Source organism: Streptomyces sp. WAC07094, from assembly GCF_036320405.1.
Taxonomy (GTDB): domain Bacteria; phylum Actinomycetota; class Actinomycetes; order Streptomycetales; family Streptomycetaceae; genus Streptomyces; species Streptomyces lannensis.
Window position 1 is genome coordinate 1 of record NZ_JAVMJZ010000003.1, and the last position, 56,078, is coordinate 56,078.

The 56,078-nt window shown below is 69.1% G+C and carries 55 protein-coding genes and 3 pseudogenes (1 of these 58 running past the window's edge); 36 read left to right on the forward strand and 22 right to left on the reverse strand.

All coding sequences use genetic code 11. The features are described from left to right. Positions 1 to 326: 326 nt before the first annotated feature. The 3 genes from RCR19_RS39435 (at position 327) to RCR19_RS39445 (ending at position 1,926) form a co-directional block, all read left to right on the forward strand. Positions 327 to 1,274: an ornithine cyclodeaminase family protein gene (locus tag RCR19_RS39435; protein WP_331269917.1), complete on the forward strand. Its 948-nt coding sequence runs from the start codon at positions 327 to 329 to the stop codon at positions 1,272 to 1,274. 68 nt (positions 1,275 to 1,342) lie between these two features. Beyond that, positions 1,343 to 1,549, forward strand: coding sequence for a hypothetical protein (locus RCR19_RS39440; protein ID WP_331269918.1), 207 nt, complete (start codon positions 1,343 to 1,345; stop codon positions 1,547 to 1,549). Further along, positions 1,546 to 1,926 (forward strand): hypothetical protein, encoded by a 381-nt coding sequence (locus tag RCR19_RS39445; RefSeq protein ID WP_331269919.1) that lies wholly within the window; start codon positions 1,546 to 1,548, stop codon positions 1,924 to 1,926. Before RCR19_RS39440 ends, RCR19_RS39445 begins: the two co-directional genes overlap by 4 nt. A 202-nt stretch (positions 1,927 to 2,128) precedes the next feature. On the opposite strand, the gene RCR19_RS39450 is transcribed toward RCR19_RS39445, so the two are convergent. From RCR19_RS39450 to RCR19_RS39460, 3 genes are all read right to left on the reverse strand, one after another. Beyond that, positions 2,129 to 2,374: a hypothetical protein gene (locus RCR19_RS39450; RefSeq protein ID WP_331269920.1), complete on the reverse strand. Its 246-nt coding sequence runs from the start codon at positions 2,372 to 2,374 to the stop codon at positions 2,129 to 2,131. Positions 2,375 to 2,566: 192 nt separating this feature from the next. After that, positions 2,567 to 2,932, reverse strand: a complete 366-nt coding sequence (locus tag RCR19_RS39455; protein ID WP_331269921.1) for a LysE family translocator — start codon at positions 2,930 to 2,932, stop codon at positions 2,567 to 2,569. Positions 2,933 to 2,993: 61 nt separating this feature from the next. Next, positions 2,994 to 3,734, reverse strand: a complete 741-nt coding sequence (locus RCR19_RS39460; protein ID WP_331269922.1) for a metallophosphoesterase — start codon at positions 3,732 to 3,734, stop codon at positions 2,994 to 2,996. 173 nt (positions 3,735 to 3,907) lie between these two features. On the opposite strand from RCR19_RS39460, the gene RCR19_RS39465 reads away from it, so the two are divergent. Beyond that, the gene (locus RCR19_RS39465) at positions 3,908 to 4,525 is read left to right on the forward strand and encodes a CGNR zinc finger domain-containing protein (protein WP_331269923.1); all 618 of its coding nucleotides are present in this window, start codon (positions 3,908 to 3,910) and stop codon (positions 4,523 to 4,525) included. A gap of 221 nt (positions 4,526 to 4,746) precedes the next feature. On the opposite strand, the gene RCR19_RS39470 is transcribed toward RCR19_RS39465, so the two are convergent. Next, complete coding sequence (locus tag RCR19_RS39470; protein WP_331269924.1) at positions 4,747 to 5,484, reverse strand: DUF4158 domain-containing protein; 738 nt, start codon at positions 5,482 to 5,484, stop codon at positions 4,747 to 4,749. Between the two features lie 281 nt (positions 5,485 to 5,765). Between RCR19_RS39470 and RCR19_RS39475 the strand changes: the two genes are divergently transcribed. The 4 genes and pseudogenes from RCR19_RS39475 to RCR19_RS39490 form a co-directional block, all read left to right on the forward strand. Then, on the forward strand, positions 5,766 to 6,197 hold the full coding sequence (locus RCR19_RS39475) for a hypothetical protein (protein ID WP_331269925.1): 432 nt from the start codon (positions 5,766 to 5,768) through the stop codon (positions 6,195 to 6,197). Next, positions 6,184 to 8,298, forward strand: coding sequence for a SpoIIE family protein phosphatase (locus RCR19_RS39480; RefSeq protein ID WP_331269926.1), 2,115 nt, complete (start codon positions 6,184 to 6,186; stop codon positions 8,296 to 8,298). The genes RCR19_RS39475 and RCR19_RS39480 overlap by 14 nt, the downstream gene beginning before the upstream one ends. A 172-nt stretch (positions 8,299 to 8,470) precedes the next feature. Next, the gene (locus RCR19_RS39485; RefSeq protein ID WP_331269927.1) at positions 8,471 to 8,968 is read left to right on the forward strand and encodes a hypothetical protein; all 498 of its coding nucleotides are present in this window, start codon (positions 8,471 to 8,473) and stop codon (positions 8,966 to 8,968) included. Positions 8,969 to 9,127: 159 nt separating this feature from the next. Then, a pseudogene (locus RCR19_RS39490) lies at positions 9,128 to 9,301 on the forward strand (IS5/IS1182 family transposase); the annotation flags it as partial. A gap of 14 nt (positions 9,302 to 9,315) precedes the next feature. On the opposite strand, the gene RCR19_RS39495 reads toward RCR19_RS39490, so the two are convergent. From RCR19_RS39495 to RCR19_RS39505, 3 genes and pseudogenes are all read right to left on the reverse strand, one after another. Continuing rightward, positions 9,316 to 9,684, reverse strand: a complete 369-nt coding sequence (locus tag RCR19_RS39495) for a hypothetical protein (RefSeq protein WP_331269928.1) — start codon at positions 9,682 to 9,684, stop codon at positions 9,316 to 9,318. A gap of 107 nt (positions 9,685 to 9,791) precedes the next feature. Next, a pseudogene (locus RCR19_RS39500) lies at positions 9,792 to 10,042 on the reverse strand (IS5/IS1182 family transposase); the annotation flags it as partial. A gap of 418 nt (positions 10,043 to 10,460) precedes the next feature. Next, on the reverse strand, positions 10,461 to 11,321 hold the full coding sequence (locus RCR19_RS39505) for an enoyl-CoA hydratase/isomerase family protein (RefSeq protein ID WP_331269929.1): 861 nt from the start codon (positions 11,319 to 11,321) through the stop codon (positions 10,461 to 10,463). A 154-nt stretch (positions 11,322 to 11,475) separates the two neighbouring features. On the opposite strand from RCR19_RS39505, the gene RCR19_RS39510 reads away from it, so the two are divergent. Beyond that, a complete protein-coding gene (locus tag RCR19_RS39510) occupies positions 11,476 to 12,096 on the forward strand; it encodes a TetR/AcrR family transcriptional regulator (RefSeq protein WP_331269930.1) in 621 nt (206 codons plus the stop codon). A gap of 211 nt (positions 12,097 to 12,307) precedes the next feature. Here RCR19_RS39510 and RCR19_RS39515 read toward each other — a convergent pair whose 3' ends face one another. Both RCR19_RS39515 and RCR19_RS39520 read right to left on the reverse strand, forming a co-directional pair. Next, the gene (locus tag RCR19_RS39515; RefSeq protein WP_331269931.1) at positions 12,308 to 12,991 is read right to left on the reverse strand and encodes a transposase; all 684 of its coding nucleotides are present in this window, start codon (positions 12,989 to 12,991) and stop codon (positions 12,308 to 12,310) included. Between the two features lie 393 nt (positions 12,992 to 13,384). Continuing rightward, positions 13,385 to 14,284, reverse strand: a complete 900-nt coding sequence (locus tag RCR19_RS39520) for a phosphoribosylaminoimidazolesuccinocarboxamide synthase (protein ID WP_331269932.1) — start codon at positions 14,282 to 14,284, stop codon at positions 13,385 to 13,387. 207 nt (positions 14,285 to 14,491) lie between these two features. On the opposite strand from RCR19_RS39520, the gene RCR19_RS39525 reads away from it, so the two are divergent. Together RCR19_RS39525 and RCR19_RS39530 are read left to right on the forward strand one after the other, a co-directional pair. After that, positions 14,492 to 14,962, forward strand: a complete 471-nt coding sequence (locus RCR19_RS39525; RefSeq protein WP_331269933.1) for a hypothetical protein — start codon at positions 14,492 to 14,494, stop codon at positions 14,960 to 14,962. Beyond that, positions 14,959 to 15,333: a fic family toxin-antitoxin system, toxin component gene (locus tag RCR19_RS39530; protein ID WP_331269934.1), complete on the forward strand. Its 375-nt coding sequence runs from the start codon at positions 14,959 to 14,961 to the stop codon at positions 15,331 to 15,333. The genes RCR19_RS39525 and RCR19_RS39530 overlap by 4 nt, the downstream gene beginning before the upstream one ends. Positions 15,334 to 15,978: 645 nt before the next feature. On the opposite strand, the gene RCR19_RS39535 is transcribed toward RCR19_RS39530, so the two are convergent. Further along, positions 15,979 to 16,413, reverse strand: a complete 435-nt coding sequence (locus RCR19_RS39535) for an Rrf2 family transcriptional regulator (protein ID WP_331269935.1) — start codon at positions 16,411 to 16,413, stop codon at positions 15,979 to 15,981. 128 nt (positions 16,414 to 16,541) lie between these two features. Here RCR19_RS39535 and RCR19_RS39540 point away from each other — a divergent pair, with 128 nt between their 5' ends. The 4 genes from RCR19_RS39540 (at position 16,542) to RCR19_RS39555 (ending at position 19,734) form a co-directional block, all read left to right on the forward strand. Continuing rightward, a complete protein-coding gene (locus RCR19_RS39540) occupies positions 16,542 to 17,291 on the forward strand; it encodes an SDR family oxidoreductase (protein WP_331269936.1) in 750 nt (249 codons plus the stop codon). Between the two features lie 241 nt (positions 17,292 to 17,532). Next, positions 17,533 to 17,883: a hypothetical protein gene (locus tag RCR19_RS39545; protein ID WP_331269937.1), complete on the forward strand. Its 351-nt coding sequence runs from the start codon at positions 17,533 to 17,535 to the stop codon at positions 17,881 to 17,883. A 291-nt stretch (positions 17,884 to 18,174) separates the two neighbouring features. Further along, a complete protein-coding gene (locus RCR19_RS39550) occupies positions 18,175 to 18,717 on the forward strand; it encodes an SUKH-4 family immunity protein (protein WP_331269938.1) in 543 nt (180 codons plus the stop codon). Positions 18,718 to 19,020: 303 nt separating this feature from the next. After that, entirely contained in the window at positions 19,021 to 19,734 is a 714-nt protein-coding gene (locus tag RCR19_RS39555) for a histone-like nucleoid-structuring protein Lsr2 (protein ID WP_331269939.1), read from the forward strand. Positions 19,735 to 19,927: 193 nt separating this feature from the next. Here the strand turns inward: RCR19_RS39555 and RCR19_RS39560 are convergent, their stop codons facing one another. From RCR19_RS39560 to RCR19_RS39575, 4 genes are all read right to left on the reverse strand, one after another. Continuing rightward, complete coding sequence (locus RCR19_RS39560) at positions 19,928 to 20,392, reverse strand: DUF4265 domain-containing protein (RefSeq protein ID WP_331269940.1); 465 nt, start codon at positions 20,390 to 20,392, stop codon at positions 19,928 to 19,930. A 285-nt stretch (positions 20,393 to 20,677) separates the two neighbouring features. Beyond that, positions 20,678 to 22,333: an ABC-F family ATP-binding cassette domain-containing protein gene (locus RCR19_RS39565; RefSeq protein ID WP_331269941.1), complete on the reverse strand. Its 1,656-nt coding sequence runs from the start codon at positions 22,331 to 22,333 to the stop codon at positions 20,678 to 20,680. Between the two features lie 82 nt (positions 22,334 to 22,415). Then, complete coding sequence (locus RCR19_RS39570) at positions 22,416 to 24,050, reverse strand: ABC-F family ATP-binding cassette domain-containing protein (RefSeq protein WP_331269942.1); 1,635 nt, start codon at positions 24,048 to 24,050, stop codon at positions 22,416 to 22,418. A gap of 528 nt (positions 24,051 to 24,578) precedes the next feature. Beyond that, on the reverse strand, positions 24,579 to 25,562 hold the full coding sequence (locus RCR19_RS39575) for a zinc-binding alcohol dehydrogenase family protein (protein WP_331269943.1): 984 nt from the start codon (positions 25,560 to 25,562) through the stop codon (positions 24,579 to 24,581). 397 nt (positions 25,563 to 25,959) lie between these two features. On the opposite strand from RCR19_RS39575, the gene RCR19_RS39580 reads away from it, so the two are divergent. Beyond that, positions 25,960 to 26,589: a TetR/AcrR family transcriptional regulator gene (locus RCR19_RS39580; RefSeq protein ID WP_331269944.1), complete on the forward strand. Its 630-nt coding sequence runs from the start codon at positions 25,960 to 25,962 to the stop codon at positions 26,587 to 26,589. Between the two features lie 183 nt (positions 26,590 to 26,772). Here the strand turns inward: RCR19_RS39580 and RCR19_RS39585 are convergent, their stop codons facing one another. After that, on the reverse strand, positions 26,773 to 27,720 hold the full coding sequence (locus RCR19_RS39585) for an oxidoreductase (protein WP_331269945.1): 948 nt from the start codon (positions 27,718 to 27,720) through the stop codon (positions 26,773 to 26,775). 107 nt (positions 27,721 to 27,827) lie between these two features. Here RCR19_RS39585 and RCR19_RS39590 point away from each other — a divergent pair, with 107 nt between their 5' ends. The 5 genes and pseudogenes from RCR19_RS39590 to RCR19_RS39610 all read left to right on the forward strand — a co-directional run. After that, the gene (locus RCR19_RS39590; RefSeq protein WP_331269946.1) at positions 27,828 to 28,439 is read left to right on the forward strand and encodes a TetR/AcrR family transcriptional regulator; all 612 of its coding nucleotides are present in this window, start codon (positions 27,828 to 27,830) and stop codon (positions 28,437 to 28,439) included. Between the two features lie 25 nt (positions 28,440 to 28,464). Beyond that, positions 28,465 to 28,866: a PPOX class F420-dependent oxidoreductase gene (locus RCR19_RS39595; protein WP_331269947.1), complete on the forward strand. Its 402-nt coding sequence runs from the start codon at positions 28,465 to 28,467 to the stop codon at positions 28,864 to 28,866. A 1,536-nt stretch (positions 28,867 to 30,402) separates the two neighbouring features. Continuing rightward, the gene (locus RCR19_RS39600; RefSeq protein ID WP_331269948.1) at positions 30,403 to 30,732 is read left to right on the forward strand and encodes a hypothetical protein; all 330 of its coding nucleotides are present in this window, start codon (positions 30,403 to 30,405) and stop codon (positions 30,730 to 30,732) included. Between the two features lie 387 nt (positions 30,733 to 31,119). Further along, on the forward strand, positions 31,120 to 31,623 hold the full coding sequence (locus tag RCR19_RS39605) for a carcinine hydrolase/isopenicillin-N N-acyltransferase family protein (protein ID WP_331269949.1): 504 nt from the start codon (positions 31,120 to 31,122) through the stop codon (positions 31,621 to 31,623). A gap of 222 nt (positions 31,624 to 31,845) precedes the next feature. Further along, positions 31,846 to 31,977: pseudogene (locus RCR19_RS39610) on the forward strand (AAA family ATPase); the annotation flags it as partial. 27 nt (positions 31,978 to 32,004) lie between these two features. Here the strand turns inward: RCR19_RS39610 and RCR19_RS39615 are convergent. Both RCR19_RS39615 and phoU read right to left on the reverse strand, forming a co-directional pair. Then, positions 32,005 to 32,505, reverse strand: a complete 501-nt coding sequence (locus RCR19_RS39615; protein WP_331269950.1) for an NUDIX domain-containing protein — start codon at positions 32,503 to 32,505, stop codon at positions 32,005 to 32,007. Positions 32,506 to 32,710: 205 nt separating this feature from the next. Continuing rightward, complete coding sequence (phoU, locus tag RCR19_RS39620; RefSeq protein ID WP_331269951.1) at positions 32,711 to 33,379, reverse strand: phosphate signaling complex protein PhoU; 669 nt, start codon at positions 33,377 to 33,379, stop codon at positions 32,711 to 32,713. Between the two features lie 445 nt (positions 33,380 to 33,824). On the opposite strand from phoU, the gene RCR19_RS39625 reads away from it, so the two are divergent. Both RCR19_RS39625 and RCR19_RS39630 read left to right on the forward strand, forming a co-directional pair. Further along, entirely contained in the window at positions 33,825 to 34,697 is an 873-nt protein-coding gene (locus RCR19_RS39625) for an NAD(P)-dependent oxidoreductase (RefSeq protein ID WP_331269952.1), read from the forward strand. Positions 34,698 to 34,826: 129 nt separating this feature from the next. Then, positions 34,827 to 35,399, forward strand: coding sequence for a TIGR00730 family Rossman fold protein (locus RCR19_RS39630; protein WP_331270329.1), 573 nt, complete (start codon positions 34,827 to 34,829; stop codon positions 35,397 to 35,399). Here RCR19_RS39630 and RCR19_RS39635 read toward each other — a convergent pair. After that, positions 35,392 to 36,852, reverse strand: a complete 1,461-nt coding sequence (locus RCR19_RS39635) for a PLP-dependent aminotransferase family protein (RefSeq protein WP_331269953.1) — start codon at positions 36,850 to 36,852, stop codon at positions 35,392 to 35,394. The genes RCR19_RS39630 and RCR19_RS39635 overlap by 8 nt on opposite strands. 46 nt (positions 36,853 to 36,898) lie before the next feature. Between RCR19_RS39635 and RCR19_RS39640 the strand changes: the two genes are divergently transcribed. Beyond that, positions 36,899 to 37,399 carry a carboxymuconolactone decarboxylase family protein gene (locus tag RCR19_RS39640; protein WP_331269954.1) on the forward strand — a complete coding sequence of 167 codons (501 nt, stop codon included), beginning with the start codon at positions 36,899 to 36,901 and terminating at the stop codon, positions 37,397 to 37,399. Positions 37,400 to 37,586: 187 nt separating this feature from the next. Beyond that, positions 37,587 to 38,336, forward strand: a complete 750-nt coding sequence (locus tag RCR19_RS39645; protein ID WP_331269955.1) for an aquaporin — start codon at positions 37,587 to 37,589, stop codon at positions 38,334 to 38,336. A 260-nt stretch (positions 38,337 to 38,596) separates the two neighbouring features. Here the strand turns inward: RCR19_RS39645 and RCR19_RS39650 are convergent, their stop codons facing one another. After that, a complete protein-coding gene (locus RCR19_RS39650) occupies positions 38,597 to 38,764 on the reverse strand; it encodes a transposase (protein WP_331269956.1) in 168 nt (55 codons plus the stop codon). 745 nt (positions 38,765 to 39,509) lie between these two features. On the opposite strand from RCR19_RS39650, the gene RCR19_RS39655 reads away from it, so the two are divergent. The 4 genes from RCR19_RS39655 (at position 39,510) to RCR19_RS39670 (ending at position 42,576) form a co-directional block, all read left to right on the forward strand. Further along, the gene (locus RCR19_RS39655; protein WP_331269957.1) at positions 39,510 to 40,364 is read left to right on the forward strand and encodes a class I SAM-dependent methyltransferase; all 855 of its coding nucleotides are present in this window, start codon (positions 39,510 to 39,512) and stop codon (positions 40,362 to 40,364) included. A gap of 325 nt (positions 40,365 to 40,689) precedes the next feature. After that, positions 40,690 to 40,986 (forward strand): DUF1778 domain-containing protein, encoded by a 297-nt coding sequence (locus RCR19_RS39660; protein ID WP_331269958.1) that lies wholly within the window; start codon positions 40,690 to 40,692, stop codon positions 40,984 to 40,986. Beyond that, complete coding sequence (locus RCR19_RS39665) at positions 40,983 to 41,366, forward strand: fic family toxin-antitoxin system, toxin component (RefSeq protein WP_331269959.1); 384 nt, start codon at positions 40,983 to 40,985, stop codon at positions 41,364 to 41,366. The genes RCR19_RS39660 and RCR19_RS39665 overlap by 4 nt, the downstream gene beginning before the upstream one ends. 418 nt (positions 41,367 to 41,784) lie before the next feature. Continuing rightward, the gene (locus RCR19_RS39670) at positions 41,785 to 42,576 is read left to right on the forward strand and encodes a hypothetical protein (protein ID WP_331269960.1); all 792 of its coding nucleotides are present in this window, start codon (positions 41,785 to 41,787) and stop codon (positions 42,574 to 42,576) included. A 736-nt stretch (positions 42,577 to 43,312) separates the two neighbouring features. On the opposite strand, the gene RCR19_RS39675 is transcribed toward RCR19_RS39670, so the two are convergent. Then, positions 43,313 to 44,158 carry an alpha/beta hydrolase family protein gene (locus RCR19_RS39675; protein ID WP_331269961.1) on the reverse strand — a complete coding sequence of 282 codons (846 nt, stop codon included), beginning with the start codon at positions 44,156 to 44,158 and terminating at the stop codon, positions 43,313 to 43,315. Positions 44,159 to 44,903: 745 nt separating this feature from the next. Here RCR19_RS39675 and RCR19_RS39680 point away from each other — a divergent pair. From RCR19_RS39680 to RCR19_RS39705, 6 genes are all read left to right on the forward strand, one after another. Further along, the gene (locus RCR19_RS39680) at positions 44,904 to 46,409 is read left to right on the forward strand and encodes a GMC family oxidoreductase N-terminal domain-containing protein (RefSeq protein ID WP_331269962.1); all 1,506 of its coding nucleotides are present in this window, start codon (positions 44,904 to 44,906) and stop codon (positions 46,407 to 46,409) included. Positions 46,410 to 47,010: 601 nt separating this feature from the next. Then, a complete protein-coding gene (locus tag RCR19_RS39685) occupies positions 47,011 to 48,015 on the forward strand; it encodes a DUF4331 family protein (protein ID WP_331269963.1) in 1,005 nt (334 codons plus the stop codon). 164 nt (positions 48,016 to 48,179) lie between these two features. Then, on the forward strand, positions 48,180 to 48,896 hold the full coding sequence (locus RCR19_RS39690; protein ID WP_331269964.1) for a hypothetical protein: 717 nt from the start codon (positions 48,180 to 48,182) through the stop codon (positions 48,894 to 48,896). Continuing rightward, entirely contained in the window at positions 48,893 to 49,483 is a 591-nt protein-coding gene (locus RCR19_RS39695) for a cytochrome c oxidase subunit 3 (protein WP_331269965.1), read from the forward strand. The genes RCR19_RS39690 and RCR19_RS39695 overlap by 4 nt, the downstream gene beginning before the upstream one ends. A gap of 3 nt (positions 49,484 to 49,486) precedes the next feature. Further along, a complete protein-coding gene (locus RCR19_RS39700; protein ID WP_331269966.1) occupies positions 49,487 to 49,723 on the forward strand; it encodes a cytochrome C oxidase subunit IV family protein in 237 nt (78 codons plus the stop codon). 271 nt (positions 49,724 to 49,994) lie between these two features. Continuing rightward, on the forward strand, positions 49,995 to 51,281 hold the full coding sequence (locus RCR19_RS39705; protein ID WP_331269967.1) for an MFS transporter: 1,287 nt from the start codon (positions 49,995 to 49,997) through the stop codon (positions 51,279 to 51,281). A gap of 90 nt (positions 51,282 to 51,371) precedes the next feature. Here the strand turns inward: RCR19_RS39705 and RCR19_RS39710 are convergent, their stop codons facing one another. Further along, positions 51,372 to 52,346 (reverse strand): hypothetical protein, encoded by a 975-nt coding sequence (locus RCR19_RS39710; RefSeq protein WP_331269968.1) that lies wholly within the window; start codon positions 52,344 to 52,346, stop codon positions 51,372 to 51,374. Between the two features lie 477 nt (positions 52,347 to 52,823). Between RCR19_RS39710 and RCR19_RS39715 the strand changes: the two genes are divergently transcribed. Next, the gene (locus RCR19_RS39715) at positions 52,824 to 53,702 is read left to right on the forward strand and encodes a LysR substrate-binding domain-containing protein (protein WP_331269969.1); all 879 of its coding nucleotides are present in this window, start codon (positions 52,824 to 52,826) and stop codon (positions 53,700 to 53,702) included. Positions 53,703 to 54,572: 870 nt separating this feature from the next. Here the strand turns inward: RCR19_RS39715 and RCR19_RS39720 are convergent. Beyond that, on the reverse strand, positions 54,573 to 56,078 hold the 3' portion of the coding sequence (locus RCR19_RS39720) for an IS1182 family transposase (RefSeq protein WP_331269356.1). The gene runs 75 nt beyond the window's last position; 1,506 of the gene's 1,581 nt are visible here — the last part of the coding sequence; its start codon lies beyond the right edge, outside the window; its stop codon occupies positions 54,573 to 54,575.

Here is a 56,078-nt window from a genome sequence, read left to right on the forward strand (position 1 = left end):
CCCTAACCCGCCCCGCCGCCGCGCCCGTCGGTGGCGGGGCGCGCCGACACCGGGCGTCCTACGGGCGAGGTGACCGCGCCCCCCTATCCCGCGGTGCGGGAAGGGGTGGCCCCTCTTCCCCCCGGGAGGGAGGCGGGGGTGGTGTCGGTCGGCGCTGCGGCCGGCGACCGGTCCGGGACCGAGCGGTGCCCGCGGACAACGGCCGCGTCACCGCACGGCAAGCACGACGGGCAGGGCGAGCACGGCAGGGCAGGCGGGGCAGGGCGGGCGGGGCGGGGCGGGGCGGGGCGGGGCGGGGCGGGGCGGGTCGTGAGACCCTGACCGGCGTGACCCGGATCCTGACCCGTAGTGACCTGCTCAGCCTGCTCGACCCCCTGGCCTGCATCCAGGCGCTGCGGGAGGGGTTCACCGCCTTCACCCAGAACACCGTCCCGGGCCGGCGCGTCCGCACCGACCTGCCCTTCCCCGGTACGGCGACGGCTCTGCTGCCCGGGCTGCTCCCGGGCATCAACGCCTACACCGTCAAGGTGAATGCGAAATTCCCCCACGCCTCGCCCGCGCTGCGCGGAGTGATCTGCCTGCACAGCGGCGCCGACGGCGAACTGCTGGCCCTGATCGACTCCGCCACCGTCACCGCCTGGCGTACCGGCCTCGCCGCGGCGCTGGCCACCCATGCGATCGCCCGGCCCGCCGGGGACACCCCCCACACCGTCGGCGTCATCGGAGCCGGCGCCCAGGCCGAACTCACCCTGCGCGGGCTGCGCACCCTGCGCGCCTGGGACCGCCTCGTCGTCCACGACACCGACCCGCAGCGCGCTGCCGCCTTCGCCCACCGGCACGGCGCCACCGTGCTCCCCTCCCCCCGGCAGGTAGCGGCCGAGGCCTCCACCGTGGTGCTGGCGACCTGGGCCCGCACCCCCTTGCTGCACACGGACGACCTCAAGCCGGGACAGCACCTGACCTCGCTCGGTTCCGACGAGCCAGGAAAACAGGAACTCGCCCCCGGCGTCCTCACCTCCGCCCGCCTGATCGTCGACGACGTCGCACTCGTCGCCGCCCACGGCGCCCTCGCAGGCGCCGGCCTGCCCGCCTCCACCGCCGCCGCGTCCCTGAGCGAGATCCTGCGCGGCCAGCTCCCCGCACGCACCCACGACCAGGAGATCACCGCCTACACCCCCGTCGGACTGCCCTGGCAGGACCTGGCCGTGGCCTGGCTGGCCTACCAGCAGGCCGAAACCGACAAGACCGGCACCACCCTGGACCTGCTGTCCTGACAAGGGCGCTACCGGTTCGGGCCGACTTTGGGTACCCGAGGTGGTACCAAGTTCGGTACCGTAGGGGTATGCCAGCACTGAACGTCGAGTTCTCCCCCGAAGAGATGGACCGGCTACGCCAGCGGGCGGCCCTCGCAGGCAAGAGCCTGAGGGCACACGCCCATGACGTGATCGTGGAAGAGGCCGACCGCATCGCCTTCGTCGAAGGTGCCGTCGCCGAGGCCACACGCGTCCTGCCCGGCGTGACGGAGCACTTCCCGGAAGGTCTGCGTTGAGCCCGATCATCCGCGTCGACGTCGGCTGGGTCTTGCAGGTCCAGTCCGCGATCTCCCCGCTCAATGTGCCGATCGCCGACTGGGGGGCCCTGGGCTTCATGGCCGACCGACACAAATTCGAGCGTGAGCGCGGAGCCCTGTACTACGAGCAAGCACCGGCCAGGGCCGCCACCTTCCTTCACACCGCACTGCTGCTGCGCCCCTTCAAGGACTACAACCTCGTCATCGGCTGGGGATGCGCCTACCAGTACATGCATCTGTCCGGTCAGGGTGTCCAGGTGAAGGACGAGGACCTATACAGCCTGGCCCAAGCTGTCCGCAACCAGGAAGCCGACCTCAGGACCGTGGCGCAGCACCTGGAGGCCTGGAGTTCCTGACCGCGAAGGACAGCCCATGAGGCCGCCGGCTCCCCCGGCCGCCTCCCGCGGTCCCGCACCGGCCTAGCGGCTGGGCGGCCTGCGTTGGCCTGTAAAGAAGAACCACCACCCGCTGATGTCCGATCAAGGCGTGGCATGAACTGAGGTGATTGCCTGCTGCTCTCAGGTAAGTCCGCTGCCATGACGGCCCGGTCACCGGTGGTCAGCCGAATATCAGCAGCGTGAGCGCCAGCGCCGTGTCGACGATGAGCAGGGGAAGGCCGACGGGTCTGCCTCTGTCGTCGGGGGTGCTTTTCCCCCTCGGCCGTAGAGCGGGATCGGCTTGCAGGGCGCGGATGCCGTCGACCGCCTGCAGCGCTTGCGGTCTGCGGCAAAAACGGCGGTTGAGCCAGGCGGGGGCGACGACACCGTAGATCTCCGCGCCGCGGGCACCCTTGCCCCTGGGCACCCACTTGCCGCCGCCGACCGCCGGCACCGTCGCAACCGAGGCCTGCCCCTACCGTCTCGTGCCCCCGGCCACACCCCCAACCACCCGACCCGCCAGGACACATCACCGACCCCGTCGGGCAAGTGGGCGGGGCCCGACCGGCGTTGAGGCCGACCACCGGGCGAGAAGGCGCACTCCTTCGGCCCCGGAGTCCTAAATAGCTGCCGCCTTCGGGTTGAGGACGTTGGCGAGCAACGCTTGGGCGTAGACAGAGTCCGCCCCCTTCGGCCGGCGTTGGCGGTAGGGGACGGGTGCCGCGTTCAGTGCGGCGGAACGCCATGTCCATGTGCCCAGGCCGATGAGGTAGACGGCACCGATGAGCTTGACGGCGGTGAAGGCCAGGCTGCAGTGCATGACCAGGGCTGACAGGCCGGCTATGGCGAGAGCGGCGTGGATGTACAAGCCGGTGACTGTGCCGAGGATGACGGGAAGAGCCTGACGGCGGCCGCCGTCGATGACGTGTTGAACCAGCAGGGCCAGGCTGGCTCCGGGGGTGACGATCAGGGGAAAGACCGCCACCAGGACAGCGGCGGCGGCGTAGGGATGGACCGCGATGCCTCCGGATCGTGCGAGCGGGGGATCAGAGCACGACGCGGTAGTGGGTGGTCAGGCGCCGATCGTCGGACAGGATGTGGAACGCAAGGCCGGGCGGCTGGTCGCGGTCTGCGGCCTTGTCGCCCTCCCAGGGCATGCGCAGGGTCCAGGTGATGGCCGGTCCGACGATCAGCGGACGCGCGGCGAAGGTCGAGGCGGCCGCGGTGTGGGCGTGGCCCGTGAGGACGGCGGCGACCTGCGGGTGCGCATCGAGCAAGTCGGCCAGTTGTCCGGGCTCTTCGAGCATGCCGGAGTCGGGCAGGGGGTGATGGAGTTCGACCGGCGGCTGATGGAAGGCGATCAGCGCAGCGGTGTCCTGCGGCAGCGCGGTGAGGGTGGTGTCGATCCAGGCGAGTGTTTGGGCGTCGAGGCGTCCCTCGTCGCGGCCCGGGATGGTGGAGTCGCACATCAGGATGGTGGTGCCGGCGATCTCGTGGGCCCGATTGATGGGGCCGTGGTCGGGTGCCTCTCCGAGCAAGCCCTTGCGGTAGGCCGGTCGCGCGTCGTGGTTTCCGGGGCAGGTGAGCACGGGGAAGGGCGCGGTCAGGATTTGAGCTGCTTCCTCGTACTCGGCCTCCTCGCCGTGATCGGCGATGTCCCCGGTGACCAGGAGCGCGTCAACCGGGTGGGGCAGGGCTCGCAAGTAGTCCATGACGCGGGTGGCGCGTCGGGTTGCCCTCTCGCTGCCATCCAGGTGCAGGTCGCTGATTTGTGCAAGCAGCGTCATTCCGCAGTCGCCTCCAGTGGCGGGCTCAGCCGCCATCCTGTGCCAGGGCAGGTGTCTCCACCCACTCCAGTCTCTAACGGAAGTTTTTTATTTTCCGTTAGAGACCTTAGGGTGTGTGTGGGGATGTGATCAAGTGACTGGCGACCGGGCACCGAGATGGAAGGGGATGCTTTGTGGAGCGCTGGCTGGCATTGGAACTGGCGAGCACGATTCGTCACGACGAAGACGGCGGCGTCGCCGATGACCTCGCCACGGTCCAGGGAACAACGCACTGGATCCAAGAGCAGGGGGATCTGCTGGCCGGCCACATTCCGGCTGGAGAACTCGCAGCGGATGAAAACCTCAGACTCGGGATCATCGAGCTTCGGCAGGCAGTCCGGGCCCTGTTCGCCCGAGTGGTCAGCCCCGCTCCCCCCAGCCCGGCGGACGCCCATCGCCTGATGCCTGCCGACCAGGCAATGGCCCACCTCAACACGGCTGCCGCGCGGGAACTGGTCGCCCCGCAGATCGACTGGCCCGTCGAAGGAGTCCCTACCGCCCGACTGCTGTCTGCGGAAAACGATCCGTACGTTCGGCTTGTCGCGACCCTGGCCCGAGCCGCCATCGACTTTCTCAGCGGCCCGCAGTGCACGCAGTTGCGATCCTGCACCGCGCCCCGCTGCGTGCGCTACTTCGTCAAGAGCCACGGGCGGCAGGAGTGGTGCAAGCCGTCATGCGGAAACCGCGCCCGGGCAGCTCGCCACTACAGGCGTCAGCGCACGGCGGTTGATGGCGGTTCTGCCCCGTCCTGATCACTCAGGGGAAACCCCAGGGCCGTGCCGACGCGGCCGCGCCATGGATCCCTCCCGCCGTGGGGGACAAGGCGTTCCCCACGGCCGTCGACCGCATCCGCGCCGAGTTCGCCGCTGTCCTGTCCGTCGGCCACCCAGTCAACGACATCTCACGGTCCGGCCCTCATGCACTGACCCGGCGACGCCATGACCGGGGGACACTGCTCCGCGGTCTGACACATTCAGTTTCGAGGTGCTGTGAAGGACCCGGCAGACCGGGGGCGAGGGACTGCGGTCGTCAGTCCAAGGTCGAGGCGCTTGTCCATCTCCAGACGGAACGTTCCGTACGGCTTGATGTTCGACCAGAACAAAGCGGTCAGCCCGCGCCGGTCCTCATCCGAGAGCTTCTTCGCCCAGGCCGGTTCGGCGAGGGCCTGCTGAAGCAGCAGGGTATTGATGGCCGTACCCACCTCACCCAGGCGCTCGATGGTCCGCGTACAGAACGCCCGCTCCCACCGGTTGCGGTCCGTCACCAGCACCTTCTCAACACGAGTTCGGCCCAGCGGTTCAATCCGCTCGACACGGCACTGCACCAACAGGGCTTCCCGCTGCCGGTCCCTCGACCAGCTCGACCGGGCAGACCTCCGTCGACAGCCATTCCGCCAGCCGTTCCTCGTCCGCCGCTGTCGGCGGCCGGAACCCCAGAGCCTCGCGGATCTGCTTCCGGTGACGCTTCGCGCCGCCAGGTCGTACTTTGCGAGGTCGGCCGCCGGCACCTTGACCAGACCGGCGACGTACTCGACAGCGGGCTGCGGAACCTCCTCGATGAACTCCGGGAACCGACCCTCGATCTCAAAAAACTTGAGCATCAGGCAGAAGCCGAGCCGGGTCGGTCCGCACTTGTTGGCCACCAGGTCACAGTCGCCATCCACCAGCGTCCAGCACGCCACCACGTCCTCCGGTGACCACTCCTGTCCCACACCCGCCCCTTGTCGTCGAACCGTCGGTTCATCCGATCAGCCCCACGAGGCATCCCAGCAGCAGGAAACGGCAGGTCCCAAGCATCTCCGACTCCACCGGCGGGTTACTTGCTCCCCGGTGTCCGAGCTAGGACGACAGGGCCCCTTCGGCGTGCACCGACCGCGCGGCGGGAACGGGCCGACCAGGGCCCGGACCGGGCGGTCCGGCGCCGGCGGCCGGGCAGCGACGGCGCCCACCAGGTGCGGGTGCCGTCACCCCACGACGGGCGTAGTGTCCGAATGTGAGTGACGTGCGGTGTGCCTGGTGCGGTGTATCGCTGCCCGGGGTGGCACGGCCCGGGCGCCGCTACTGCGGGCCGGCGCACCGGCAAGCGGCCTGGCGGGCGCGGCGCCGGTGGCAGAGCGGCGCGCAGGCCCGGGAGGCGATGGCCGCGGCGGGTGCGGATCTGCTGCTGCAGGTGCAGCTCGCGGCGGAGCGGGCGGGCCAGGACGATCCGGCGGGCTGCTGCAGTGCGGCGGTGGCCCGGGTTCCGGAGCTGTCGGAGCAGTTGGTGCGGCTGGCCGTGGCGGCGGACCGGCGGGCCGGGGCGAGCTGGGCCCAGATCGGGGCGCACCTGGGCCTCAGTGCCGAGGCGGCCCGGGGACGTTTCGCGCGCCGGGCCCGCCCCTCCCCCTGGGCGCGGCAAGGGGGTGAGCGCGGTGCGCCGGCATGAGCAGGGGCGTGTGACGGCGCTGGGGCAGCTGGCCGGGCTGTTCCGCCGCCTGGTCAAGGACACCGACACGGCGGTCGGCATGGTGTATGTGCTGTCGCCGCAGGACCAACTCATGCATCTGGCAGTCCTGTCCGGGCTCCCCCGCAGGCTTGCCGCTCCCTGGGTGCGGATGGAGGTGAGCGATGCGGTGCCGGTGGCCGAGGCCATACGCGAGCGGCGCCTCATCTGGCTGAGCAGCCCCAAGGAGATGGCCCGCCGCTACCCGCGGATCGGTCTCATCGCCCCCTACGAGGTCCTGGTGGTGGCCGCGCCACTGGAGTGGGACGACACGGTGCACGGCGGGGTCAACCTGCTGTGGCCGGCATGGCACCCCCCGCAGCTGAGCGACCGCGAGATGCAGGCCCTGGAGGTGTTTCGCCGACGGGCGGGACACCTGCTGGGACAGGCCGCCAGGCACGGGCATGTGCTGCTGCCCCAGGCGGAGCCCGTGGTGCTGTCCGCGCAGCGCCCCCGCCAGCCGCGCCGGGCCGAGGCACTGGCCGCCTACGACTTCGCCGAACGGCTGCCCGTGGGCTGCTGCTCCCTGGACCTGGAGGGAAGGGTCACCTTCCTCAACACGGCCGCGGCCGAACTCCTCGGTGTCGGCGCCGCCGATCTGCTGGGCTCGCGCCCCTGGGAGCGGCTGCTGTGGCTGGGGGATCCCGCCCTGGAGGACCAGTACCGGGCGGCGGTGATGAGCAAGCAGTCCACCGCCTTCACCGTGCTCAAACCCCCGGACCAGTGGCTGTCGTTCCAGCTGTGCCCCGCGGCCGACGGCATCAGCGTCAACATCACTCCGCTCCCGCGCGAACAGGCCGCCGCCGAGGCCGAACCCTGCCGCACCGCCCCGGCCGGCCCGCTCGGGGCGTCGGCGCTGTATCACCTCATGTATCTGGCGGCGACGTTGACCCAGGCGGTGAGCGTCCAGGACGTGGTCGACCAGGTCGCCGACCAGCTCGTCCCCGCTTTCGAAGCCCAAGGACTCGTCCTCATGGCAGCCGGGGACGGGCGCCTGTGCATCCTCGGCTCACGCGGCTACGACACCGCGTTCCTGGAACGCTTCGAGGGCGATCCCCTGGCCTCCGCCACCCCGCCCGCACAGGCCATCCGCACCCAGACGCCCGCCTTCTTCACCAGCTTCACCGACTTCCAGCGCGCCTACCCCGAAGCGCCCCGCTACAAGGACCGCGACGCCTGGGCGTTTTTGCCGCTGATCACCTCCGGTCGCGCCGTCGGTCTTCTCGTCCTGTCCTACGACCGGCCCCGCCCCTTCCCCGTCGCAGAGCGCACCGTGCTCGCCTCCCTGGCCGGACTGATCGCCCAGGCCCTGGACCGGGCCCGCCTCTACGATGCCCAGCACCACCTCGCCCGCACCCTGCAAACCGGCCTGCTCCCGCAGGAACTCCCCCACATCCCCGGCCTCAAGGTCGCCGCCCGCTACCTGCCCGCCGGCCACGGCATGGACATCGGCGGCGACTTCTACGAACTCATCCACTGCACCTCCACCACCGCAGCCGCCGTCATCGGCGACGTCCAGGGCCACAACGTGCAGGCCGCCGCCCTCATGGGCCAGGTCCGCACCGCCGTCCACGCCCACGCCCACACCGGCATCTCCCCCAGCGACGTCCTGGCCCGCACCAACCGCCTGCTGACCGACCTCAACCCCGGGCTGTTCACCAGCTGCCTCTACGCCCACATCGACCTGGACCGCCGCCAGGCCCAACTGGCCACCGCCGGACACCCCCCACCCCTGATCCGGCACCCCGACGGCCGCACCGAAACCCTCCCCATGACCCCCGGCCTCCTGCTCGGCATCACCCCGGACGCCGACTACCCCACCACCACCGTCCCCCTTCCCCCCGGCACCCTCCTCGTCCTCTACACCGACGGCCTGGTCGAAAACCCCGGCACCGACATCGACACCACCACCACCGACCTCGCACACCGCCTCTCCCGAGCCGGCCACCACGACATCGACACACTCGCCGACACACTCCTCGAACACGGCACCCACACCGTCCCCTGCACCGACGACATCGCCCTCCTACTCATCCACACCTAGGACACACCTAGGACACACCTAGGACTTGTCCGGCCGATCATGTGACTACTCGCCGAGTCCTAGAACGAGGGCTTGGGTCGGGCCCCTCTTACCTGACGTTCTGTCAGGATAATGTCTTGGGCGATCCCAGGCCCGCGGCCCCGCTTGTGCCCGGAGAAGGCGAAGGAACGAAGTGGACCTCAATCGGTACGAGGACAACATGGCGCGTGCGGCTATGGATGCCCGCGATTGGTTCTTCAACCAGTACTCCACCGCCTGGACCGCCGTAGCTGCGGACCCGTCCGCCAGTCCCCGGTCTGTTCTGAACTACTGGGTTCCTCCGCTCAGCGTCTCTGTGGACGACCCCGACCCGGCTCGCGCCCTGCACGGCTGGTGCCCCGACCCGGACTCGGGACTGGGCTACCTTGCAGCGCAGCAGGAGCCGTTGAGGGCTGCCCGATACACCCACACCGATGTTCCCGACAGCCGAGTGACCGCCTACAGCTCACACTCCGCCGGGATCGACGTGATCTGGTCGCGCCGTACCGCCGACAACACGGAGATCGAGCGCCTCGGAGTCCACTTCGAGGTCCGGCGTGACGACTCCGGTGCCTGGCGCATCATCGCGATCGCCGCCCACCCCACCGACGCCAACCGCATCGCGGACACCTTTGTTACCGTGACCCCCTGATCCGCGATGCGCGGCGCGCCCGACACCAACGCCCAGGCCCACGCTCCTAGAGCTGTCCGGTCGATCATGTGACCGTCGGATGGTCTGGTCGTTGGTCGGGTATGGGGCGGGGCGATCTGACGGAACAGCCAGGCCGCCCGCCAGCGCAAAGAACCACGCGGTGGATAGCCACCGGGCTTCGACGAGCAGCGCTACAAGAAGCGCAACACCGTTGAACGGGCCATCAACAGGCTGAAACAGTCCCGAGCCGTGGCCACCCGCTATGACAAACGCGGCTACGTCTACCTCGGCACCGTCACTGCTGCAGCCCTCACCATCTGGCTCCGCACATGATCGTGAGGGCGGATCTACCCGCCCGCCGACTCCGACAGCAGACCGGGATCGCCGACCAACGGCGCAAGCAGGCTTTCCACATACGCACGCCGGACTACGGGCTCCATCTCGGCGACGACCTCACGATGGTTGTCAAGATGCTGCCGGACCCTGTTCACGACGAGTTCGTGCTTCCGTGCGTCCCGCCAGGACTGCCACTGCGCGGCGTGCTGAGGCTCCGCCTGCATCAGTGTCTCAAGGATTGCGTGCTGAGCAGCCGCGAGATGGGGACTCCCGAAGAAGACATTGTCGGGACCCTCGAATTTGCGGTTCATCACCATGCGGTGGAGCGCCTTCAGGTGCCCCAGCGAGCCGAAGGCCACCGAGACGGATTCATCTGTCACCTGGAGATGATGGCCCAGACCGACAGGGATTAGCACCAGCGTTGCTGGGATCTATGCATGATCGGCAGGACGGGCTCTAAAGAGGTGGCGCGGAAAAGGGGGCGCGGTCATGGTCGGCGGTTCGGGCGTTCGTCCATCCGGTGCGCCATCCATGCCCGCCGGATCAGGCTGTGCACGGTGATGATCGTGTCGGTGAGGTCGAACAATGCGTTGACGACGGGGCGCGCCGCTCGTAGCAGCGGGCGAGCCGGTGGAAGGCGTTCTGCCATGCATGGGTGCGTTCGACGTGCCAGCGCTGACTGGCCTGGATGGGCGCCTTCTCGCCTGTGTGCGCGATGCGGCCGTGCAGACCGCGTTCGTATGCGTCGGCGGTGGCAGCCGAGTGGACGGTCCGGGTGGTATTCCGGCCGCTCGGGCGGCAGGACCACGAATGGGTCCCAGAGCGGCTCGGTCAGCCACGATGGAAGCGCAGGCACAGGTCCCCTCGGTGCTCACAGAGCGTCAGCAACTCGATGATCAACGGGACCTGTGCCCGCTCGGCTACCTACCCTCCCAACCGCGCCTATCCGCGCGGCCGAACAGCGTGGTCAAACTTTTGGCTGCTTGCGCCATCCGCTCCCCTGTCCGCCGTTTCCGGCGCTTCAGCCGGTCGTGTTCCCCGATAGGTCCGGCGAACCGGGGTGGCCGACCTGGCCACTCGAGACCGCGCGTGCCGGCAATGGCTGAGGAACTCTTCCCACGGAGCCTCTGCGCACGGATGGCGAGAGCTTGGGCACTCAGATGCTGTTGGCGATGCGCTCGTGGTTCCGTTCGCCCTCGCGGGTCTGGATACCAGCGGCCAGCAGCTTGTGGGCGAGCTCGGTGACCTCATCGCCGAACGCCGCGAACAGGCCCTCGTTCTCAACGGCGTATGCCGCACGCGGAATCGGCTGCGCGACCGCGTCGACCGCGGCCTTCGTGATGGAGATCACCTCCGGCCGGAGGCCGGCGATCCGTCGGGCGAGAGTGTCGACGAAGGGATCGAGTTCTGCGGCGGGCAGGGCACGGTTGATCAGGCCGTACCGTTCCGCGAGCTCCGCGCCCACGAGTTCGGCGCCGAGGATGAGCTCCAGCGCGCGGGCCCTTCCTGCCAGGCGCGTCATGTTCACCGTGCCGCCGCCTCCGGGGAGGATCCCCATCAAGGACTCCGGCTGGCCCTGCCCCGACTTGCCGATCGCCGCAAATCGCATGTCCAGGTACATGAAGAACTCGTTGCCCGCGCCGCGCGCGAAGCCCGCGAGCTTGCCGATGGTGACCTGCGGCAGCGAGCGGACCTCCTCGCTCATCGCCTGCAGGATGTTCAGGCCTTCCGGGACGGTTGCGCCCGGCGCGGCCGCGATCGCAGCGCGAGTGGCTGCAGGCAGCGCGTCGGGGTCGGTGAGGTAGGCCATGTCACCGTGGGCAACGAAGAACTCCGGGTCAGCGCTCTCGAAGACAATGACGCGGACGTCGGTGTCGTCCCGCACACGCGCGACGAATGCCCGAAGTGACGGCAGGAGGACCGCGTCCATCAAATTGAGCGGCGGGTGATCGATTGTCACCGTCGCGACCCCGTCCGAGACGTCGATCGTCAGGGCGGGAAGGTCTTCGTAGCTCATGAGGTGGCTCCATATCGCGGTAAGGGATGGCCGGTGACCGTGCCGCCGGCTGGGGACAGCGTCGCGAATCTCAGCATCGCGACTGACACTGAGTATCAGATTAGGAACCTGTATCCGCAGAAGCAAACGAGTGTGTCGGAGTACACTCGTCCCCATGAGCGCAGCGCCAGTCGGTACCCGTGAGATCAGCCGCCACGCGGTGCGAGCAGAGCTGGCCCGCGTCGCGTTCAACCGGTTCTGCCTCACCGGCTTCAACCAGGTCACCTTCACCGACCTCTCCGAAGCCGCCGGAGTGTCGCGGAGCACCTTCCTGCGCTACTTCGGCACCAAGGAAGACGTGGTCCTGTTCGTCTTCGACCCTGTCGGTGACGTCATCACTGACGCGCTCGATGCCGAGCGGGCCAACCAGGACGACTGGAGCAGGCTGCGCAACGCCCTGGAGTCAGCCGTGAGGTTCCTCGTGCGCGACGTCCAGGAACTCGTGACGATCCTCGGCCTGATCGAGCAGACCCCAGCCCTGTGCGCACGCCTCCGCGAGAAGCAGGCTGAATGGCGACCAGAGATCGTCGCCCGACTGCAGAAGACAACCTCCACGACCGACGGGTCATCGATCATCGCCAACGTACGCGTAGCGGCGGCGCTCGAAATCTTGTGGATCGTCCTCGGGCAATGGAGTGCGAGCGACGGCCAGGAGGACCTCGGCAAACTGCTGGACGCTGCGTTCGCCGCCTTCTCGTCGACCCCGGCACGCCAGCAGACGGACGCTGCGTCGTAAAGGGCCGAGGCGGCGGCTTCCTCGGCGGTGCCGAAGCAGCCCAACGGAGTGATCATCCCGGCGGCGGTGATCGCGTCGTCGAAGTCCAGCCCCGGCCGCAAGTGCAGGAGTGGGATGTCGATCCGGCCGAAGCGGACGGTGCCCACACGCAGCCGTGCGGGGCCGCCGAGGCCCCCACAGCACCTATCTGCGCGACCTAAGTGGTCGACGCTCAAAGTCCTTCGGGGGTTGATCTTGCTGCGAGTGCGGCGGAGGATTCTTCCTGTCGGTCGGCGGGTGCGTGCCGGTCGAGCCTGGCCAGCAGATCGTCCAGGTCGGAGGTGGTGAACTTCCACTGGAACGGCTGTGCCGTGGAGTTGTAGCGGTCTTCGAAGGCTCGGAGCCGGTCCCCGACCGGGGCAAGGTCGGTGAAGTCGTTGGGTGAGACGACCTTGCGTTGGACGACGGAGAAGTAGATCTCTACCTGGTTCAACCAGGAAGCGTGCACCGGGGTGTGGACCATGATCGTGTTCGGGAACGCGGCGGCCAGCCGGCAGGCGGCCTTCTGCCCGCGGTGGGAGGAGCCGTTGTCCACGACCCAGAACACCCGTTTGGCACTCGCGTAGGGCTCGCGGGTCATGACCTGGGCGGCCAGGTTCATGAACGGGTCGATGCCCGTCCTGGGCTCGGTGCGGCCGAACACCCGGGCGTGGTGGACGTCGTAGGCGGCGAGGTAGGCCAGGGCACCTCCGCGGCCGTAAGTGTGGTTGACCCGCATCGCCCGGGCCTGTCCGGGGGCGAGGGTGGGGTGGCAGCGGCAGCGGGCCTGGATGGAGGTCTTCTCGTCCGCGCTGACAACGTACTCGTCGGCGCCGAGCGTCCGGCCTTGCCAGATGCGGGCGTACAGATCGAGCACGCGTGCGGCCCTGTAGGTGCAGGCCCGTCTCGCGGGCGATGCGTGCATTGGGGCGCCCGCGAGACGCGTGCAAGACCACGAGCGCGCGTATCCGCAGCCGGTGCTCGGTCTTGTGGCCGTAGGCCATCTTCTTCAGCCGCTCGCGCTCGGCGGCGCTCAAGGCTATCGGGCGGGCAGCGGCAACGGGCAAGGCAGGCAGGCCGATCGGGAGAAGTAGATCACGACGGGTGGCACCCTGCCGCATGTGCTGCCTGGGCGATCCGGCCCACAGAACCAACCGTGGGAGCAGCCCTCGAGGCTTCGACACCTGGCTGTTCCGTGAGGATCAGGGCGCCGCTGGCCCTGGCAGCTGCGGACCGCGGGCTGGGCAATACGGCGGTCCGCAGCGTGGGGCTACGACCAGGGGGTGTCGGTGAGGCGCTCGTACACCTCGATGTACTTGGCGCGGGACCGCTCGACTATCTCGGCCGGGAGCGCGGGCGGGGGGTGCTCGCCGCTGCGGTCCCAGCCGGTGGCTGGAGAGGTCAGCCAGTCGCGGACGAACTGCTTGTCGAACGACGGTTGAGGGCGACCGGGTTCCCACTGGTCGGCAGGCCAGAAACGGGAGCAGTCCGGGGTCAGCACCTCGTCGGCGATGACAAGTCTCTCGTTGTCGAAGCCGAACTCGAACTTGGTGTCGGCCAGAAGGATTCCGCGGTCGCGGGCGATGTCGCGGCCTCGGCTGTAGACCGCGAGGGTGGTCTGACGGAGCAGGGCCGCGGTCTCGGCGCCGATCTGGTGAGTCACTTCCTCGTAGGAGATGTTCTCGTCATGGTCGCCGACCTCGGCCTTCGTCGCGGGGGTGAAGATCGGCGCGGGGAGTTGCGAACCGTCCACCAGTCCCTCAGGTAGCGCGACGCCGCAGGCGGTGCGGTGTTGTGCGTATTCGGTGAGGCTGGAGCCGGCGAGGTAGCCGCGGGCGACGCATTCGACCGGGATCATCCGTAGCGGCGTGCAGATCATGGTGCGGCCTGCCCAGTCGGCCGGGGCGCCGTCGGGCACGTCGGTGGAGATGACGTGATTGGGTACCAGGTCGGCGAGCTGGTCGAACCACCACAGGGACAGCTGGGTGAGGATGCGACCCTTGTCGGGGATCTCGGTGGGGAGCACCCAGTCGTACACGGAGGTCCGGTCGCTGGCGACCATCACAAGATGCCCGGCCGCGTTCTGGTACAGGTCACGCACCTTGCCGGTATGCAGGTGCAACAGTCCTGGTACCTGCACGGGTTCGGGTTTCTCGACGAATCCGGACATGGGTCCTCCTCACAAGGCGGCTGATCTGCCGATTCTCCCGTGACGAGCTGACGGAGTATGGGGCGGGGCTGCGAATGCCCAGCGGCTCTCCAGAAGCAAGGCCGGCGGTCAGGGTACCGAGAAACCCACGGCACGGAACGAGTCCGAGATCAACCCCCGAAGGACTTTGAGAGCCGACCACTAAGGGCAGCAAACGATTCGGCGCCCATGACTCCGCTCGACCATGCGTACGGTGTTCATCAGCCGGTGAACGGCACCCTGCAGCAGCTCGTCCCCCACCGCATCCGCGCCCACACGGCGGCTGCAGGCCTTCGCACCCATAGCCGGAAACAGAAAGACCAGTCACGTTCGAGAAGATCCGGCGCGCGCTTTGGGCGCTGCGTCGCCGTGATGGACGCCAAGCCGGTAGTAGCGCTTTGTACAGGCCCCTACGCTGCTCGTATGAAGCAGATCAACGTGCGAGTGGACGACGAGATCCACGCGGGGATCGAGGCCCGGGCCGCAGCTGCGGGTATGACCGTGCAGGCTTACGCCAAGCAGGTGCTCACCGACGAGGCCAACGACATCAGGCACCGCTTCCTCACCGCCGGGGCACACTTCGTCAATGAATTCGCCGATGCCTTCGCCGAGGAGTTCGCAAGCCCGAACTCCGGCCGCGGGCCGGCGGCTACCGCGTGATCGTATGCATCGACCGGGCCTGGCTGCTGGACCACGCCCACCGACACCTTCCCGGCGATCCAGACGTCACCGACTTCGGAACTCTGGCCGCCGCGGCCGCACGGCATGCCGACGAGGTCACGGAAACCCCCGTGTACACCGAGGCACACCATCGCGCGGCCGCGCTCATGCATCAGCTCATCCGGTGCCCCGCGCTGGAGCACTCGAACGCCCTGTTCGGGGCGGTCGTCGCAGCTTCGTACCTGACGGTGAGCGGCGTCATCGTGGACGTGCAGCCCAAGCAAGCCGCCGCCCTCGCGGCCCGTATCAGCCGCGACGCGCTGGACGTGCGAGTGATCGCCGACGAGATCAGGGAATGGATCGCTGGTTGACCCCGGCTACGGACATCACCGTCGTCGCGCCCCGGTCCATCGGGCAACTGGCGTGGCGGCAATCACGGCGCGCGCTCCTCTACGCAGCGACGAAAGCGACTCGGTCCTGTTCCCTTTGATGCGTATGGGGGCCTCGCCCTCCCCTACCTCCCGTTGAGCCGCCGTGCTCGCTGCGCCGCAGGGGCTTCCCTCCCCGCAGATCGTCGCGAAAAGGCGTTCCGCCCAGGCCATTTCGCGTCCTCGAGCTGTTCGAGCAATTAATCCATCGCCGCATCCCGCGAGGGCAGGCAAAGACCACTGCGATCGTTGAGTGCACGGCGTGGAAACACGAGGCCCTCCCCCCTGCCATCACGCACCCCGGCCCAGAGCAGCTGCCTGCGCCCGGCCCACCGCATGGGCGAGGACCTGGGTAGCCAGGGTGGGGTGGGCCCCAGCGGCGACGCAGAACAAGGCAGTTGACCGCAAGGCGCGCAACCGGCCCCGACCGAGTGAAGGTGCGCGAACAGGGCGGAGAACCGCACCACCGGCCGTTCCCCAGCCACGAGTTCGGCAGACACTCCGCGGGTGTCGTGGGCTGGTTGCCAGGCTATCCACCCGCCTGGGCACGGAGGGGGATCTTGGTGATGTCAGGGCGTAACGGGGAGGCTAGCGGGGTGCCGCGAGTACATCCCGCAGCACGTTCTCGAGCGTGACGCGGGCCAGCTCGTCCCTCAGGGTCTTCTCGATGCCCTCGTAGATGCCCTGCATCGCCGGCTGGATGCCGTGACCCACCACGCATCCCTGGTCCGGGGTGGTGCGGTGCATCGCGAACAGCGGGCCGGGTTCCACCGCCTCGTACACGTCGAGCAAGGTCATCGACCCCAGCTCGCGCGCCAGCGACCAGCCCGCCCCCACACCCCGCCGGGACTCCACGAGCCCGGCCCTGCGCAGCTCACCGAGCAGCCGCCTGATCACCACAGGGTTGGTGTTCGCGCTGGTCGCGATCTGCTCGGAGGTGGCGACCTCATGGCCCTGGCGCTGGTAGAGACCGATCCAGGCCAGCGCATGGGCGGCAATGGTCAACCTGCTGTTGGCACTCATGAACCCCTCCTCCCGGTCGCAACGCTCCATGTTACGACAACACTGTCGTAACAGAGAAGGTTGCAACAGTCTGTCGTAACAATTAACGTTGCGACTGTCGAGAAGGGTCAATCAACGAGGTGAGAAGAATGAGCAAGCCACTCAACGGCAAGGTCGCCCTGGTCACCGGGGGGTCACGCGGACTGGGAGCCGCGACCGTACGACTGCTGGCCGAACAGGGCGCCGACGTCGCCTTCACCTATGTCAGCTCCGAGAAGCAGGCGCAGGCCGTCGTCGACGAGGTGCACGGCAAGGGAGCGAAGGCCGTCGCCTTCAAGTCCGACCAGGCGGACACGAGCGGGGCGCCGGCGCTGATCGACGACGTGGTCGCGCACTTCGGCGGCCTGGACATCCTCGTCAACAACGCGGCGATCTCCGTGACCGGCACGGTGGACGACCCGGACGCCGACACCGCCGCACTGGACCGGATGCACGCCACCAACTACCTCGGCGTGATCGCCGTCATCCGGGCCGCCTCCCGAGTGCTGCGCGCGGGCGGCCGCATCATCACGGTGAGTTCCGGACTGGGCTCCCGGGTCGGTGTCCCGGGAGCCGCGGACTACTCGGCGACCAAGTCAGGGATCGAGAGGTACACCATGGGGGTCGCACGGGACCTCGGGCCCCGGAACATCACGGCCAACGTCGTGGAGGCCGGACTGATGGAGGGCGGCATGGATGCGCCGAACCCCGAGACCCTCAAGGCCCTGCTCAGCTCGCTGTCTCTGCAACGCACGGGTCACCCCGAAGAAATCGCCGCGGCGATCGCCTTTCTGGCCAGCCCCGCCGCGTCGTACGTCACGGGCGCCGTGCTGGACGCCCACGGCGGCTACAACGCCTGAACCGGAAACCCTTCGCACGCCCCGAAGGACATCGCGCCCTCGGGGCGCGCCAACGACCCGCGCGTGCGCGGACGGCTCCCACGTGCGCGCGAAAGAGGGGGAGCCGCGGCCGGTACGTCGCCAGTCGACCGGCGGAAGATCATCGGGCAACTGGCGTGGCGGCAATCACAACGCTCCCTCCTCACCTGCCGGAGCACGGCCTGCTGGCGTCGGCGGGACCGATGCCTGCAACGATGCGCTTGTGAGTTATGACCTTGCGGTGTGGGACGGCGACCGTCCACTCGACAACCACCAAGCGGGCTTGACCTACGACGAGCTCTACGAGCGTTACCTGGAGTCGGACGATGTCGTCGTGCCTCCGGCGCCGCGCATCGTGGCGTATGTGGAAGCGCTCCTCGCGCGATATCCGGACGACGTCGGTCGCAGTGTCGTCTGGGCGTCCCCGCCGGTCATCGAGGAGGCTTCGGGCCCGATCGTGTACCTGCTCATGTCCTATGGCAAAGCGGAGGAAGTGTCCGAGTACGCCGCTGCGCTGGCTCGCGAGCACGGACTCGTCTGCTTCGATCCGCAGGGAGAAAGCCTGCGGCCGTGATCTGCTTGCCGTTCAGCGGGCGAACCAGAGGAAGATGCCCGCGATGAGGAGGCCGGCGCGGCAGGGCCTCCGTGATCCGACAGTTCGTCCTCCAAGCCCCGGCCCCGTCATTGCGAAGGCACTCGGCTATCACGACAAGACCACCACCCGCCTGGTCACCGAGGCCGGTGGAACCTGGAGCCGATACGCCACCGGCGGCCACTGAAAAGTGTGGCGCCCCGATGGGGCCACGTGTCTGTCAGCCCTGCTCGATAGGGTCCGCATCGCAGCCAGCCGCGGAAGGACTCTCACATGCCAACCTTTGACGAGCTCACTGCCTGGGCCGGCACCGGGAACGTTACAAGGGCAGACTCCGCAGTCGTGTCGGGCTGGCAGATCCCCGAAGAACAGAAGGCACTACTGGTTGATGTCGGGATCCCTATCGTTGATCAGCTGATCGAGTACGTATCGTTCCAGGTCGAGGCAGCTCCAGCACTTCAGAGATCAGTTGGTAGGCCGCTCTACCTCCTCACCCAGAATCGCCATGGCAACCTCGTGCCGGGACGGCAATGGTCGTTCGGTGTCGAACCCGGCACAGGGACGGTCTACTACGTCCTTCCCCAAGGCGAGGCATGGTTCGCCAACTCATCCATCGACCTGTGGCTGCGGACCCTGCACCACTACGGCCTACACGTCAGCGAGTCCGAGATCCTCAGCGATCCGGATGACTGCGAGGACGAAGCCCTGGCCGAGCTCAGCATGCTCGCTGACGAACTCAAGAAGATCGATCCGCCTGCCTTCGACGGCTACCACGGGTTCATCTGGGCCGAGTTCCTTGACCGCTGGCTCTGGTAGTTGCCCGGCCGCCACGATCCCCAAGCGATCACTCACCGTGCCCAGCGCGTCCAGAGAGCGTTTTAGATGTTGGTGGCGTGTCAGGGGGTCAGGTGCGCGCCGCAGATGGTCTGCGGAAGCTCGTTCCGTATCAGTCACTGTCAGTGGTCCCGCATACGGTTCTCCAATGGATCACCAGCGGTCGTCTCCTTGTCAAGAGGACAACTTCACAGTCCGGCAGACCGGGCACCGCGCCCTGCAAGCGAGGGATACGGCTGGGCGTGCTCCACGTATGGGCGCATCCTGCCTGGGCGGAGATCACACGTGAGCGAAACTCCGATGCACGAGGCAGGAGACGTACGAGAGGCGTGGGGCCGGGTAACCGCGTGGCTTGAGCGGAACGACCCTGAAGCTCTCGCTGCACTCGGCGGCCCGGGGAGTCATGCGGCCATCAGCGAAGCCGAACTGCGCATGGGTCTGAAGCTGACAGGCGAGATGTGGCAGTGGCTGCTGGCGAACGACATCGATGCCGGCAGGCAACCCGACGGCCAGTCGTGCCTGGTGGCGCTGGGGTGCGAGGTAGCCGTCCCCGGCGGCCATCTCCTTCTTGGCCTGACGGATATTCAGCGGGTCTACCTCAGCCGGATGGGCTTGGAGGAGATGCCGCCGTCCGCAGAGCCCCACTATCCGTCCTGGCATCGTGAGTGGGTGCCCATTGCCGCGGAACGCGACGGTCTCTACGGGACGTTTCTGGACACACTCAACGGAACCATCGGAACGTGGGATGAAGCATACGGTCCCGAGGAGGGCGTGTACGCCTCGTTGTTCGCCTTCTTCCAAGAGGCAGCGGACCGACTGGAAGGAGTCTCCTCGGGAGACTGGACAGGCCACGGCAAGTCTGCCAGACCCCGTAAGCTCGATCCCCGTCCGGAAGACGAGCCGATACGCCTCTGGGCACACGCCAACGGCTATCTCGTAAATGACCGTGGGCGTATCCCTGCGGCCATCCGCGAGGCTTACAAGGCATCACAGAGGTGAGCACCAGGTCCAGCTACGGTCGATGACCATCGGCCGGCCACAGCCCGTTGATCACAGCAACGAGGACGGTGGCCTCGAAACGGACCGCAAGGCTGTCGAAGCGGCAGGCCACCGCCCGGTTCCGCTTCACGCGGTTGATTGCGCACTCAACCGCGTGGCGGGCCTTGCAGTCCTCACGGCCGAAGGCTGGAGGTCAGGCGGAAGCCTCTGCATGGTCTCCCTTGCCGAACCACCACTCGACCTCATCGACGCCCGCGGCCCAGGCATCCATTACCCGCTCAATCACGGGTATACCCACCGTGCGGGCGACAGTGACGACGATGAAGCGCACGTTCGGCGGCGCCTCGGCCATGCCTCCGAGACGGCTGACCGCTTCTCTCAGCTCGAAAAACGACTCCGGACTCAGCTGACCCCGACCAGCTGCCTGAACGCACAGGTTCTCGCCGTGTTCAACAATCTCGAAGTGGCCGTCATCAGCAACCCGCAGCACGTCACCCGCCGCGCACCCGAGCGCCATGCCCGGACTTCCTGCCAGTTCGAACAGGTCCGACTCCACCGCGCGGGCCGGCAGTACCTCATGGACCGGGCGCCCAGACGTAGCCTGACCGGCCAGAAGTCGTATGTGGGTACCAGTCAGCGGCTGAGGATCGAGCGTCATGCGGGTGATCGTCCCACAAGCCGCTCACCATCACCTCAGGGCCATCCAAGATCCAAATGAGAGTGCCCCAGTCGGATTCGTTCAAGCCGGCGGTCGTCGGCACAGGGCGTGTGGTCAACCGGCATGCGAGACCGGCACGTCCCAGCCTGTCTCGCACCTGTGCCCCGGCCGCGAGCCCGGCACGCACAACCGGGCCGGGCAAAAGGGCCGATGGCCCTGCTTTCCAACGGCAGTCGCCTGCCCGCGACTTCGGGAGCCACTGCATGCGGGAGTCCGTGATCGGTGTCAGCGGGTTGTGATGTCGCCCGTCCGCCGGTCGGGCCCGGCGGCCAGTCGGATCTCTCTGCCCTGCCACCGTCGGCGCAGCCAGCGGTCGTGGCTGGCGACAACGATGGCGCCCGGTCCGGTGCCGAGTGCCTCCTCCAGTTCGTCGCACAGGCGCGGCGAGAGGTGGTTCGTGGGTTCGTCGAGCAGCAGTAGGTGGGGTGGGCGGGCCACCAGCAGGGCTAGTGCCAGCCGGCGGCGCTGTCCCACCGACAGCTGTCCGACCTCTGTGTCCGGGTCGGCCTCGTGTATCAGGCCGAGTGAGCCCAGTGGCACCTTTGCCGCCCGCGCGGGGCCCACTGCTGTTTCGTAGGTGTCGCGGGCGGTGCGGGCGGGCCGGTCGAAGACGGTGTCCTGGGTGAGCAGTCCCACCGTCATGTGGCGGCGCCTGTGTATCTCGCCGTGGGCGGGGAGGCGTCCGGCGAGGACGGCGAGCAGTGTCGACTTGCCGGCCCCGTTGCCGCCGGTGACCAGCAGGCGGTCGGTCGCCGCCACGTCCAGGCGCTCCAGTGCCAGCCGGCCCGGCACGCGTATGTCCCGCAGGGCCACCAGCGGCTGTGTGCCCTCCTCGGCCCGCCTGGCCAGGTCGCCGGCGGCGAATCGCAAGGGGCGCGGGGGCTCGGCGGTCTGGGTGCGCTCCAGTTCCTCCAGCCGCCGGGTTGCGTTGCGCACCCGGCGGGAGATGGAGTTGTGCACCCGGCCGGCGCGGTGGCCGTAGCCCATTTTCTCGTTGTCCGTGCGGCCCCGGTCCGGGGCGATCCGGTGCGCGCTCACGGCCGCCGACTGGCGCAGTTCTTTCAGTTCTTCCTGCTCCTGGGCGTATCGCTGCTCCCAGCGGCGGCGCTGGGCGTGCGTGGTGGACAGGTAGGCGCTGTAGTTGCCGCCGTAGCGGACGGGTCCGTCCGGTGCCGGGTCGAGGTCGATCAGGTCGGTGCTGACGGCGTCGAGGAACGCCCGGTCGTGGCTGGCGAGGACCACGATGCCGGGCAGGGACCGGAGATGTTCCTCGAGGAAGGCGGCGGCTGCGTCGTCGAGGTGGTTGGTCGGCTCGTCCAGGAGCAGCGCGGTGGGCCGCCGGATGAGCAGCGCGGCCAGGGCCAGCCGGCCGCGCTGCCCGCCGGACAGCGAGCGAAGGCTCCGGCCGTGTTCCAGTGCGCCCAGGCCGAGGCCGTCCAGGACCCGTGCGGCGCGGCGGTCGGCGTCCCAGGACTGCCGGTCCTGGGCCCCTTCCAGGCGTCGGCCGTAGGTGTCCAGGAGTTCGGTGTGAGCGGGGTCGTCCTCGGGGACGCGGGCCAGCTCCTCGCCGAGCCGGTGAAGTTCGGCGAGGTCCTCGCGGGCCTCGCGCAGCGCCTCCTGCAGTACGGCGGCAAGCGTGAAGTCCGCGTCGAACAGCATCTCCTGGTGGAGGAAGCCGAGGTCGCGGGGGCGGGTGACGCTTCCCGCGTCGGGTTCGTCGACGCCGGCGAGCAGCCGCAGCAGGGTGGACTTGCCGACGCCGTTCTCCCCGATCAGGCCGATGCGGTGGCCGGGTGAGGCGGTGAGGCAGACGCCGTCCAGGACGCGGCGTCCGCCCAGAGTGCGCACGAGGTCATGAGCGAGCAGAGCGGGCTGGGGCACGAAGGTAGCGTCCCTTTCGTGATCGGTTCTCGGCCCGCCGGGCGCACGGCCTCGGACGCGGGCCTTCTCACACGTCGGCGGCTCACACCGCCGGTGCCCCCGTCTCCTGCAGCGTCCCGCCGGCCAGCCGCAGCCAGCGGCTGATCCCGATCTGGGCGAGGAACCGCTCGTCGTGACTGACCACCATGAAGGCGCCCCGGTAGGAGTCGAGCGCGCTCTCCAACTGGCCCGCGCTGACCAGGTCGAGGTTGTTGGTGGGCTCATCCAGCAGCAGCAGATGCGGGGCCGGCTCCGCGCACAGCACACAGGCCAGGGTGGCGCGCAGCCGCTCTCCGCCGGAGAGCACACCCACGGGCAGATGGGCCCGCGCGCCCCGGAAGAGGAACCGGGCGAGCACGTTCATCCGCTCCGCCTCCAGCCGCTCGGGGGCGAACGCGGCGAAGTTCTGTGCCACGGTGCGGGCCGGGTCCAGCAGGTCCAGGCGCTGCGACAGATAGGCGATCCTGCCGTCGTTGCGCGTGATCTGCCCGCCTGTTGGGGCGAGAGCGCCGGTGACCAGCCGCATCAACGTGGTCTTGCCGGCGCCGTTGGGCCCCGTCAGCGCGATGCGCTCGGGGCCCCGGATGCTCAAGTCGACGCCGGCGGCCGCGAACACGTCCCTCTCGCCGAGGCGGACCTGCAGGCCCTGGCCGAGGAACAGGTTGCGGCCGGCGGGCACGTGGGTGCCGGGCAGCTCCAGCGTGAGCCGCTGCTCCTCGCGCACGGCCCGCCCGGCCTCCTCCAAGCGGGCCCTGGCATCGCTGACCCGCGCGGCGTGCATCGTGCCGGAGCGGCCCGCGGCCTCCTGCGCGCCGCGTTTCATGGTGCCGGCGAAGATCTTGGGCAGGCCCGCGTTCTTCAGGTTCCTCGCGGCGTTGCCCGCCCGGCGCTCGGCGCGCTCACGGGCCTGCTGCAACTCCCGCTTCTCCCGCTTCCATTCTTGCTCGGCGTTGCGGACGTTCTTCTCGGCGACCTCCTGCTCCTCGCGCACGGCCTGCTCGTAGGCGGTGAAGCTGCCCCCGTACAGGCGCAGTTCGTCGCTGCCGAGTTCGGCGATGCGTTCCATGCGCTCCAGCAGTGCGCGGTCGTGGCTGACCAGGAGCAGACAGCCGCCGAAGTCCGACAGCACGTCGTAGAGCTGGTGCCGGGCCACAAGGTCGAGGTTGTTGGTCGGCTCGTCGAGCAGGAGGACATCGGGACGCCTGAGCAACTGGGCGGCAAGGCCCAGGGAGATGACTTGGCCGCCGCTGAGCGTGCCAAGGCTGCGGTCCAAGGCGAGTTCGGCCAGTCCCAGACGGTCGAGCTGGGCGCGGGTGCGCTCCTCGATGTCCCAGTCGTCACCGATGGTGGCGAAGTGCTGCTCGTCGACGTCCCCCGACTCCACGGCGTCCAGGGCACGGATCACCGCGGCGACGCCGAGGACCTCGGCCACGGTGAGATCACCGGTCAGGGGCAGGGACTGCGGGAGATAGCCGAGCACACCGTTCACCGACACCGAGCCGCCGACGGGCTTCAACTCACCGGCGATCAGTTTGAGCAAGGTGCTCTTGCCGGAGCCGTTGGGCGCGACCAGGCCCGTGCGGCCGGGGGGCAGGGAGAAGGACAGATCGTGGAAGACGGGGGTGTCGTCGGGCCAGGCGAAGGAGACGTTCGAGCAGACGACGGCGGCGTCGGACATGGAAGTGACCTCGAAGGTACTGAGAGGGCAGCGCGGAGACCTCTGCCCTGGGCAGACGTGGAAAAAGAGGGGGGTACGACAAGGCGGACCACCTCGGCAGCGCTTCCAAAGCGCCGGCCGGTGGCCGTCAGATCCGGATCTCACCCGGAGATGTCGTCTTCACCCACCACGTCTGTGACTCCTCGCTGTACGTCCAGGTCACCCACCAGCATAGCCACCCGTTCTCAGCTCCCCTCCCCCCATCGCCCCTTCCCGTGATCGCCATCGGTGGTCCCGCCGTCGGCTCGCCTGAACCGCCGGCGGCCGAACTGACCACCGCGGCGGCGCCATGGAAGGAACGTGCACGCCGTGAGCGCATCGGCCACATGTAGGCGCCCCTTGGAAAGTCGCCCGGCCGCAATGCGGTGCGGGGGACAGTGCTGCCCCGCGGACGAAGTGCGGCCGCAGGTGGATGGGGTGCTGTTCTCCCCTTTGCAGAAGGGCGCGTGGGGGGAGTGGACGGGCCTCAGGGGTGTGCCGGTGGTGCGGTCACAGGCTGAGCAGTACGCGGCCGAAGGGCCCTTTCTCGATGAGGTGGCGCTGGGCCTCGGCGGCCTGCTCCAGCGGGAAGACGCGGTCGACGAGCGGGGTGATCTCTTTGCGGGCTACCAGGTCAAGGAGCTTGGTGTTGGCCGCGTTGATCTGCTCCTGGGTGAACAGGGCGAAGAGGAAGCCGTGGACATGGGCCGCTTTCCAGATCAGGTCGGTGACGTTGATGTCGGCCTGTATGCCGGCGGAGTAGCCGATGCTGATCAGGGTGCCGCCCCAGGCGAGTGCGCCCAGCGCCTGCCCGGTGATCGGCCCGGCCACACCGTCGAGGACGACGTCGACGCCCTTGCCGTCGGTGAGCCGGGCGACTGTGTCGCGCAGCGATGCGCGGCTGAGGTCGATGACCTCGTACCCGGCTGCCCGGCTCCGCTCGGCCTTGGCCGTGGAAGTGGCGGTGGTGAGTGCGAGCGAGGCGCCCAGGTGCCGGGCGATCTCCACGCCGGCCTGGCCGACCGCACCGCCGCTTCCGGGCGCGAGCACGGTGCCGCCCGGTCGGAAGCCGGCCAGCTCGGTGAGCGCGAGGTATGCGGTCAGGTAGCCGGCACCCGTGGACAGCGCCGCGGCGACGGTGTCGTCGATGCCGTCCGGGAGGGCCAGCAGGTGGGCCGGATCGACGGCGACGTACTCGGCCCAGGTGCCGTCCACGGCGACGCCGTAACGGCCGCCGCTGACCATGACCCGGCTACCCGCCGCCAGAGCGCTCCCACCGGGCTCTTCGACCGTCCCCACGCCGGTGCCTCCCGGGGTGATCGGGAAGGGCTTGACCGCGCCCCGCTTGCCGCTGCGCACGGTGTCGTCCAAGGGCTGGATGCCCGCCAGGGTCAGCCGGACCAGGGCCTGCCCGCTGCGGATCTCGGGCCTTGGGACGTCCACCGGGTGCAGGACGTCGTAGTCGCCGAACCGGTCGTACTGGATTGCTCGCATCGTCTTGGCCTTCCGCGGTGTCTGTTCGTAAAGACGCGATGCACGTGCGTGCAGCGCACTCGGGGGCGAAGTGCGGCGCTGCCCTCGCGTTGAGGGGCATGCCCCCACAGGTAAAGCGATCGCTCTACATTGAGGCTAGCATCCAAGTACAGCGATCGCTGTACTTTCGGGTGTCGGGCCGGTCCGGCGATGCTGCGCCCGTTCCACCCCGGGCCCGCGGGGCGGCGCAACGGCGCCGACGGCAGCAGCGGCCGCGGACAGTCGGCGCGGGTGCAGGCAGTGCGGCGCGACGGTGCCGGCGAGCCTCGAGGGGCGACCTCATCCGAGTGCAGCGATCGCCGCATGCGGGAGCCGGTGCATCCCGGCCACGAAGTAAAGCGATTGCTATACTTTTGGGATGGAGACAGAGACCGCAGCCGGCACCCGGCAGCGAGGGGGCCGGGGGGCGCGCGAGCGCATCCTGCGGGCAGCCGCGAAGCTCTTCTACGAAGAGGGCATCAACGCCACCGGCATCGCCCGCCTGGTCGAGACCGCCGAGGTCTCCACACGCACCTTCTACCAGCACTTCCCCACCAAGAACGCGCTGGTGGAGGAATACCTGCGCACCTACGAGGCCCACATGGCCCGGCGCATCGAACAGAACCTGAACCGTGAGGGACTCTCCCCCCAGGAGCAGCTGCTGTCGCTGTTCACCATGCTCGCCGAGGCGACCTCGGGACCCTCGGGCCGCATGACGAACCGCGGCTGCCCGCTCCACAACGCCGCCGTCGAAGCCGCAGGGCACATGACGGACGTGCACGAGCTGATCCGCCACCACAAGAGCGGCATCACCCAGCAGCTCACCGACATCGCCGCCCGCGCAGGTGCCGGCGACCCGGACCGACTGGGCCGGCAGCTGAACGTCCTCCTCGAAGGGGCCACCGCCCTGCAGACCTCCCTCGACAGCCCCTGCCCCCGCCACGACGCCCTCGAGGCCGCCCGCACACTGATCGCACACGCCCTCCCCACGGCACCGCCCGCCACCTGACCCCCGCTCAAGGCCGCCGCACACCGGCGGACTTCTCCGGGCACGCCCAGCCCAGGACGGGGCGGGGCCGAGTGCGCCAAAGCCGCCCGCGCCGGCGTCCGCCGGCAGGCGGCAGGCGGCAGGCGGCAGGCGGCAGGCGGCAGGCGGCAGGCGGCAGGCGGCAGGCGGCAGGCGGGCGTACTCCTACACCGGGAAGCGCACCCCGGTCAGCTCCTGCGAGATCTGCCATAGCCGATGCTGGGCCGCCTCCTGTCGGGATTGCGCGTTCGACGTCACCGCCTTCGGGTGCCCCTTGCTCTGCAGGAAGCCGCCGGGGCCGTAGAACTGCCCGCCGCCGACCGCCGGATCGGTTGCCGCACGCAGGATGGGCCACGCACCGCGCTCCGCGCTCTGGATCAGCAGCGGCCGCACCAGGCCGGCGAACAGGGCCTGCCCGAGCCGGCCGCGGTCGGCGGTGGTGCGCCGCGACCCCGTGGTGTCGGCGCCGCCGGGATGAGCGGCCACCGCGATGGTGGCGGCGCGCTGCGCGAGGCGGCGCTGCAACGCGTAGGTGAACATCACATTGGCCCGCTTGGAGTGCGCGTAGGCCGCGGTGGGACTGTAGGGGCGGGCAGTCCAGTTGACGTCGCTCAGGTCCATGGGGCCGCCCTGGCGGTGCCCCATGCTGCTGACGGTCACGATCCGGGATCCCGGCACGCCGAGCATCCGCTCGAGCAGGAGCCCGGTGAGGGCGAAGTGACCGAGATGATTCGTGCCGAAGTGCAGCTCGAATCCGTCGGCCGTGCGCCGGAGCTGCTTGCCGTACATGATCCCGGCGTTGTTGATCAGCAGGTCGATGCGCAAGCCGGCCGCGCCGAGGGCCTCGGCCGCGGCGCGTACGGACTTCAGGCAGGACAGATCCAGGCCCTGCACGGTGATCCGGGCCCCGGGAACGGCCGCGGCTATCCGCTCCTTGGCCTGCGCCCCCTTCACGGCATCCCGCACCGCCAGCACGACGTGCGCACCCCGCCGCGCCAGCACCAGCGCGGTCTCGAAGCCGATGCCGGTGTTGGCACCGGTGATCACAGCGGTCCTACCGCTCTGGTCGGGGACCTGCTGGGCGGTCCATTGCTCATGGGCGGATCGGGACATGGCTCCTCCGGACGGGCCGATCGAACTCAAGGGCAGGGCAGGGCGTGCCGCACCACCTGGTGGTGAATGGCATTCACCTCATGGTGAACAGTGTTAACCTAGGGGGCGTGACAGTCAAACGACGCCCCAGCGGGCAGCACCACGGAGACCTGCGCAACGCCCTCGAGCAGGCCGCCCTCGCCCTGGTGAAGGAGCGCGGGCCGCACGGATTCACGCTCGCCGAGGCGTGCCGCCGGGCAGGGGTCAGCGTGTCGGCTCCGTACAAGCACTTCGCCGACCGCGAGGCCCTGCTGGCGTCACTGGCCCTGAAGGGCTACGAGGAGCAGTACCGCCGCTACCGGGCGGCGGTCGCCGCCGGCACGGACGTGGCCGAGCAGCTGGCCGCCTTCGCCGCCGCGTACGTGAGGTTCGCGGCCGAGGAACGCGCCCTGTTCGACATCACCTTCCTGGCGGGACTCGACAAGAGCCGCCACCCCGAACTCGCCGCGGCCGGCAAAAACCTCTTCGACATGCTGGTCCCCATCGCCCACCGGGTCACCCCCGACCAGGACACGGCACTCGATCTGCTCACCCGCATCGCGGCCGCGGCACACGGCCTGGCTCTCTTCCTGCAGCAGGGCATGCTCCCCGCCGGCCGCGAGAACCTGACGCAGGCCGCACACCAGGCGGCCCACTGCGCCCGCGCCCTCGTGGCCCAGCAGACACACACCCCCCACTGACCCCCAGCCCGTCAAGGAGCACACCGTGCCCACCCCCTACGCCGGCTACGAGCACACCGTTCAGCGCATCGCCCGCGGCAGGTACATGAGCCTGACCACGTTCCGCAAGGACGGACGCCCGGTCGCCACCCCGGTCGGCTGCCTCGTGGCAGGCCAGACGCTCTACGTCCTGACACCGCCGGAGGCCGGCAAGGTCAAGCGGATCCGCAACAACAGCCGGGTCACCATCGCCCCGTGCACCATGCACGGGACCCTCCCGCCCCACGCACCCATCGCGCAGGCAACAGCCCGACTGCTCGAGGCGGAACAGACCCGGCACGTGCAGGACCTGATGGCCCGCCGATTCGCCGTCTTCCGCCTCCTGCGCCTGACCGACCACCTCCTGCGCCGGCGACGCCCGCTCCTGGCCATCGCCGTGACCATGTGACGGACAACGCGCAGGGGCGCCGGGCCGGATCCGCAGTACCGTCTCCGCGCCGACATCCGCGCCAGGGCCTCACACTCACCACCCGCCTTCCCCGACCACGCCGCCCACACGCCGTCCCCCTACCGACGGCATCGCCCTCCTGCTCGTCCGCGCCTGGGCAGTTTCCTGTGGGCCGGCCGGTCGTTGTGCGGGTGTGCCGCCCACACACGCGCCCCGGGCGCGCATCGAGCCGCTCCTTTCGAACTCGGACACCCAAGCGTGGCCGCCGGTGAGTTCAGCGGGAGGTGTTCAACCCGGTCAGCCTTCATGCTCCCACCCGCAAGTCAACGCGTTCACCTGCCGCAAGGGGTACGGCAACGGGCGGGGCCGGCCCCCACCAGATGCGACACAGCGGAGCGCGAACACCACCCACTACGCCACCCACTACGGCACCCGCTACGGCACCCGCTACGAGAAGACAGCGCCTGCCACCTGGCCGGACTTCGCATCGCGGGCATCCCACGGCCACGGCACCGGATGCTTCCTCTGCTGCGCCACTGACCCCAGCGAAACCGCCCGGCCCGGCCGCGAACCCCGCTTGCGCCCGCACCGGACGCACCCCCGGGGAGCGCACACTCCCCCGGCCGGGCGCGGCCGCGGACCACACACCGTCACACACCCACGGGCATACCGACTCCCGCCAACCGCTGTTGTCATATGCCGCTTCGTGGGCCGCCGTACCACTCAAGGGGCACATGTGCGCCCCGATTCACTCCCGTGCCCACAGGGACGTCCGCGCCCGTGGCGTGCGGGCACTCCCCCGCCCAAGGCGCCGGGTGGGCGAGCCGCCCGGCGGCCACTGATGTCCCGCACATATGGCACCACCAGCGACAACACCGGCTAAAGTGCGGTGGCAGCACCCTGACGCATACGCGCCTATCCGACTCTCACCAACGCGCCGGACGCCGGTCGCGTGCCCGGTACCTGAAGCTCAACTCGAGCCACAGGTATCACTCAAGTGAAACAACAGGCTCTACTCACCCGTACTATCTCTCATCCGGGCTGTTCGCAGCAGTTACTACCGCTGACCTTTGGGCAGCAGCCCCGAAACACACAAGCGCAGGACTCACGTTTGCGTCCGCGCTCCACAGGACCGGCTCATGTGGCCGGCACAACGGAAAGGCCCGACACCATGTCGCAGAACACCACTGCCGCAACGGGACTGTCATCGCAGTACGCCGCCCAGGTCACCAGCGACCTCGAGCGCAACGTCAAGGAGCAGGAGCGCATCAGCACCGACATCGCCGCGCTGCAGCAGGAGTTGACCTCCCTGCAGAGCGACCACTCCGTGCTGGTCAACGTCCAGCAGGCCCTCGGCATCACCTCCGCCCCCGCCCAGCCCACGGCCACGCCGGCATCACCTCCGCCGAGCCGGGCACCGGCAAGCGCGCACGGGCCAAGAAGACCGACGCCCCGGCCACCGACAAGAAGCCCGCCACGAGCAAGCCGGCCGCCAAGTCCGCACCCAAGACTGCCGCCAAGACTGAGGCCAAGGCTGTGGGCAAGACTGAGGCCAAGGCTGGGTCCAAGGCTGCGGGCAAGGCGGAGACGGCGAAGGCGGCGCTGCCCACCCTGGTCGAACTCATCCGCCGGCACCTGACCGAGCAGAGCGAACCGCGCTCCGCCGCCGAGGTGTCCACCGCCCTGGACCAGGCCCACCCCGAGCGCGGCATCAAGACCACCGTCGTGCGCACCACCCTGGAAAACCTCGTCGCCCGCACCCAGGCCCACCGCTCCAAGCAGGGCAGCTCCGTCTACTACACCGCCCCCACCCAGCAGGACACCGCACCCAAGGCCGAGGCGGCGCAGGCCGAAGAGTCGAAGTAACCCCCGCACCGGGCGGCATGCTGCCGCTTCGGCGGCAGCCTGCCCGACCACACCCACCCACCAACTCGGACGCTGTGTGCCGGACGTCGTGGACGCTGTGCATCGGACGCCTCCTTGACTCCCGGCTTCACCAACGCGGGACAGGTCCGCCTAGGTGGGAGGGGCCGGGCTCGCGTTCAGCGCCTTCACCGGATCCAGCGTCCGGCCCTCACCGGTGGCGGCCACCTGGCCAATACCGGCCCACATTGGCTAGGTTGCCCTCACCTCGTCCGAATCTCGCAGGGAAGCGGCAGCCGTGCGGCACCAGCACAAAACCTTCCAGGCGATCGAGGTCGGCGACGGCGGCGACGGGCGGTGGACCGCCTACCCCCGCCCCTGTGGCAGGAGATGGAAGGCCTGCTGACCGCGAAGGGCAGGACGTTGCAGGGCGCGGACCGTGTTCAGGCACTGTTTCATGCGCACACGCCGGAACTGGTCCCGGTCCTTAACCGCCTGGCCGGCCAACTCCACCGGCCCGAGGCGGACGTCCTCCTCACCCACGCGGCACTGCGGCCGTTCTCCCCGGCCTGCACCCAGAACGGCCAGAACGACACCCTGCTGCGCAACTACGACCTGCCGCCCCACCGGCGCGAGCAGACCATCGTCTCCTCCCGCTTCCTGCGCCCCGTGATCGGGATGCAGGACATGCTGCGGGGCCTGCTGGACGGAATGAACGACGCAACTCTCGCCCTCTCACTCACCTGGGGCGGACGCTGCGTCCACGGACGCGGCTTCGCCATCCTCATCGTGGTGCGCTACCTGCTGGAGACATGCGACACCGTTGACGAGGCCGTCGACAGGCTGCAGTCCCTGCCCATCGCCGTCCCACCCTCACCCTTGTCGATCCCGTGAAAGCGGTCACGGTGGTCGCGGGACGGGACATGGCGCCGACGGTGGCAGCGGATGCCTGCGCCGCCAACCACCAGCACCTGCCCGTGACCGACGAGCAGGAACGGGCCCTGCACCCGCAGGAACGGCTGCGCGCCATCCGCGCCGCGGGTACAAACGTGGCCGCCATGCTGAACCGCCGCTGTACCGATCCGCCGACGAACAAGGCTCCAGAACCCTCTACACTTCACCGACCCTCGCCTTTGCGCTGCCATCGTCGACCGCCTCACTTTCGGCGGCAACATCATCGAGACCGGCACCGACTCCTACCGCCTCCCCACCATCCGCGCCCGCGCCGAACAGCAATCCCTGGGCTGAGGGGCCCGATCGAAGAAGCGAGAAAGGTCAGGACCACGCGGTCCGGAACGCGAGATACCGGCTGAAGGCTTCGTGGCTGTCGGGAGTGAAGCGCCACTCCAACAGGGCTGAGTGAAGCTCCGACTCGGTCAGCCAGCCATGCCAGGCGACCTCATCGGGATCGGGTGTCACAGCGTCCAGAACTATGGCTTCATGCACACCGAGCCAGTGAGGGCTCAAGCCGCTGCGGTTGATGAACGTGAACAGCAAGCGTGGCAGGCCACGGATGCCCAGCTCTTCGGCCAGCTCCCGCGCGGCAGCCTGTTCATATGATTCGCCGACATCCACGGCGCCACCGACCATGGCCTCATAGAGCCCGGGGAAGCGCGACAGCTGCTGCGACCGCCGATGGACGAGGATCCGGCCACGCTCATCACGACACACCGTCGAGGCGATTCGATGCAGCCAACCCTCCCGGACGGCCTGCCGACGGGTGACCACCCCCAGGACACGATCTTGACAGTCGACACGCTCCACCAGTTCATCCATGAAGCAGACCCTCACAGAACCCACTGACAACGCCGTTTCTCGGCGAGCCGTTCTCGAACGACAACATTCTGGACCCGCTTGATCAACATCTGTTGCCTGATCTGGGCATCAACCGTTATCGCCTTACACCGACGAAGCCAAGCACGGCATCCCGCCATTGCCGCAGATGCCTGCCGGGCATTCAGCCACGCCCGGCAGGGGGCGGTCAGGCTGACGGGTCAATGGGCAGGTCATCGGCGTGTTCACCGGTGGCAAGGTAGACCACGCGGCGGGCAATGGAGACTGCGTGATCAGCGAAGCGTTCGTAGTAGCGGCCGACCAGGGTGACGTCGACAGCGGTTTCCACGCCGTGGTGCCACCGCTCGTCCATCAGGTGATGAAATATCGTGCGGTGCAGCTCGTCCATCCGGTCGTCGTCCCGCTCCATCTGGAGCGCGGCTTCGACATCGCGGCTGATCAGGACCTCAACGGCCTGGGCCATCAGCCGCTGGGCGAGCTGGCCCATCTCCAGGATCGTGCGGCGCAGATCCGGCGGTATGGCGGGCCCGGGAAACCGCCGGCGAGCCACGTTAGCCACGTGCTGGGCCAGGACGCCGCAGCGCTCCAGGTCGGCGCTCATCCGCAGGGAGGTGACCACAATGCGCAGGTCTGTGGCAACAGGCTGCTGGCAGGCCAGCACCGCGATCGCCTTCTCCTCCAGATCCCGCTGCATGTCCTCCACCCGCGTCGACGAGGAGATCACGCTCTCGGCCTGCTGGAGCTCCGCCTCGAGTAGCGCGCTGGTCGCCCGGCTCATGGCCGAGCCCACGACGTTGGCCATCTCTATCAGGGCCTGGCTGATCGCCTCCAGCTCCTTGTGATAGCTCGCTCGCATTCGTCCCTCGCCCTCCCACCATCCTTCTCGCCTACACCCCCTGGCAGATTCCCACACAGCGCCCGCCCGACTGCAGCGGGAGGAGCGTAAATCGGGCACTGCCCAGTTCAGAGCGCCACAGCAGTGCCCACTGCCGAGCGAACTCGGACGGACATGGGCTTCGATGGGACGGGCTGCACCGCCTCTACCTTGACCAGCACCTCGCCATCATCCTCGATCGACTTACCAAACACCTTCGCCGGGACTAAACGCTCTTTCAGAATGCCCGTCCGGGACACCGCTCTCGAACCGCGTGGAGGCCCCAAGACGCATCGCGGAATTGGTCCGCCGACACAACCGCGAAATGGATCCGGCTCCGGTACCACTCGCCGCCTAGCGTTGCAGGTACGACACGGGACCGTCCGCCCCGATGGGACGGTTCCGCCTGATCACAGGAGAGTGGACCATGCATGTCTTCGTTGCCGGTGCCACCGGCGCTGTCGGCCGTCAGCTCGTTCCGCTGCTGCTGGCCGAGGGGCACCGTGTCACGGGAATCTCGCGAAGCTCGGCGGGTGTCGAGCGCATTCGGCGGCAGGGTGCGGCAGCCGTCCAGGCGGACGTGTTCGACCGGGAGGCGCTGTACCGGGTCCTGGCGACCGCCGCGCCGGACGCCGTGATCCATCAGCTCACCGACCTGTCGGACGCGGACGGGGAAGCGACCAACCGGCTGCGGCGAGAGGGGACGGGCAATCTGGTGGACGCGGCGGTGTCCGCCGACGTGACCAGGATCGTCGCCCAGTCGATCGCCTGGGCGTACGCGCCCGGGGAGGGGCCGGCCTACGAGGGCACACCGCTGGACGTCGGGGCGGCGGCGCCGCGCGGGGGGATGGTGGAGGGCGTCCGGGCGCTGGAGGAGAAGGCCGCCGAGGTGGAGACGGCGGTGCAGCTGCGGTACGGCATCCTGTACGGCCCGGGCACCTGGTACGCACCCGGAGGGGCCGTCGCCGCGGCGCTGGCCGGGGATCCGTCCGCCCGCTTCCTCGGGAGCACCTCGGCGGACCTTTCGGTGATGTCGTTCCTCCACGTCGCCGACGCCGCCCGGGCCGCCGTCGCCGCGCTCGGCTGGCCCTCGGGTCCCGTCAACATCGTCGACGACGAACCCGCGCAGGCCCGCGAGTGGCTGCCAGCGCTGGCCCGTGCCTTGGGCGTTCCGGCCCCCCAGCCCGTACCCGGTCGCCTGGACTGGGCGCGCGGCGCGTCCAACGGGCTGGCCCGCTCGCGCGGGTGGCGACCCGGGCATGCCTCGTGGCGCTCCGGCTTCGCGGCGCAGATGGCCTGACGCGGGCCGGCGGCCCGCCACGGGTCGCGGGCCGCCGAATTGGTCCGGTGTTCCGCGCGGAGAATGGACCGCGTGTGAGGGTGCACGCCCGCGTACGTTCGGGCCATGACCGCTGAAGCGCCCGCGCCCATGAAGATCTGTGTCTTCCTCTCCGCCGCTGACCTCGACGACCGCTACACGCGGCCGGCCCGTGAGTTCGCGGAGCTTGTCGGCGCGGGGGGCCACACCCTGGTGTGGGGCGGGTCGGACACCGGGCTGATGAAGGTCGTCGCCGACGCCGTACGGGAGTCGGGCGGTCGGCTTGCCGGGGTCTCGGTCGGCTTCCTTCGGCAGTGGGCCAGGCAGGACGCCGACGAGATGGTCTTCGCCGAGGACCTCGCCTCGCGGAAGGCCCGGCTGCTCGCCTCGTCCGACGCCGTCGTGGTGATGGCCGGCGGCATGGGGACCCTGGACGAGGCGACCGAGGCCCTGGAGCTGCGGAAGCACGGTCTGCACGACAAGCCCGTCGTGCTGCTGAACACGGCAGGCTTCTACGACGGGTTGATCCTGCAGCTTGGGCGGATGGACGAGGAGGGCTTCCTGCCGGTGCCGCTGGCGGAACTGGTGCTCGTCGCCGACAGCGGTGCCGCCGCATTCGCGCGGCTGGAGGCCTCCCTCGGGGCAGCCGGGCAGGTCGCCCTCGCGGAGCACACCCTCAACTGAGTTCCTGGGGCAACACGCTGCACAGGGTGTCGAGTGCGCCCTTCCACGCACTGTCCGAGGGTGCCGCGTAGTTGACGACCAGGGCGTCCCGCTCGGGCAGCTGCCAGCCGGAGTCCTGCGCCTGGTGGCCGAATTCCCTCAGCCCGCTCACCGCGAGACCCTCCCGGGCCGCCGCCTGGACGACCGAGTTCTCCGTTCCCGCGGGGAGTTCGAGGACGACCTGCAGCCCTGCCGCCATGCCGACCGCCCGGACGCCGGGCGCCCGCTCCGCAAGGGCTGCGACCAATTGGTCGCGGCGGCGCCGGTAGCGCTGTCGCATCGACCGCACATGCCGGTCGTAGGCGCCCGAGGTGATGAACTCCGCGAGCGTGAGCTGCTCCAGGGTGCTGGACATGTAGTCGCCGTACCCCTTGGCCTCCACGACCTCGGGGACCAGCTCGTGCGGGAGCACCATCCAGCCGAGCCGCACCCCCGGGGCCAGCGACTTGCTCGCGGAGCCGAAGTACACCACACGCCGGGGGTCGAGGCCCTGCAGAGCGCCCACGGGCTGGCGGTCGTACCGGAACTCCCCGTCGTAGTCGTCCTCCAGGATCAGCCCGCCCGACTCCCGTGCCCAGGCGACGGCCGCGGTGCGCCGCTCCGGGCACAGGGCGACTCCCGTCGGGTACTGGTGCGCCGGGGTCATCAAAACCGCGCCCACCCCCCGCAGGCGGGCCAGGTCGTCGGTGCGTGCGCCGTGCTCGTCGACGTACAGGGGCTGGGTCCGCAGGCCGGCCTCGGTCAGCAGGTCGCGGTAGAGGTCCAGGCCGTATGCCTCGACGGCGACCGCTCGTGCCTTGCGGACCCTGAGGACCCGGGCCATCAGCGCCAGTCCGTGGTGGAAGCCGGAGCAGACGACGATCCGCTCCGGCTCGGCGTACACCCCGCGGGCCCGTGCCAGGTAGTCCGCGAGCGCGGTGCGCAGTTCCGGACGGCCGCGGGGGTCGCCGTAGCCCAGGGCGTCGTTCGGCGCGGCGGTCAGGGCGCGGCGTGCGGCGGCGAGCCACTGGGCGCGGGGGAACCTCGCGAGGTCCGGAGAACCGGGCTGCATGGCGTACCTGGGGCGGGTCCGGGCGGGCCTGGTCCTGGTGCGGGGAGCGCCGGTCGGGGCGCTGTGCGGCTCGGCCCTGGGGGCCACCCGGGTTCCGGAGCCCTGCTGGGCGGTGAGCCAGCCCTCGGCGACCAGCTCCGCGTAGGCCTCGACGACGGTGTTGCGGGAGATGCCCAGGTCCGCGGCGAGCGAGCGGGACGGCGGCAACCGGGCGCCGGGCGCCAGGCGCCCCGTGCGCACGGCTTCCCGCAGCGCGTCGGTGAGCCCGGTGCGCAGTTTGGTCCCGCGCAGTTCCAGATGGAGGTCGGCACCGATCGCGGACGCAGGCGGGTCGGCGGCAGAATTGGTCCGGGAATCCCTCATGTAATTGGACCATACTCCGGTACCACCGATGCGTAGCGTTGCGGGCATGACGATGAACGAAGCACATGAGCACACCCCCCGCCTTCCGGAGCACACGGCGCGCATGGACTGGGCGAAGCTCGCCCCCGAGGCCTTCAAGGCGCTGGCCCGACTGGACTCGGCCGCGGGCCGCGGGGTCGACGCCGGCCTGCTGCACCTGGTGAAGGTCCGCGCGTCGCAGATCAACCACTGCGCCTTCTGCCTGGACATGCACAGCAAGGACGCCATGGCCGCCGGCGAGTCCGCGGAGCGCGTCATCCAGCTCGGAGCCTGGACGGAGGCGAAGCACTTCTACACGGCACGGGAGATCGCGACGATCGAGCTCACCGAGGCGATCACCGTCGTGACGCACGGATTCGTCCCAGACGAGGTGTACGCCAGGGCCGCCGCGCAGTTCGACGAGACCGAACTGGCCCACCTCATCGCCGCGATCGTAGCGATCAACGCCTTCAACCGCATCGGCGTCTCGACCCGCATGGTCCCCGGCCACCACACGCCGAGCGCCTGAGCCTGATACGCCCGCCCGGCCGGGCCTGGGACCCACCCCGCGCCCGCGGGGGTCCGGGTCCCCGCCCCGCCGGGCAGGCCCGGCGTCCGACCGTGCCCCGCCGGCCGCTTTCCCCGCTCGTCGCTCCTCCCCCGGCAGCACACGTCAGGGGTGCCCCGCCGGCGACCACCCCGACTAGGAGATCCAGGTGGGTACCGCTTCCCCTCCGCCACGCCGGCCGGCCCTGGCCCGTGCCGCCGACGAGTTCGTCCTCACGACCGTCCTGCTGTTTCTCGCGGTGACGGTCGTGCGGTGGCTGCGTGACCCGCACTCGCCCCTCTACATCGCCGACCTGCGGGTCGCCCTCGTCGTGATCGGCGCCGTCAGCGGGGCCATCCTCACCGGACTGATCCTCAGCCCTCCCGGACGGCGCAGCGGCGGCCACACGAACCCCGCCGTCACCGTCGGCCTGTGGCTGATAGACGCCTTCCCTGGCCGCCACGTCCTGCCGTACGTCCTGGCCCAGCTCGCCGGTTCCGCCGCCGGTACGGGCCTGGCACGCCTTGCCTGGGGTCAGGCGGTGGCGCTCCCGTCGGTCTCGCACGCCGCGATCCGGCCCGCCCGGACCTGGCAGCCCGTGCCGGTCCTCCTCGCGGAGGTCGGGGGCATGCTCGCGCTGACCCTCGTCATCGCGTTCTTCGTCGCCCGCCCCCGGTTCATCCGCGGCCTGGCGCCCGTCATCGGGCTGTCCGTGGGGGTCGTGATCGCCACCCTCGGCCCGCTCAGCGGGGGCTCGGTCAACCCGGCCCGTCAGCTCGGTCCGGCGGCCTTCTCCGGGCAGACCACCGACCTCGCGATCTACCTGGTCGGGCCCATCATCGGGGCGGTACTTGGGGCCGGGGCCCACCGGTTGCTCGTCCGGGCGCGGTCTGCGCGGTCGCCGACCCCCGGGGGCTGAGCCACGCGCCGCGAGGACCGGTGAGGGAAAAAGTGGGATAGCTTCCCGTACCGATGAAAAATCGTCCCATTCCCCTAAACTTCTGACGAGTTTGCTGCCGTTGGTGTCCTGCACGCCAGCGGCCGTGACGATGAGAACCAGCAGCAACCCGAGGGTGTCGGCGGCGATATGCCGCTTGCGGCCCTTGACCCTCTTGCCACCGTCGTACCCTTGCGTGCTCTCCGGCGCGTTCGGTCACGCCTTCACCGTCTGGGCATCGATCACCGCGGCGGCGGCAGGATCCGACGACCCTTCTTCCTGCGTAACTGCTCACGCAGGGTGTCGTGGATTTCCTCGGCGGTACCGTCCGCCTCCCACGCCCTGAAGTAGCCGTAGACCGTGGTGTGCGGCGGGAAGTCATGGGGCAGATACCGCCAGGCCCACCCCAATCCGGGCGACGTAGAAGATCGCGTTGACCACCTCGCGCAGGTCGGTGGTGGGCTCGCGCCCCTCGGCCCGCGCGGCCCGCCACTCCACCAGCAGGGGCTCGATCAGCTCCCACTGGTCGTCCTTGAGACCGAGGGGTAGGCACGTCGCTCAGTCACAAGATGATCGAAACCCATGATCCCGACGCCGCGCTACGAGATCATGGAAACAAGTCCATCTCGCCACTACCGAACACCCTCTGAGAGGCTCTCCGGGCACCTGCCCACCCCTGCACGAAAATCATGCAAGAACGTGACTCCAACCACCCACGACAGGCCCTCCCCCGGCCGGCCCCGCCACCGCGGCACAGTGGACCAACAACGCCTCGGCACCACCCCACCGGCCGCACGAACATCCCACCCCACACACCCCGACAAGACGTCTGCCGCCACGCAGTCACCAACCCACACGGCCCCTACTGTAACCATTGCTCTGCGGAACGCGACATCCACGGGCCCCCGCATCTCAAGACGGCCGCACTGCCGGCTCTACCGGTGAGTCCCGACACCGGTTGCCGACCGGCGCCGACACCGCCCGGCGTGGGCGGCAGCCGCACGTGTCGGCTCACCAGGCCGTCAAGGCCGAAGACGCCTGTTGTCGCCCGTCATGACCAGTACGGCGAATGTGCGCGGACGACCGGCCGACCGCGCACGAACCCGGCTCCACTCATCACCTCCCCCTTTGGAATCGAGCATCTAGGCTGACGTGGTGACTGATGAGCAGGAGCGGGTGCAGCCGTCGGGAGTGTGGGCCACAGCAGTGGGGGTGGCCAGAGTGCGGGCGCTGGAGACCGAACGGAAAAACGCGCTCTTCCGCGACCCGCTGGCACAGGCCTTCGCCACCGCCGGCGGCCTGTGGCCCCCCTCCCCGCCGCCGCTGCCCGATGACGAGGCCGCACGCCGCCGCCGGCTGGCCGTGGCGTTCTCCATCGTCATCAGGACGAAGTTCCTCGACGACCTGTTGCAGCAGGCCTCCGAGTCCGGACTCCGGCAGATCGTGCTGCTCGGAGCCGGCATGGACAGCCGGGCCTTCCGGATCAACTGGCCCGAAGGCACCCGGCTGTTCGAAGTCGACACCGCCGCACCACTGGACTTCAAGGCCACGGTGCTGCGCCGGGAACAGGCCCTCCCACGCTGCGAGCGGATCACCGTCGCGGTGGATCTGCGTGAGGACTGGCCAACCGCGCTGGCCGCCGCAGGCCACGACCCGGCGGCGCCCACCGTGTGGATCGCCGAAGGACTGCTGATCTACCTACCCCAGGACGCGGTGGAACTCCTGCTGGCCCGGATCAGCGCACAGTCGGCGACAGGCAGCCGGATGGGACTGACGTTGGGCACACGCGGCGTCATCGAGCGCTTCGCCGCCGACGCCGCACCGGGATCGGCCCCATCCATGTGGGTCTCGGAAATGCCCGACGACCCGGTCGGCTGGCTCGCCGGACACGGCTGGAAAGCCGACACCCACACCCTGCGCGAACGCGCCGCCGCCTACGGCCGCCCCATCAGCACCCCACCGCAACACGAGGAACAGCCCGGCCAACTGATCACAGCCATCCGCCGGTAGAGCGCCTCCGCCCGGTTCCCCACCCAGGACGCAAGCACCGCCGTGCTGCCCTCCTGTCTCCAACCCCGCGTGGCCGGATGCCGCCACCTCACCACCCGAGCAACTCCGCGACCGCACCCAGCAGGGCAGCTCCGTCCACTACCCCGCCCACCACCGAGCAGGACACCGCACCCAAGGACGGACGAGGCGCAGGCCGAGGAGTCGCAGTAACCATCGCACCGGTCGGACGCTCACGCCGGCCACGATCTTGTTCGGGGCCTTCTCCGGGCACACAGGGCGGCACCCTTGAGGTTCAGGGCGTGGTACCACTGGTACCATTGGTGGCATGTCGGATGCCAAGGCCATGAACCTGCGCTTCCCCGACCCTGAGCAGCGGGCGGCTATCGCCGCGGCCGCGAAGCAGGAGGGCGTCAGCATGCAGGAGTACATCCTCTCCGCCGCCTACGCGCGGGCGACCGCCGTCGAGCAGCGGTTCCTGGAAGGGTTCAAGGAGTCGAAGGCCCGCAGCGGCGCGGCCTTCGCCGCTGAACCCAGCAGCATGGATCCCAGCGCGGAACAGCGGGCAGCCGAGCAGCAGGCACGACAGGAGATCGAGCAGCACGGGCGAGGGCACGCCGCGTGACCAACCCCGGCCCCCACCCGCTCGACGTTACGTTCCTGCTGCACGCCGCGGAACTCCTGGACGGTGATCCCCAGGTCGACGACTACGGTCCGCTCTACGCCGCGGTCGCCCGGGTCAACGCACGGGCGATGGAACGCGACATCTACGGGTCCCCGTACCTCAAGGCAGCCGCGCTGCTGCAGACCCTGGCGAAGCTGCCACCTCTGGAGCACTCCGGCGAGGCCTTCGCCTGGCACGCCACAGAGGCCTACCTGATCCTCAACGAGCACCCGATCGCGTATCACCCCAAGGCAGCCGTCGTACTCGTGCGGGACGCCGCTTCCGGAGCCCTCGGAGTAGCGCGGATCGCCCAGCAGTTGCGCGCCTGGGCCGCCAACTGACCGTTTTCGACGGGGGCACGGTCACCGGGGGAACGCACTTCCGGATTGTCGTTGCTCGCCCACCGGCCTGCGCGTCGATCATGGGCGCTCTTTCCCTCGGGCTCGGCGTCCGCCGGATCCGACGCCTCACCCGCAACGCTAAGTCCCGGATGGTCCCGACTCGGTGGTACCGGAGGCTGAAACGGCCCGCGCACGTGGTACCGCGGTACTACGCGACTCCGAGTGCGCTCGGCGGTGAGTGTGCCCCGCGGGAATGCCCACGCATATCACCAACGCAACCATCGTGACCAGGGAATTCGCCGAGCTGTTCAGGTTGTGTTCAGGTGGTTCGTGCGGTGTTGAAATTCATGCCCCAGAAGCCCCAAAGCAATGGCAAACGTGTCCGGTGTCCAAGAGTTCACCATGTCATCGTGCGATCATGACTACAGAGCGCCTCCTCGACGACCGGCCCCTCGTCCCCATACGGCAGATGGCGAACAAGGTGCCGGAGGTGACCGTCTACTTCTGGATCACCAAGGTGCTCACCACCGGGATGGGCGAGACCGCGTCGGACCTGCTGGCCCGGGTGCTCGGCCCGGTGCCAGCGGTCGCGCTCGGTGGTCTGGCCCTGGTGGCTTCCCTGACGGTGCAGTTCGCTGTCCGCCAGTACGTCGCCTGGGTGTACTGGACCGCCGTCGTCATGGTCAGCGTGTTCGGCACGATGGCGGCCGACGTCCTGCACGTCGGCCTCGGCATCTCCTACACGGTGTCTACACCGCTCTTCGTCACGGCCCTGGCCGCCGTGTTCGCCCTCTGGTACGCCGCGGAGCGGACGCTTTCCGTCCACGGCATCCGGACCCGTCGTCGCGAGACCTTCTACTGGGCGGCGGTGCTCGCCACCTTCGCCCTCGGTACCGCAGCCGGCGACCTGACCGCCACCGTCGGCTTCGGCTACCTCGGCTCGGTCGTCCTCTTCGCCGCCGCGATCTGCGTGCCCGCGCTCGCCCACCGCTTCGCCGCCCTGAACGCTGTGACCGCTTTCTGGACGGCCTACGTCATCACCCGTCCCCTCGGCGCCTCCCTCGCCGACTGGATGGCGCTCGGGCACACCCGTGGCGGGCTCGGGCTGGGGCTGGGCCCGGTCACCCTCGCCTGGACGGTCGCCATCGTCTGCTTCGTCGGGTATCTGGCCACCTCGCGCCGTGACACGCCCAGCGGTGAGGCGAACTGACGGACGGGACCGGACGCCACCGGTTCCAATCGGTAGCCGTCCCTTCCAGCGGTTGTTCGGCCGCAGCCGACAGAAACGGCCGGATGCCCTGGCCACCTGAGCGAGACGGCGGCATAGACCGACCATGACACGGTCCGAGACGTACTCGCAGGGCCGGAAACGATCCTCGTCCCACGCCTCCGCCCAAGGTTATGGGCGAGTCCACTGCCCGGGTGCCGGGGCTGGTGGGCCTGCCGGGCACCATGGGGCACCGACGAAATGCGCTGATCAGGGGCTTGGACAACGCCAGCGAAGATCGTTTCCCGCGCACATCGAGATCGTTTCCCACGAACCAGGTCACGGGGCTGGGTCGGCGGAACCGCTCCGGCCGCGCTGCTCCGAGCCTGGACCTCTTGTGCGCCACGGCCGGGGCCAGCCCCGCAGAACCCGCCCCCTGAACGCTAGGAGGAACGAGGTGTCGGGCACGTTGTGATACTTGAGGGGCTCCACGCTGGCTGCTTTGCACACCCTCGATCTTGGCGATGCTCTGGGTGAAGAACAGATAGAGCTCGTCGAGAGAGCGGCACATCACCGCCGCGAACAGGTTCTGCCGACCCGACATCGCCCCTGCGTACGTGACCTCGGGCATCGCGGCGATCACGCGCCCTGATGCTGTGAGCCCCGTACCCTTGAAACGCCTGCTGCCGCTCTGCGCGGCAGCAGGCGTTTCAAACGGGCACCCTGCGCCGAGGGACGATCAGTGCACGGAGTTGGCGGCGGCGACGATGGCGCGGTCGACCGCGCCCAGGCTGATCGAAGGAACGTCATGGCCCGAGCGGGTGTAGCTGATGTGGGCGCCCGCTCGCTTGGCCTCGAACTTCTGGGCGGCCGTCGGCACCGCGTGGTCCTCGGTCGAGATGACCGCCCACTTCGGCGTCTTCGCCGGCGGATTCACCGTGGCCTTGTCGGTGAACGCCGAAAGAGCGACCGGCTCCTGAGTCACCGAGGCGACCTGGATGTCCGACTTCGACAGCCCGTTTCCGTACACGGTCCCGAACTTGTCGGCCTTGAGGTACACGTCGGTGTCACCGCCGGGCAGCGGAACGGTGCGGAAGTTCTCCGAAACGAGCTGCGACCCGGGGAACTGTCCGATGAGGGAGCCGGCGGTTTCGCCCACCTTCGGGATGAGAGCCGCCACGTACACGAGGGCCTTGATCTTCGACGTCTTCGCGGCGACCTGGCTGACGACCTCTCCCGCGTAGGAGTGGCCGACGAGCACGACGGGACCCTTGACGCTCTTGACCTGTGCCTCGACGTAGGCGCTGTCGAAGGCCAGGCCGCGCAACGGGGTGTCGATCGCGAGGACCGGGTAGCCGTGGCGTCGCAGGTAGCCGATCTCGCTGTTCCAGCTGGAGGAGTCGGCGAACGCCCCGTGGACCAGGACCACCGTCGGCTTCGCGCGGTGCGCCGTCTGCGAGGCGACGGCGTGGTCGTTCGCCCGGGTCGTGACGGCGTTCGCGTTCGTCACAGCCAGCGAGGCCACGATCGCGCCACTCACCAGCCCGGCAGCCGCCAGCGCTTTGGTTCGAGCGGTGGACTTCATGTGGTGGTGTTGCTCTCGGATTGTCGAGCATAAAAGGCAGAGGAAGCGGCGTGGTTCGCAGGGACACGGAAACCGTATTTGTTGCGGCCGGCGGCGCTTCGCAGAATCGACTATGGCGGCCGCATCGGCGGAAGGCTAATGCCAATCGTGCTTCTTTCCATGTCGATCCGGCATGAGCCGGTGGACTCTTGCAGTTCTTCGATTTCCAGCGTCGAAATTCTGGCGCTTAAAGCGGTGAGAGCCGCTGGCAATGCAGTGGCGTGGGCACTGCGAGGGGTACGAACGGGCACGGTCGCCACGGAGCGGCCGTCTTCGCGGTGACCGGACGCCGACCATGTGAGGATGGCGACGTCGTCAGCATGCCGAAATCCGATCTCGCAGGGGCATCGTCATCCCGGCCGGCCTCGCCGATTTCTACCGTCGCCCCGACATCCGTTGCGTCCAGCTCACCGGGGTTGCCCCGCGCATGGTCGCGCTGGTGTACGCCAAGAACCGGAAGATTCCGTCCATCGACCAGTTCGCCAAGATCGTGATTGCGGCGCTCGGTTCGGCATAACGGCGCGCGCGTGGGGGAGCAGAACCGCGCTGTCCTGTCGCCATGTCCGATCGGCATGACGATTCGGGTAATCGGCATTGGCGCGCTGAGTCGTGGCCCGCAAAGCTCAGTGGCAGAAGGAACGTGATCTGAAAGAAAAGGTTTTGATGATGTGCCACCGCGTTTCCAGGCGCCGGTAGGCGGGACGAGATGACTGCCTATGACTATGTGGTCGTCGGTGGCGGAACGGCCGGCTGTGTTCTCGCGGCGCGGCTGTCCGAGGACGCGGCGGCGGAGGTGCTTCTCGTGGAGACCGGCTCGGCGCTCGGGACGCCGGCCATGCACCTTCCGGTCGGGTTCCCGCTCATCCCGGCCAAGGAGATCCTCTGGTCGCGCTGGACTACACCGCAGCCCGGGACGCTGTCGCGCAGTCACCACTGGCCCAGCGGACGGGTCCTCGGAGGGTCGAGTTCGATCAACGCGATGATGCACGTCCGCGGACACCGCGCCGTCTACGACGGATGGGCGGACAACGGTGCGAAGGGCTGGAGCTACACCGAGTTGCTGCCGTACTTCCGCCGGACGGAGACGGCGATAGGCCGCAACCCCGCTCTGCGCGGCGTCATCGGGCCGGTGTGGACGGCGCCGACGACCCGGCTCGACGACGGGTCTCTGACTTTCCTCGGCGCACTCACCGAGGCCGGTCACGATCTCACCGACGACATCAACGGTGAACGCCAGCACGGCGCCTTCTGGTGCGACCTGGCGGGGGCGGGCGGCCGTAGGCAGAGCGCCGCGGACGCCTATCTGGTCCCGGTGCTCGACCGGCCCAATCTGCACCTGGCCACGGAGGCGGACGTCAGCCACCTGATGATCGAGCGCGGACGCTGCACCGGCGTGGAATACACGTCCTTCGGCACAGTGGAACGTGCCCGCGCGCGCGGCGAGGTGATAGTGGCGGCCGGGACGGTGGGCTCGGCCCACCTGCTGCTGCTCTCCGGTATCGGTCCCGCGGCACACCTGCGTGATGTCGGGATTCCGGTGCTGGCCGACCTCCCCGGAGTCGGCGCCAACCTGCACGATCACCTGCGGTGCCCCGTGGTCTTCGAGGCGGAGCGGAAACTGATCACCAGTCATGGTTTCAGTACGGTCGGTGCCCTGGTGCACAGCGGCGCTACAGCCGTTCCGGACGTTCAGCTGATGCTGCTCGACACTCCGGCGGACATCGCGGACGTCGGGACGCCCGAGTGCGGACACACGGTCGCCTTCGCTCACACCGCGCCCGCGAGCCGGGGAACGGTTCGGCTCAGGAGCTCGAACCCGGGCCGGCTGCCGTTGATCGACCCGAACTACCTCGCGGACGGCGCCGACGTGTCCGCCATGCTCGCGGCCCTCGGCATCGCGCGAGAGATCGGTCGTATGCCCGCCTGGGGCCAGTGGGGTGCTCGGGAGACCGCTCCGGGAAAGGCAGACGATCTCGTCACCTACATCCGCGGGAACGCGGCGACCTTCCACAACCCCGTCGGCACGTGCCGGATCGGGATGGACGACCTCGCCGTCGTCGACCCCGACCTGAGAGTGCACGGCGTCGACGGTCTGCGTGTCGCGGACGCCTCGGTGATGCCGTCCGTCCCCAACACCGGAGTGAACGCGACTGTCCTGGCCGTCGCCGAACGGGCTGCCGACACCGTCCGACGCGATGCGAAACGGCCCTGAAAACAACCGCTGGACGTCCGGATAAGGGTCGCGCGGCGGTCCCTGAAAACGAAGGAACGGTAACCGTGAAGTTCTTGTGGCGCATGGTGGACGAAACGCTCGTCGGTGCGGTGATCTACGCACTCACGTGCAGGCTGCCTCGCAACTTGCCTCGTACGGACGTCACGCGTGCGAGCACACAACCACCCCGAACGCCCGCACGGCGGGGTTGAAAGAGCAGCGGCAAGGCCCCGTGTGATCCATCCCGATTTCGCGAACCCGTCAGCCGCATCACATGCATGTACGAGGGCTGATGCCGAACCGGCATGCAGAACCGGCGGATAGGCATTGGCGGCGAATGACCGGCCCGGGTCAGGATGTTCGACGTGACCCACTTCGACCTCGGGGTGCCCGGCGCAGCGGCGGTAACACACTGCTCGGCGACGGCCTTGAGCGCCTGAGCGCGGCGATCGCCAGGCAGCCGGTCCGGCGCAGGCCCTGAACCGTAACAGCCTCCTCGGGTTCGCAGAACCACCCTCCGATTGCTGTGCACACAACAAATGCCGAGTCGGCAAGGCATCGCTGTGCCCTGTCCTGCTCTGCCCCCACGGAAGGCCGATCAATGTCCCACCACCAGGATTCAGCTGCCGCGAAACAGGACCCCCGGCTGGACATCAGCGATGTCTACCTGTTCAAGGGACGGACCGGCACGGTCTTCGTCATGAACACCAACCCGGTGTCGGCCGACAAGGGCTTCCACCCCGAGGCGCTGTACGAGTTCCACATCGACACCGACGACGACGCGGTGCAGGATCTGACGTTCCGGTTCAGGTCCCTCGCCACCGAACCGGACGGCCGGCAGGCTTGGGTGCTCGACCGGCTCACCGGTTACGACGCCACCGACCGCAACACCTCGGGAGCCCTCGTGGCAACCGGCAGGACGCAGGAGATCGTCACCACGGCGGACGACGTCAACGTCTTCGTCGGCCGGGCCGGGGACCCGTTCTACCTCGACGGCACCGTCATCACGTCGGTCGTGACCGCACTCCGCAACGGCGCGTCGGTGGACCTCTCCGCGTTCGACCCGCAGCGGGCCTCGAACCTGTTCGCCGGCACCAACGTCACCGCCATCGTCCTCGAAGTACCGGACGAGCTCATCGGATCGGCGACGATCGGCCTCTGGGCCACCACCGCGCTGGACGACCACCACGGCGGCTGGCTGCAGATCAACCGGTGCGCGACACCACTCGTCAGCACGTTGTTCGACGTCACCGAGGCCGGCTTCGACGACTACAACGCCACTGATCCACATGCCGACCTCGACAACTACGGCGACCTCGTTCGCCGGAAGGTCGCGGGTCTCGTGTCCGCCAACGACACGCACCCCGACCCGCAGGGCTACGGCGCCGCGATACGGGACGTCATCTTCCCGGACGTCCTGCGCTACCAGGTGGGCACCGAAGCCGACTTCGGCGCGAAGGCGCGCAACGGCAGAGGGCTCACCGAGTCCGCTCCCGAGGCGATGTTCGAGATCGTGCTGAACGCTCCCGTCCCCATGGGCCTGGACACCGGCCACGCCACCGGGACGCTGCGCGCCGTGTTCCCGTATCTGAGCGCACCGGCCTGACTCGCCAGGGCGCTCGCGAGAGGTCGAAGCCGCACCTCGCAGCACCCGGCCCGGCGGCCTTCCCCAGGTCGATCGCCGGGCCGGTGGTCCCACCCTCACTTCCTCAGGTCCGTGCAGCGAAGCCCGCTCCGTACCCGTCCCTTCCGGAACCAGGAGATTCCCCCATGTCCCGCCGAATCCTGACCGTCTGCGCGAGCTTCGGTTACCTCTTCATCGCGCTGTTCTTCGCCGCCCTGCTGATCGCCCACTGGATACCGCCGATGGCGCCGAGCTGGTCGGCGGAGCGGGTGGCGGCCTTCTATGCGGACCACGCCAACTCGATCCGTGCCGGCCTCGTGGTCATGCTCGTCGGCGCCGTGACGACCGCACCCTTCGTCGCGGCGCTGTCCAGCCTGATCCGGCGGATCGACTCACGACTGGAGCCGCTGGCCGCCGTACAACTCGTCTGTGGTGCCGCGAACGTGGCCGCGATCTTCGTACCGGTCCTGATCTTCACCGCGACGGCCTACCGGCCGGACCGCTCGCCCGACATCACGATGGCGCTCAACGACACGGCCTGGATCATGCTGGTCATGAACGCCTTCCCGGCCATCGGGCAGGCCACCGTGGTCGGAGTGGCGATCCTGGCCGACAAGCGCCCCACACCGCTGCTGCCCCGCTGGGCCGCGTACCTGAACTTCTGGATGGCCTTCCTTTTCCTGCCGAGCATCCTGCTGACCTTCTTCAAGACCGGCCCCTTCGCCTGGAACGGCGTCCTCTCGTTCTGGGTCGCGGCCGGCGCCTTCGGCGCCTGGTTCCTCGTCATGACACCCCTGATGGTGCGGGCCGCGAAGCGGGTGGACGACGACCGGGCCCCGGCCGTCCTGGAACCCGCGGTATGACCGCCACGGCAACCCGGACCGGGCACTCGGCGCCCCGGCGCCACCGTCACATCCCCGGCGAGCCCGGGCTCTGGGTCTTCCTCCTCGGCGACATGATCATGTTCTCGGTGTTCTTCGGTTTCATCGCAGTACTGCACGGCCGGTACCCGAGGATGTTCCGGGCCTCTCAGCAGGCCCTCCATCCAGACCTGGGACTCCTGAACACACTGCTCCTCCTGACCGCGTCGGCGCTGGTGGCCCGCGGGCTGCGGCAGCTGCGAGGCTCCAGACCCGCACGGACCCTGCCATGGGCGCTTTTGTGCGCGCTCGGATTCGCCGCGGTCAAAGGCTCCGAATATGCCCTCGTGATCCACGCCGGACATACACCGAGCAGCAATGACTTCTTCATGTACTACTTCGTTTTCACCGGCATCCACCTGGCCCACCTGGCGATCGGAACAGGTGCGCTGACGGTCCTCATCGTCCTGTCCCGACGGCCGGCTCTGAGCCGGGGCCAACTGCTGGCTGCCGAGGGAGCGGCCGCGTACTGGCACATGGTGGACCTGCTCTGGCTCGTCCTCTTTCCGCTCTTCTACCTGGTGGCGTGACACATGTGGGTCTTTCCGGTACTCGTCCTGGCCACACTGTCGAGCTGGCTGCTGGGCATCGAAGGCAGCACGTCGACCCTGATCGGCTGCGCGGTCGTGGCGATCGCGCTGGTCAAGGTACGCCTGGTCGGCCTGCACTTCATGGAGCTGCGCAACGCCCCGGCGGCCCTCCGCGGTGCCTTCGAGGTCTACGTCGTGGCCACGGGCGCCACTCTGCTCACTCTCTACCTGGTCCTCTGAAAACAAGTCAGTAAACCAGTTGATTCTGCTGGTCGGGGAATGCCGATCCGGCATGGACGGCGACAGTATCGGCATTAGCGATATACGGCGACTTCCTCGACAATTTTCCCAGCGACTCCCTTATGGAAGGGAGTTCACGAGCAGTGGAGGTGAGAGATGAAGAAGCAGCACTCCTGGTGAATTCATCGACCGCTCCGGTTGGCTGTTCGGGTCCGGAGCGGTCGCACACCGTGCGCCATGTCCGTCATCGCGAGAAACAGGATCCATCACCTTGCGGGCCCCTCGTCCTTCGGTGCCGGCGCCGCTGCGCCAGTCCGCGTTCAGAAAGCTCTGGTCCGCCACCACGCTGGCCGCCCTGGGTGATGCCATCTCCTCGGTGGCCCTGCCGCTGGCCGCGATCGAGGTCCTGGGCGCCGACGCCATCCAAAGCGCCGTCCTGTCGGCCGTGATCTGGCTTCCGAGCCTGTTCCTGGCCATACCGGCCGGTGCCTTCGCCGACCGTACGGGACACCACCGCAGGCTCCTGGCGGGCGCCAACCTACTGCGGGTCGCCGCTCTGAGCACCGTGCCGATCGCAACAGCCTTCGGCCTGCTCTCGCTCATCCAGCTGGCCGTCATCCTGGTCGTCATCGGCCTGTGCTCGGTGCTGTCGAATGTCAGCGAGAGCGGTCTGTTCGCCACCACTCTGCCGTCCGAGCTCTACGTGGCCGGGCAGGCGGCCTCCTACACGGGCCAGACCGCCGCGATCCTGGCCGGACCCTCCATCGGTGGACTCCTGGTCCAGCTCGCCGGTGTACCGGCGGCCGTCGGCGTGGACGCGGCCACCGCCGTCACGGCCGCCCTGTTCCTCCTCCGACTGCGCCCGGTGGAGCGCCGCCACGAACCCGGCTCCCCGGAGAGCCGCGACCGTCGCCCGGGCCTGGCCTTCATCCGACGGAATCCGCTGATCAGGACAGCACTCGCGGTCACCGCCACCGGCAACTTCTTCAACATGCTCTTCTTGTCGGTGCTCGTCTGGTACTACGTCCACAAGCTGTCCCTGACCAGTGCCCAGATCGGGTTCGTGTTCAGCGTGCAGGCCATCGGCGGACTCGTCGGCGCGGCCCTGGCCTCCCGGCTCGCCCGCCGCATCGGTCTGGGGCGGATGGTCCTGGTCGGTTGCGTTCTGTCGCACGCTCCGCTCCTCGTGATCCCCGCCGTCGGCGTCACCGGAAGCCTCGTCTTCGCCCTGGTCCTGGCGTCGACGCTGCTGGGCGGGGTCGGTGAGTCCGTCCAGGACATCTCGGTCGGCTCGATGTTCGCGCTGGTGGTGCCCCCGCATCTTCGTTCACAGACCCGGGGTGCGTACCAGACCGTGAGTTTCGGCCTCCGGCCGCTGGGCTCGGTCGCCGGCGCCCTCATCGCCGCGACCGCAGGCATCCCCGTGGCGCTGTGGGTCGGTGCGATCGGCGGAACCCTTGCCTGCCTCTGGCTCCTTCCCTCACGCCTGCTGTCGTTCCGTGGCCAGGACGACCACTCGTCCGAGCAGCCGGAAAGTGCCACGGCTCTCTCGCAATGAGGCAGACGACCGGGCCTGCCGGCCCCTCGCGCCGCGCTTGGACCGCGCTGATGAAGACCCCTCGAAGGGGACTCTCCTCAGGTGGCCTGCTCAGCTTCCCCGGATCCAGGCTGACCCGCTTGGCAGGTCGGCCGCCTGAGGTGGTGCGTGCTCGGCGAGCCTCACCCACACCAGGCCCGCGACCTGTGCGTTCACCGGGCGTGCGGCCTGCTGGGCCGGCTCTGCGACAGCGACCGGCAGACGCAGGTTGCCGAGGGCGGTCTGGAGACCGGTCCGCCCGGTCGGCGTGTCCTGTGCCAGGAGCAGGCGTCGGCCGGCTATGAACGCGGACCAGTCGAATCCGGGCCGGGTGAGTCCGGCGACGCGGAAGTCCTCGACGAAGGCCAAGGCTCCGGCGGTCCGCAGGCGGGCTGCCAGATCGGCGCGCTCGGCGGGTGCGGACTTGTCGAGCAGCAGGACGAAGGGCACGTACGGGGGTGTCAGGTCGAAGCCGAGCAGAGCGGCGCGCTTTTGGTCCTCCACTGTGATGGGCAGGTGGGCACAGAGGCGGTCGACGAGGGTGCGCGCCCGGCGTTCGCCCTGTGCGGACGGCAGGTCGGCCTGGTCCGCGTATGCCTGCGTGAACATCCGGGTGACCATGTCGAAGCAGCTGTCGAGGTGACGCCGCCCCTGGTCGGTCCAGTCCGCCAGGAGTCCGCGTTCCTCGTCGCCGGCCAGGCCGAGCACGACGTCCCAGAAGGCGGTCGCAGCCCGGTGACGGAGGAGCAGGCCGCCGTCCAACGGCTGTCCGGCGGCGGCGCACTCCCGTGCCTGCTCGTACATCTCGGACAGGACGTACGAGTCCGGAGGCGTGCCCGTCACCATCCAGTGCAGGAGCAGGCCGACGTGTCGACGCAGCGAGGCACGAAGGGCGAAAGCCCCGAAGTCCTCCGTCAGACGCACGTACTCGGGCGTATGGCGAAGTACGGGTTCCATACGCCGGACCACGGCATCGGCGTCGATGTGTTCCAGGACGTCGCGCAAGGCCGATGGCGCAGCCGCGGCGTGCTCGGATCTGCCGGTCATGACGGACAGGCACGAACCAGGGAGAGAACAGACCGCCGTGCCGTGCCGTCGTATGCCGCGGCGCTCGGGGTGTGTCCGGTGGACGGCGTGGCCCTGCCCCGGTGCCGGCGTGATCCCATGGTGATTCCTTTCGTGGGGCGCATCCGCCCGGCAGGCCGGATGTGGGGCAGATGCCCGAAGGCGCGGGCGTGCTCCCGCGCGGAGACGGTCGTGTGACCGCGTCCACGCTGGACGGGCGAAGGGCCCGCCGCCCTGCGGCTGCTCCCGATCGCCGGTCTGTGTCCCCCGGCCCACGAAGGTGGCCGGCTGTCCTCTAAGCCCGGCATCCTGCACAACTGCGGTGACAGCGGCGGACGTTGTGGCTTCTCCCTCGGTCCGACCATGGTGGACCGGTCGGGGGAGCGCGCCAATGCCTATCTGTTCGATTCTGAAGCCGTTTCGGCATATGCCGTGATGGGCGCGTCTAGCATGAGCCCCATGGATCTCGACATACGCCGGGTGCGCTACTTCGTGGCCGTGGCCGAGGAGTGCAGCTTCGTGCGGGCGGCGAGCCGTCTCTACATGACGCAGCCGGCGCTCAGCCGGCAGATCCGGGCGCTGGAGGAGGATCTGGGTGTGGTCCTCTTCCTGCGTGACCGGCAGGGCACCGTACTGACGCGGGCGGGGCACCAGTTGCTGGAGGACGCCCGGCCGATGCTGGCGATGGCACAGGCCGTGCAGCAGCGGGTGCGGACCGCGAACCGGGAGGTGAACCAGTTCACCATCGGCTTCATGCCGGGTGTCATCGTTACGCCCATCGTGCGGGAGTTCGCCCGGACGGCGCCGCAACTCGACATCGATGTCGTCCACACCTCGATCACCGACCAGGTCGACTTCCTGCTCGACGGGCGGGTCGACGTCTGCTACGTCCGACTGCCCCTGCCCGAGGGCATGTTCGAGGTGGTTCCGCTCTTCCCGGAGCCCCGTGTGGTGGCGCTGTCCAGTGATCATCCGCTCGCGGAACTCAAGGCGGTGCACGTCGAGGACCTGCGCGACATGACCCTGTTGCAGGATCCCCGGGACGTACCGGAATGGCGCGGACGTGTCCCGCTTGACCCGGTCGCGCCGCCGGGGGACACCGGACGGTTTCCGGCGACGATCGAGGAATGCCTGCAGACCGTCGCCCTCGGGTCCGGGTGCTATGTCATGCCGGCCGGCATGGCCGGCTTCTACCGCCGTGACGACGTCGTCTACCTAACGCTGGAAGGCGTCGCACCGCGCATGGTCGCCCTGGCCTACTCCAAGCATCGGACCATGCCAGAACTGCTCCAGTTCGCCGAACTCTCCCGCCGCATGCTCGGCCCGGGCCCGGACTGACGCGCGGCCGTCTCCACGACCGCGGAAGGGGGGTCGGCATTTCACGAATATTATGTCCCCCTTCGGGTCAAGCAAGCACGCGGTCCTACCAAGAGTAGGTGCGGGCAAAAGAGCCGCGCAGGCGCAGCCCCGCCGCGACCTCGGCCGTCCTTGGCCTGCTGAAAACGCCCCCCACACTGCTGGTTTGTGCGGGGGGCGCTGCGTTGCGCGGGCATCGAGGGCGTAGCCGACCGGTGGGACAGCTTGGACACCGGCAACCTACGGGCGGCTACGTCGGCGCAACGCGTACTTGTCGGCGCGGGACAGAGAGCCCGCTACGGCGGCACCCCGGAACGGTGAGACGGACTGGGAGTTCAGCCGTCCCGGGGAGCCTTCCGCTATGTCAAGCGTGACGCTGCCATTGTTCTGGCGCATCTCGGCTTGGCGAGCGCGCCTCCCACTCTTTTGGGTGTGGCGGGACCAAGGGTGGGAGGCGTGCTCTGCCTCGACTTCCCGCGACCTGAGACTAGGACACGCCAGGGCGCGGGGTCGGCACCATCGTGGCCCGGCAGTATCTGGGCTGCGAGCCGAGGCGGCCATGCGGGTGGCGCGGAACCGGGGGGTGCGAATCCGGTGCGCGCGGACAAGGCTGGAGCTATGAACCGCCCGGGTTCGGTAGAGATCTCAGATTGTGGTTGTGACCTGGGGTTTCGTGAGTTCGGTGTAGTAGTAGGTTTGCTGCGCCACGGCGGCCGTGGCGCAGGCCGCAACAACGCGGCGGTCCCGTCAGTGATCACGGAGCCGTGGTAGCAGCCGTCCGGAAGATGCGCTAGAAGACTCATGAAGATCTTGGTGGGGCTGTCTGGTTTCTGGGCCGGGTGGCCCCTTGGTCTATGCGGTGGCGGGGTTGATCGTCCAGGTGTTGCCTGTGCGGGTGAGTCCGAGGTTGATCAGTCGGCGGAGGTTGAGGGCGGCGGCTCGGGTGTGGAGCCAGGTGTCGTTGGCGATGGTGCCGCGGTAGCGGAGTCTGCGGTTGCCGTGGTGGACGAGCCAGGCGACGGCGCGTTCGACCGGTGGTCTCCAGCGGCGGTAGTCGGCTTGCCAGGCAGGGTCGGCGGTGGCCTGGCGGCGGGCGGCCGCGAGCAGGTCGTGGTGGGGACGGATGGTCAGGATGCGGCCGGCCTTGGCTTTGGTGCACCGCTCACGTAGGGGACATCCGGTGCACAGGTTCCCGAAGGCAGCCTTGCGCTGGTTGTTCTGCCCGCCGGGGTCCGACAGGGGGACGGTGTGTCCAGCGGGGCAGCTCACCGTGGCGGCGGCGGTGTCGATACGGAAGTCGTCCAGGGTGAAACCGCCGGGGACGGCAGGCCGTAGCGGGGCGGGTTTGAAAAACAGCCGGTGGCCTGCTGCTTCGAGGGCCTGGCGGGCCTCGCCGGTGGAGTAGGCGGTGTCGCCGAAGGCGTCCACCGGCCCGTCTTCCTCGGCGAGCAGGTCCACGCCGACGGTGGCCTCGTGGTGCTCGGGCCCGACACCGGGGGTGAGGGTCACAGCGGTGTATAACGCGGTCTCCGGCTCGATGGCCAGGTGGGCTTTGTATCCGTCCTGCTGGTGGGTGCGTGTCTTGTGGATGTGCCGGGCTTCGCCATCGACGGTGGAGACCATCCGGTCGTAGGCGGTGCCCCGAGTGATGCGCCAGCGCCCGTCACGGCCGTCGGAGTCCTCGGCGGGTTCGACGTCCTGTCCGGCGACCAGGGCCAGCAGGCCCACCGCGTTCGCAGCCTTCTCACCGAGCTGCTGGTCAGGCAGGTGGCCCAGCAGCCTGAGCGCGTCACCGACGAGGGAGTCGACGAGGTCGGCGCGGGCCTGCTCATCGTTCCAGGCGATGCGGGGTTTGCCGGGATCGGTGTAGTCGTGCGCGGTGCACTGCACGGCCGCGATCTGGTCGGCGCCGGGAACCTCGCGGATCACCGCGCGGATGGCGGCGATGATCTGGGTGACGGTGTCCTGGGTGGCGACCGCGTCGTCCAGCACGGTGGAGTCCAAAGCCCGCCGGTGCTTGCCCTTGAGGACACCGGTCGCCTTCACCACCTCCCGCACCGCCTCGAAGACCCGATTCGGCCGGGCCGACCGGGAAAGGCGGCGGCGGAAGTAGGCCAGCAGCGACGGATCGAACGCCATGTCGTGCAGGCCGAGTCCGCAGGCGGCCTTCCACCGCAGGTCGCACCGCAGTTCCTGGACCGTCTCGAAGTCCGACAGCCCGTGCAGGGCCTGCAGCGTGACCGCCGAGGCCAGGATCTGCGGCGGCATGCTGGGCCGTCCGTTCCCCGAGGGGTACATGTCCGCGAACATCTCCGCCGGGAACAGCGCACCGCGGTCCTCGGCCAGGAACGCGAACAC

Bases quoted from the DNA above. Each gene is read 5' to 3' on its own strand.
- RCR19_RS39605 (WP_331269949.1), top strand. From the start codon at position 31,120: ATGGAAGGCCTGCTGACCGCGAAGGGCAGGACGTTGCAGGGCGCGGAC.
- RCR19_RS39630 (WP_331270329.1), top strand. From the start codon at position 34,827: ATGAAGATCTGTGTCTTCCTCTCCGCCGCTGACCTCGACGACCGCTAC.
- phoU (WP_331269951.1), bottom strand. From the start codon at position 33,379: ATGCGAGCGAGCTATCACAAGGAGCTGGAGGCGATCAGCCAGGCCCTG.
- RCR19_RS39520 (WP_331269932.1), bottom strand. From the start codon at position 14,284: ATGTCCGGATTCGTCGAGAAACCCGAACCCGTGCAGGTACCAGGACTG.
- RCR19_RS39710 (WP_331269968.1), bottom strand. From the start codon at position 52,346: ATGACCGGCAGATCCGAGCACGCCGCGGCTGCGCCATCGGCCTTGCGC.
- RCR19_RS39585 (WP_331269945.1), bottom strand. From the start codon at position 27,720: ATGTCCCGATCCGCCCATGAGCAATGGACCGCCCAGCAGGTCCCCGAC.
- RCR19_RS39690 (WP_331269964.1), top strand. From the start codon at position 48,180: ATGTCCCGCCGAATCCTGACCGTCTGCGCGAGCTTCGGTTACCTCTTC.
- RCR19_RS39525 (WP_331269933.1), top strand. From the start codon at position 14,492: ATGACTCCGCTCGACCATGCGTACGGTGTTCATCAGCCGGTGAACGGC.
- RCR19_RS39615 (WP_331269950.1), bottom strand. From the start codon at position 32,505: ATGGATGAACTGGTGGAGCGTGTCGACTGTCAAGATCGTGTCCTGGGG.
- RCR19_RS39575 (WP_331269943.1), bottom strand. From the start codon at position 25,562: ATGCGAGCAATCCAGTACGACCGGTTCGGCGACTACGACGTCCTGCAC.
- RCR19_RS39505 (WP_331269929.1), bottom strand. From the start codon at position 11,321: ATGAGCTACGAAGACCTTCCCGCCCTGACGATCGACGTCTCGGACGGG.
- RCR19_RS39635 (WP_331269953.1), bottom strand. From the start codon at position 36,852: ATGAGGGATTCCCGGACCAATTCTGCCGCCGACCCGCCTGCGTCCGCG.
- RCR19_RS39570 (WP_331269942.1), bottom strand. From the start codon at position 24,050: ATGTCCGACGCCGCCGTCGTCTGCTCGAACGTCTCCTTCGCCTGGCCC.
- RCR19_RS39560 (WP_331269940.1), bottom strand. From the start codon at position 20,392: ATGACGCTCGATCCTCAGCCGCTGACTGGTACCCACATACGACTTCTG.
- RCR19_RS39580 (WP_331269944.1), top strand. From the start codon at position 25,960: ATGGAGACAGAGACCGCAGCCGGCACCCGGCAGCGAGGGGGCCGGGGG.
- RCR19_RS39675 (WP_331269961.1), bottom strand. From the start codon at position 44,158: ATGAAGTCCACCGCTCGAACCAAAGCGCTGGCGGCTGCCGGGCTGGTG.
- RCR19_RS39510 (WP_331269930.1), top strand. From the start codon at position 11,476: ATGAGCGCAGCGCCAGTCGGTACCCGTGAGATCAGCCGCCACGCGGTG.
- RCR19_RS39640 (WP_331269954.1), top strand. From the start codon at position 36,899: ATGACGATGAACGAAGCACATGAGCACACCCCCCGCCTTCCGGAGCAC.
- RCR19_RS39460 (WP_331269922.1), bottom strand. From the start codon at position 3,734: ATGACGCTGCTTGCACAAATCAGCGACCTGCACCTGGATGGCAGCGAG.
- RCR19_RS39440 (WP_331269918.1), top strand. From the start codon at position 1,343: ATGCCAGCACTGAACGTCGAGTTCTCCCCCGAAGAGATGGACCGGCTA.
- RCR19_RS39700 (WP_331269966.1), top strand. From the start codon at position 49,487: ATGTGGGTCTTTCCGGTACTCGTCCTGGCCACACTGTCGAGCTGGCTG.
- RCR19_RS39660 (WP_331269958.1), top strand. From the start codon at position 40,690: ATGTCGGATGCCAAGGCCATGAACCTGCGCTTCCCCGACCCTGAGCAG.
- RCR19_RS39685 (WP_331269963.1), top strand. From the start codon at position 47,011: ATGTCCCACCACCAGGATTCAGCTGCCGCGAAACAGGACCCCCGGCTG.
- RCR19_RS39535 (WP_331269935.1), bottom strand. From the start codon at position 16,413: ATGAGTGCCAACAGCAGGTTGACCATTGCCGCCCATGCGCTGGCCTGG.
- RCR19_RS39625 (WP_331269952.1), top strand. From the start codon at position 33,825: ATGCATGTCTTCGTTGCCGGTGCCACCGGCGCTGTCGGCCGTCAGCTC.
- RCR19_RS39550 (WP_331269938.1), top strand. From the start codon at position 18,175: ATGCCAACCTTTGACGAGCTCACTGCCTGGGCCGGCACCGGGAACGTT.
- RCR19_RS39695 (WP_331269965.1), top strand. From the start codon at position 48,893: ATGACCGCCACGGCAACCCGGACCGGGCACTCGGCGCCCCGGCGCCAC.
- RCR19_RS39715 (WP_331269969.1), top strand. From the start codon at position 52,824: ATGGATCTCGACATACGCCGGGTGCGCTACTTCGTGGCCGTGGCCGAG.
- RCR19_RS39680 (WP_331269962.1), top strand. From the start codon at position 44,904: ATGACTGCCTATGACTATGTGGTCGTCGGTGGCGGAACGGCCGGCTGT.
- RCR19_RS39540 (WP_331269936.1), top strand. From the start codon at position 16,542: ATGAGCAAGCCACTCAACGGCAAGGTCGCCCTGGTCACCGGGGGGTCA.
- RCR19_RS39670 (WP_331269960.1), top strand. From the start codon at position 41,785: ATGACTACAGAGCGCCTCCTCGACGACCGGCCCCTCGTCCCCATACGG.